This is a genomic window from Halohasta salina, from assembly GCF_024178165.1.
GTDB classification, from domain to species: domain Archaea; phylum Halobacteriota; class Halobacteria; order Halobacteriales; family Haloferacaceae; genus Halohasta; species Halohasta salina.
On the sequence record NZ_JAMZIE010000003.1, the window covers coordinates 273,513 to 329,131 of the forward strand.

Annotated in this window: 52 protein-coding genes and 1 tRNA gene (2 of these 53 cut by a window edge); 21 read left to right on the plus strand and 32 right to left on the minus strand. The window is 65.8% G+C overall.

Annotated elements, in window-relative coordinates; genetic code table 11:
• The 4 genes in view from rpiA to NKJ34_RS08600 are tightly spaced (at most 54 nt apart) and all read right to left on the minus strand, a layout consistent with a single transcriptional unit that may run on beyond the window.
• Window positions 1–552: the 5' portion of a ribose-5-phosphate isomerase RpiA gene (gene rpiA / locus NKJ34_RS08585; RefSeq protein WP_253737877.1), read on the minus strand. 147 nt of this gene lie to the left of the window's left edge; the window shows 552 of its 699 coding nt (coding positions 1–552); it begins with the start codon at window positions 550–552; its stop codon lies off the left edge, out of view.
• 43 nt (window positions 553–595) lie between these two features.
• Entirely contained in the window at window positions 596–1,720 is a 1,125-nt protein-coding gene (locus NKJ34_RS08590) for an ORC1-type DNA replication protein (RefSeq protein ID WP_253737878.1), read from the minus strand.
• Window positions 1,721–1,774: 54 nt separating this feature from the next.
• Complete coding sequence (gene thpR, locus NKJ34_RS08595; RefSeq protein ID WP_253737879.1) at window positions 1,775–2,335, minus strand: RNA 2',3'-cyclic phosphodiesterase; 561 nt, start codon at window positions 2,333–2,335, stop codon at window positions 1,775–1,777.
• 44 nt (window positions 2,336–2,379) lie between these two features.
• A complete protein-coding gene (locus NKJ34_RS08600) occupies window positions 2,380–2,556 on the minus strand; it encodes a DUF5786 family protein (protein ID WP_253737880.1) in 177 nt (58 codons plus the stop codon).
• A 145-nt stretch (window positions 2,557–2,701) separates the two neighbouring features.
• Here NKJ34_RS08600 and NKJ34_RS08605 point away from each other — a divergent pair.
• Window positions 2,702–2,772 (plus strand) — tRNA-Gly (locus NKJ34_RS08605).
• Between the two features lie 161 nt (window positions 2,773–2,933).
• Window positions 2,934–3,245: a DUF7964 domain-containing protein gene (locus NKJ34_RS08610; protein WP_253737881.1), complete on the plus strand. Its 312-nt coding sequence runs from the start codon at window positions 2,934–2,936 to the stop codon at window positions 3,243–3,245.
• Between the two features lie 109 nt (window positions 3,246–3,354).
• On the opposite strand, the gene NKJ34_RS08615 is transcribed toward NKJ34_RS08610, so the two are convergent.
• The 6 genes from NKJ34_RS08615 to NKJ34_RS08640 all read right to left on the minus strand — a co-directional run bounded on the left by NKJ34_RS08615 (window position 3,355) and on the right by NKJ34_RS08640 (window position 8,483).
• On the minus strand, window positions 3,355–4,143 hold the full coding sequence (locus NKJ34_RS08615; protein ID WP_253737882.1) for an alpha/beta hydrolase: 789 nt from the start codon (window positions 4,141–4,143) through the stop codon (window positions 3,355–3,357).
• 6 nt (window positions 4,144–4,149) lie between these two features.
• Entirely contained in the window at window positions 4,150–4,890 is a 741-nt protein-coding gene (locus NKJ34_RS08620) for a queuosine precursor transporter (protein WP_253737883.1), read from the minus strand.
• Window positions 4,880–5,053: a ribbon-helix-helix domain-containing protein gene (locus tag NKJ34_RS08625; RefSeq protein ID WP_253737884.1), complete on the minus strand. Its 174-nt coding sequence runs from the start codon at window positions 5,051–5,053 to the stop codon at window positions 4,880–4,882. The genes NKJ34_RS08620 and NKJ34_RS08625 overlap by 11 nt, the downstream gene beginning before the upstream one ends.
• 46 nt (window positions 5,054–5,099) lie before the next feature.
• A complete protein-coding gene (gene ubaA / locus NKJ34_RS08630; RefSeq protein WP_253737885.1) occupies window positions 5,100–5,936 on the minus strand; it encodes an SAMP-activating enzyme E1 in 837 nt (278 codons plus the stop codon).
• 40 nt (window positions 5,937–5,976) lie between these two features.
• A complete protein-coding gene (locus NKJ34_RS08635) occupies window positions 5,977–7,779 on the minus strand; it encodes a methyl-accepting chemotaxis protein (protein WP_253737886.1) in 1,803 nt (600 codons plus the stop codon).
• A 113-nt stretch (window positions 7,780–7,892) separates the two neighbouring features.
• Window positions 7,893–8,483: a 50S ribosomal protein L15e gene (locus NKJ34_RS08640; protein ID WP_253737887.1), complete on the minus strand. Its 591-nt coding sequence runs from the start codon at window positions 8,481–8,483 to the stop codon at window positions 7,893–7,895.
• Between the two features lie 242 nt (window positions 8,484–8,725).
• On the opposite strand from NKJ34_RS08640, the gene NKJ34_RS08645 reads away from it, so the two are divergent.
• The gene (locus NKJ34_RS08645; protein WP_253737888.1) at window positions 8,726–9,451 is read left to right on the plus strand and encodes a fumarylacetoacetate hydrolase family protein; all 726 of its coding nucleotides are present in this window, start codon (window positions 8,726–8,728) and stop codon (window positions 9,449–9,451) included.
• A gap of 134 nt (window positions 9,452–9,585) precedes the next feature.
• Here the strand turns inward: NKJ34_RS08645 and NKJ34_RS08650 are convergent, their stop codons facing one another.
• Window positions 9,586–11,634 (minus strand): DUF7997 domain-containing protein, encoded by a 2,049-nt coding sequence (locus NKJ34_RS08650; RefSeq protein WP_253737889.1) that lies wholly within the window; start codon window positions 11,632–11,634, stop codon window positions 9,586–9,588.
• 103 nt (window positions 11,635–11,737) lie between these two features.
• Here NKJ34_RS08650 and NKJ34_RS08655 point away from each other — a divergent pair, with 103 nt between their 5' ends.
• The gene (locus NKJ34_RS08655; protein ID WP_253737890.1) at window positions 11,738–13,933 is read left to right on the plus strand and encodes an alpha-amylase family glycosyl hydrolase; all 2,196 of its coding nucleotides are present in this window, start codon (window positions 11,738–11,740) and stop codon (window positions 13,931–13,933) included.
• Window positions 13,934–13,977: 44 nt separating this feature from the next.
• Window positions 13,978–15,024, plus strand: coding sequence for a TrmB family transcriptional regulator (locus tag NKJ34_RS08660; RefSeq protein WP_253737891.1), 1,047 nt, complete (start codon window positions 13,978–13,980; stop codon window positions 15,022–15,024).
• 71 nt (window positions 15,025–15,095) lie between these two features.
• Here the strand turns inward: NKJ34_RS08660 and NKJ34_RS08665 are convergent, their stop codons facing one another.
• Window positions 15,096–15,281, minus strand: a complete 186-nt coding sequence (locus NKJ34_RS08665; RefSeq protein WP_253737892.1) for a hypothetical protein — start codon at window positions 15,279–15,281, stop codon at window positions 15,096–15,098.
• Between the two features lie 166 nt (window positions 15,282–15,447).
• Between NKJ34_RS08665 and NKJ34_RS08670 the strand changes: the two genes are divergently transcribed.
• Window positions 15,448–16,581, plus strand: coding sequence for a sulfite exporter TauE/SafE family protein (locus tag NKJ34_RS08670; protein WP_253737893.1), 1,134 nt, complete (start codon window positions 15,448–15,450; stop codon window positions 16,579–16,581).
• 92 nt (window positions 16,582–16,673) lie between these two features.
• Window positions 16,674–17,945, plus strand: coding sequence for a DUF6498-containing protein (locus NKJ34_RS08675; protein ID WP_253737894.1), 1,272 nt, complete (start codon window positions 16,674–16,676; stop codon window positions 17,943–17,945).
• A gap of 87 nt (window positions 17,946–18,032) precedes the next feature.
• Here NKJ34_RS08675 and NKJ34_RS08680 read toward each other — a convergent pair whose 3' ends face one another.
• The 3 genes from NKJ34_RS08680 to NKJ34_RS08690 all read right to left on the minus strand — a co-directional run bounded on the left by NKJ34_RS08680 (window position 18,033) and on the right by NKJ34_RS08690 (window position 21,190).
• Window positions 18,033–18,947 carry a serine/threonine-protein kinase RIO2 gene (locus NKJ34_RS08680; RefSeq protein ID WP_253737895.1) on the minus strand — a complete coding sequence of 305 codons (915 nt, stop codon included), beginning with the start codon at window positions 18,945–18,947 and terminating at the stop codon, window positions 18,033–18,035.
• Window positions 18,948–19,063: 116 nt separating this feature from the next.
• Window positions 19,064–20,533, minus strand: a complete 1,470-nt coding sequence (locus tag NKJ34_RS08685; RefSeq protein WP_253737896.1) for a universal stress protein — start codon at window positions 20,531–20,533, stop codon at window positions 19,064–19,066.
• Window positions 20,534–20,719: 186 nt separating this feature from the next.
• Window positions 20,720–21,190, minus strand: a complete 471-nt coding sequence (locus NKJ34_RS08690) for a zinc ribbon domain-containing protein (protein WP_253737897.1) — start codon at window positions 21,188–21,190, stop codon at window positions 20,720–20,722.
• 99 nt (window positions 21,191–21,289) lie between these two features.
• Here NKJ34_RS08690 and NKJ34_RS08695 point away from each other — a divergent pair, with 99 nt between their 5' ends.
• Entirely contained in the window at window positions 21,290–23,047 is a 1,758-nt protein-coding gene (locus NKJ34_RS08695) for a DNA mismatch repair protein (protein ID WP_253737898.1), read from the plus strand.
• Between the two features lie 10 nt (window positions 23,048–23,057).
• On the opposite strand, the gene ileS is transcribed toward NKJ34_RS08695, so the two are convergent.
• Complete coding sequence (gene ileS, locus NKJ34_RS08700; RefSeq protein ID WP_253737899.1) at window positions 23,058–26,213, minus strand: isoleucine--tRNA ligase; 3,156 nt, start codon at window positions 26,211–26,213, stop codon at window positions 23,058–23,060.
• Window positions 26,214–26,283: 70 nt separating this feature from the next.
• Window positions 26,284–27,054, minus strand: a complete 771-nt coding sequence (gene coxB / locus NKJ34_RS08705; RefSeq protein ID WP_253737900.1) for a cytochrome c oxidase subunit II — start codon at window positions 27,052–27,054, stop codon at window positions 26,284–26,286.
• A gap of 201 nt (window positions 27,055–27,255) precedes the next feature.
• On the opposite strand from coxB, the gene NKJ34_RS08710 reads away from it, so the two are divergent.
• The 3 genes from NKJ34_RS08710 to NKJ34_RS08720 are packed head-to-tail and all read left to right on the plus strand — an operon-like array spanning window position 27,256 to window position 29,554.
• Window positions 27,256–28,608, plus strand: a complete 1,353-nt coding sequence (locus NKJ34_RS08710) for a heme o synthase (protein ID WP_253738124.1) — start codon at window positions 27,256–27,258, stop codon at window positions 28,606–28,608.
• On the plus strand, window positions 28,605–29,282 hold the full coding sequence (locus tag NKJ34_RS08715; RefSeq protein WP_253737901.1) for a DUF7546 family protein: 678 nt from the start codon (window positions 28,605–28,607) through the stop codon (window positions 29,280–29,282). Before NKJ34_RS08710 ends, NKJ34_RS08715 begins: the two co-directional genes overlap by 4 nt.
• A gap of 35 nt (window positions 29,283–29,317) precedes the next feature.
• A complete protein-coding gene (locus NKJ34_RS08720) occupies window positions 29,318–29,554 on the plus strand; it encodes an Rdx family protein (RefSeq protein WP_253737902.1) in 237 nt (78 codons plus the stop codon).
• 4 nt (window positions 29,555–29,558) lie between these two features.
• Here NKJ34_RS08720 and NKJ34_RS08725 read toward each other — a convergent pair whose 3' ends face one another.
• On the minus strand, window positions 29,559–30,575 hold the full coding sequence (locus NKJ34_RS08725; RefSeq protein ID WP_253737903.1) for an aldo/keto reductase: 1,017 nt from the start codon (window positions 30,573–30,575) through the stop codon (window positions 29,559–29,561).
• A 229-nt stretch (window positions 30,576–30,804) separates the two neighbouring features.
• Between NKJ34_RS08725 and NKJ34_RS08730 the strand changes: the two genes are divergently transcribed.
• Complete coding sequence (locus tag NKJ34_RS08730) at window positions 30,805–31,461, plus strand: DUF7344 domain-containing protein (protein WP_425491797.1); 657 nt, start codon at window positions 30,805–30,807, stop codon at window positions 31,459–31,461.
• Between the two features lie 7 nt (window positions 31,462–31,468).
• On the opposite strand, the gene NKJ34_RS08735 is transcribed toward NKJ34_RS08730, so the two are convergent.
• On the minus strand, window positions 31,469–32,557 hold the full coding sequence (locus NKJ34_RS08735) for a glycoside hydrolase family 5 protein (RefSeq protein ID WP_253737905.1): 1,089 nt from the start codon (window positions 32,555–32,557) through the stop codon (window positions 31,469–31,471).
• 381 nt (window positions 32,558–32,938) lie between these two features.
• On the opposite strand from NKJ34_RS08735, the gene NKJ34_RS08740 reads away from it, so the two are divergent.
• Genes NKJ34_RS08740 through NKJ34_RS08750 form a run of 3 tightly spaced genes read left to right on the plus strand, consistent with a single transcriptional unit; the run spans window position 32,939 to window position 37,118 of the window.
• Window positions 32,939–35,842: a glycosyltransferase gene (locus NKJ34_RS08740; RefSeq protein WP_253737906.1), complete on the plus strand. Its 2,904-nt coding sequence runs from the start codon at window positions 32,939–32,941 to the stop codon at window positions 35,840–35,842.
• The gene (locus NKJ34_RS08745; protein ID WP_253737907.1) at window positions 35,839–36,615 is read left to right on the plus strand and encodes a glycosyltransferase; all 777 of its coding nucleotides are present in this window, start codon (window positions 35,839–35,841) and stop codon (window positions 36,613–36,615) included. The genes NKJ34_RS08740 and NKJ34_RS08745 overlap by 4 nt, the downstream gene beginning before the upstream one ends.
• On the plus strand, window positions 36,612–37,118 hold the full coding sequence (locus NKJ34_RS08750) for a GtrA family protein (protein ID WP_253737908.1): 507 nt from the start codon (window positions 36,612–36,614) through the stop codon (window positions 37,116–37,118). Before NKJ34_RS08745 ends, NKJ34_RS08750 begins: the two co-directional genes overlap by 4 nt.
• A gap of 175 nt (window positions 37,119–37,293) precedes the next feature.
• Here NKJ34_RS08750 and NKJ34_RS08755 read toward each other — a convergent pair whose 3' ends face one another.
• From NKJ34_RS08755 to NKJ34_RS08795, 9 genes are all read right to left on the minus strand, one after another.
• A complete protein-coding gene (locus NKJ34_RS08755) occupies window positions 37,294–37,713 on the minus strand; it encodes a hypothetical protein (RefSeq protein WP_253737909.1) in 420 nt (139 codons plus the stop codon).
• 102 nt (window positions 37,714–37,815) lie between these two features.
• A complete protein-coding gene (locus tag NKJ34_RS08760) occupies window positions 37,816–38,643 on the minus strand; it encodes a DUF7289 family protein (protein WP_253737910.1) in 828 nt (275 codons plus the stop codon).
• Entirely contained in the window at window positions 38,636–39,109 is a 474-nt protein-coding gene (locus NKJ34_RS08765) for a DUF7266 family protein (protein ID WP_253737911.1), read from the minus strand. Before NKJ34_RS08765 ends, NKJ34_RS08760 begins: the two co-directional genes overlap by 8 nt.
• Window positions 39,106–39,999: a DUF7261 family protein gene (locus NKJ34_RS08770; protein WP_253737912.1), complete on the minus strand. Its 894-nt coding sequence runs from the start codon at window positions 39,997–39,999 to the stop codon at window positions 39,106–39,108. The genes NKJ34_RS08765 and NKJ34_RS08770 overlap by 4 nt, the downstream gene beginning before the upstream one ends.
• Window positions 39,987–40,580: a DUF7288 family protein gene (locus NKJ34_RS08775; protein ID WP_253737913.1), complete on the minus strand. Its 594-nt coding sequence runs from the start codon at window positions 40,578–40,580 to the stop codon at window positions 39,987–39,989. The genes NKJ34_RS08770 and NKJ34_RS08775 overlap by 13 nt, the downstream gene beginning before the upstream one ends.
• A 1-nt stretch (window position 40,581) precedes the next feature.
• Entirely contained in the window at window positions 40,582–41,094 is a 513-nt protein-coding gene (locus NKJ34_RS08780; RefSeq protein ID WP_253737914.1) for a DUF7287 family protein, read from the minus strand.
• Window positions 41,091–43,121 (minus strand): type II secretion system F family protein, encoded by a 2,031-nt coding sequence (locus NKJ34_RS08785; RefSeq protein ID WP_253737915.1) that lies wholly within the window; start codon window positions 43,119–43,121, stop codon window positions 41,091–41,093. The genes NKJ34_RS08780 and NKJ34_RS08785 overlap by 4 nt, the downstream gene beginning before the upstream one ends.
• Window positions 43,122–46,061, minus strand: a complete 2,940-nt coding sequence (locus tag NKJ34_RS08790; RefSeq protein WP_253737916.1) for a type II/IV secretion system ATPase subunit — start codon at window positions 46,059–46,061, stop codon at window positions 43,122–43,124.
• 116 nt (window positions 46,062–46,177) lie between these two features.
• Window positions 46,178–46,570 carry a DUF5778 family protein gene (locus tag NKJ34_RS08795; RefSeq protein ID WP_253737917.1) on the minus strand — a complete coding sequence of 131 codons (393 nt, stop codon included), beginning with the start codon at window positions 46,568–46,570 and terminating at the stop codon, window positions 46,178–46,180.
• Between the two features lie 105 nt (window positions 46,571–46,675).
• On the opposite strand from NKJ34_RS08795, the gene NKJ34_RS08800 reads away from it, so the two are divergent.
• Window positions 46,676–47,398, plus strand: coding sequence for a DUF8071 domain-containing protein (locus NKJ34_RS08800; protein WP_253737918.1), 723 nt, complete (start codon window positions 46,676–46,678; stop codon window positions 47,396–47,398).
• A 150-nt stretch (window positions 47,399–47,548) separates the two neighbouring features.
• Here NKJ34_RS08800 and carA read toward each other — a convergent pair whose 3' ends face one another.
• Window positions 47,549–48,613 carry a glutamine-hydrolyzing carbamoyl-phosphate synthase small subunit gene (carA, locus tag NKJ34_RS08805; protein ID WP_253737919.1) on the minus strand — a complete coding sequence of 355 codons (1,065 nt, stop codon included), beginning with the start codon at window positions 48,611–48,613 and terminating at the stop codon, window positions 47,549–47,551.
• A 96-nt stretch (window positions 48,614–48,709) separates the two neighbouring features.
• Here carA and NKJ34_RS08810 point away from each other — a divergent pair, with 96 nt between their 5' ends.
• Together NKJ34_RS08810 and NKJ34_RS08815 are read left to right on the plus strand one after the other, a co-directional pair.
• Entirely contained in the window at window positions 48,710–49,123 is a 414-nt protein-coding gene (locus tag NKJ34_RS08810; RefSeq protein WP_253737920.1) for an Lrp/AsnC family transcriptional regulator, read from the plus strand.
• Window positions 49,124–49,171: 48 nt separating this feature from the next.
• Complete coding sequence (locus NKJ34_RS08815) at window positions 49,172–49,738, plus strand: NUDIX hydrolase (protein WP_253737921.1); 567 nt, start codon at window positions 49,172–49,174, stop codon at window positions 49,736–49,738.
• Window positions 49,739–49,744: 6 nt separating this feature from the next.
• Here the strand turns inward: NKJ34_RS08815 and NKJ34_RS08820 are convergent, their stop codons facing one another.
• The gene (locus NKJ34_RS08820; RefSeq protein ID WP_253737922.1) at window positions 49,745–49,957 is read right to left on the minus strand and encodes a hypothetical protein; all 213 of its coding nucleotides are present in this window, start codon (window positions 49,955–49,957) and stop codon (window positions 49,745–49,747) included.
• Window positions 49,958–50,047: 90 nt separating this feature from the next.
• Between NKJ34_RS08820 and NKJ34_RS08825 the strand changes: the two genes are divergently transcribed.
• The gene (locus tag NKJ34_RS08825; protein WP_253737923.1) at window positions 50,048–51,904 is read left to right on the plus strand and encodes an ATP-binding protein; all 1,857 of its coding nucleotides are present in this window, start codon (window positions 50,048–50,050) and stop codon (window positions 51,902–51,904) included.
• Window positions 51,905–51,967: 63 nt separating this feature from the next.
• Here NKJ34_RS08825 and menE read toward each other — a convergent pair whose 3' ends face one another.
• Window positions 51,968–53,653 carry an o-succinylbenzoate--CoA ligase gene (gene menE, locus NKJ34_RS08830; RefSeq protein WP_253737924.1) on the minus strand — a complete coding sequence of 562 codons (1,686 nt, stop codon included), beginning with the start codon at window positions 53,651–53,653 and terminating at the stop codon, window positions 51,968–51,970.
• Window positions 53,654–53,672: 19 nt separating this feature from the next.
• On the minus strand, window positions 53,673–54,110 hold the full coding sequence (locus tag NKJ34_RS08835) for a universal stress protein (RefSeq protein ID WP_253737925.1): 438 nt from the start codon (window positions 54,108–54,110) through the stop codon (window positions 53,673–53,675).
• Between the two features lie 291 nt (window positions 54,111–54,401).
• Here NKJ34_RS08835 and NKJ34_RS08840 point away from each other — a divergent pair, with 291 nt between their 5' ends.
• Together NKJ34_RS08840 and NKJ34_RS08845 are read left to right on the plus strand one after the other, a co-directional pair.
• The gene (locus NKJ34_RS08840; RefSeq protein WP_253737926.1) at window positions 54,402–55,373 is read left to right on the plus strand and encodes a transcription initiation factor IIB; all 972 of its coding nucleotides are present in this window, start codon (window positions 54,402–54,404) and stop codon (window positions 55,371–55,373) included.
• Window positions 55,374–55,437: 64 nt separating this feature from the next.
• Window positions 55,438–55,619, plus strand: the 5' portion of a protein-coding gene (locus tag NKJ34_RS08845) for a DUF7836 family putative zinc-binding protein (RefSeq protein WP_253737927.1). The gene runs 4 nt beyond the window's last position; 182 of the gene's 186 nt are visible here — the first part of the coding sequence; it begins with the start codon at window positions 55,438–55,440; the stop codon falls past the right edge of the window.

The window sequence follows — 55,619 nt, forward strand, 5'->3', positions numbered from 1 at the left end:
CTCACAGTCGACGACGAGGTTCCCGTTGTCGGTGACGACCGGTCCATCCTTATTGGCCGCCCGCCGCAGGCTGGGCTCGCCGCCCAACGCCTCGACGGCCCGCTCGACGCCGGTGCGGCCCGCCGGGAGTATCTCGACGGCGACGGTGTGATCGAGCCGGTCGGCGAGTTTGGTCGGGTCGACGACGAGATGCAGTTCGTCGGCGGCGGCCGCAACGAGTTTCTCGCGGGCGTGGGCCGCGCCGCCGCCCTTGATGCAGTCGCCTGTTTCGAGGACGATCTGGTCGGCTCCGTCGATAGCGAGGTCGATTCTGTCGACCTCGTCGAGATCGGCCAGTGGAATACCCTGCTCGATGGCCAACTCCCGGCTGGCGAAGGAGGTCGGGACGCCGACGATGTCGAGGCCGTCGTCGACCGCCGCACCGAGTGCCCGGATCGCGTGGGCTGCGGTGCTGCCGGTGCCGAGACCGACGACCATCCCCTCGCTGACGCGGTCGGCCGCGGCCTCGCCTGCACGGCGCTTGGCGCTGCTGCTTCCGCCTGTCGTTTTCATACCGGCCCTGCGGCGGCCCGCCACAAACAGCTACCGGATGCGGTCAGTCGAGCCGGTCGACGATCGCCTGTGAGTCGTAGGCCAACGCGAGTTCGCGGGACCGCCCCCGACCCTCCACGTCGGCGTACCGGGCCTCGATGATCCCGAGTTGATCGAGTTTGTTGACCAGTTCGGTGTAGCGGGTATACCCCAGCCCGGTGGCCGCGGCGAAGGCGTCGTAGATCTCGCCGGCCAGCTCGCCGTCGTGGTCGACCAACACCTCCAGCAGCGCCCGCTCGGAATCGGAGAGCCCTCGGAGACTTCGGGAGAGATGGACGTGTTTGGACTTCTCGTAGGCGGCCTCGATATCCTCGGTGGCGATCGTTCGGGCCGCCCGCATCTCGGCGTGGAGCCCCGCCCGCCGCAGCAGGTCGATCCCGACCCGGAGGTCGCCGCTGTCGGCAGTGAGTTCGGCGACCCGGTCGAGTTCCGGCTCGTCGAGGACGCCCTCGTGGAAGCCGCGGTCGGCCCGCGCCCGGAGGATCGACCGGATCTCGTCGACGGCGTAGCGCGGGAAGTAGATCTCTTCGGGCCGGAAGACGCTCTGGACGCGGGTGTCGATCTCGTCGATCGGCTCAAGCGAGAGGTCCGACGAGACGATGACGACGCCGATCTTGACACCCGGGTTCGTCTCGTGGGCCCGCAGCAGCGAGCCGAGGGTGTCGCTGGCCTCGTTTTCGTAAAACAGGTAGTTCACGTCGTCGAGCGCCACCACGAGCACGTCCTCGTCGTCGATCAATCGCTCGGTGAGTTGGCCGAAGAGCTTCTTGAAGGAGATCCCCGAGGCCGGCGGCTCGTAGTCGAACACTCCCTCGAAGAGCCGCGAGAAGACTGCATACCGCGTCGAGTCGACCTGACAGTTGACCCGGACGGTCCGAACGTCGGCCTCGCCACCGAGTTCGCCGAAGAGCTTCTGGACGGCCGTCGTCTTCCCCGTCCCCGGCGGCCCCTGAATCATCGTGTTGAGCGGCCGCGAGCCCCGGACGGCGGGTCGGAGGGCGTATTTGAGGCTGTCGAGCTGGCTGGTGCGGTGGTCGAAGGCGTCAGGCACGTAGTCGATCTCGAAGACGTGTTCGTCCCGGAACACCGTCTCGTCCCACGACAACAGCTCCTCGGGCTCGTCGGACATCTGGGTGTGTGAACCCAGCCCGTCTACTTAATTGATTCCCCGTTTTGCGGCGGCTCACAGGTCGACCGTCTCGACCGTCTCATAAACCGGCCCCGCGTCGTCCAGCCGGCTTTCGGTCAGCCGGACGCTCTCGACTCGAAACGTCCCGACTGTCGGCTCGGTCTCCCGAACGACTTCTTGGACCAGCGCCTTGCCCCGGGCGTCGTCCATCCGTGCGAGGGTTACGTGCGGTGTGAACGCGTGGGATTCGGCGTCGAACCCCAGCGCCGTGAGTTCGGTTTCGAGTGCAGCGTGCAGGCGGCTCAACGCCGTGGCCCCCTTGCCCTCGCGGACGCCGGCCCAGACGACGCTGATATACTCGGGCGAGGGGAAGACGCCCAGTCCCTCGATCGTACAGTCGAAAGGGTCGACGCCCGCTTCGTCGACCGCCCGCTGGATGGCTGCCTCGATTTCGTCGAGGCGCGCGGGGTCGGTATCCCCGAGGAACTTCAGCGTGACATGCGCCTGTGCGGGATCGGTAACGCGGAGGCCATCGGCCTCGCGTAGATCGGTTTGGATGGCTGCGAGTGGGTCGGCAAGCGCGTCGGGGAGGTCGACGCTGACGAACAGTCGCATGTCGACGCTATCGGAGTGGATCGTGAAGATCTGTCGGCTGCAGCCTACTCGTCGTCTTTGATCTCGCCGAGCTGGTCGATGAGTTCGTCGGTCGAGGCATCCGAGTCGACGGACATCTCGCCGTCGTACTCGTTTTCGTGGACGTTGACGGTCTCGCCGTCGTCTTCCTCGTCGTCGCTTGGCTGTTCCTGCTCGGACTCGTCGTAGCTTCCAAAGCCCATCAGTGTCGGTTCCGGCCAGCGCCGGGATAATTTCACTGATTCGTATATCTGTATAATTTCGAACTGGATCGACACTGTTCGGGGTCGTCTCGTCCGGCGGTCGAATGATGAGATTTATTCGTGCCGACACCCTCAGTTCGGGTGCGCGCCGTTGGTCCAGTGGTAGGACAGAGCCTTCCCAAGGCTCTAGCCCGGGTTCAATTCCCGGACGGCGCATTTCTGCCGAACGAAGTGAGGCGAAATCGCCACGGAATTGAACCCTATCAGTCACGCGCAGCGTAGCGAGCACATCTGATTCCGGTTCAATCCCCGGACGGCGCATTCTTCTGTCGACCACGAACCGCCGCGTTCAACCCGTTTGCTCCGATGAAGAAGATATGGCACTCACCGATCTCCTCCCGGATCGTCCACTCCAGCAGTCCGAAGTCGACGCCCTCGACGACACCGACCGCATCATCGGCAACTTCCCGGTTTACCTCGAAGCACTCTCGGGGTTCGCCATCGGGATCGTGCTGGTGATCGACGCCACGGCCCACGCGCTGAGCTACGACGTCGACGGCGCAGGCTGGGAACTGGTCGAGAGCCGCGAGCTGGCCCATCCGGTCGAGGGCGGCGTCCACGCCGCGGATATGGAGTTGATCGAAGAGCTACAGTCGACGGCCGCCCAGTACGCAGGCGCGTCTGCGTAACCGGTCTGATAGCCGATGATTGCCGGCCGGTCCTTCCCTAAGCCTTGGTCGGGGCATCGGCGTGCGGTGTGTTGTCCGATGGCGGTTCCCCAGTGGGGTCCGTGGACGATCAGGTCGGATGCAGCGCCGTCTGGCTCCGGAGCCACGGTACGACGACCCCGTTCAGCCGACTATGGGCCGTCTCGTAGCTCGTTCCCGATGGCTCGTCGTGGCCCCTGTACGTCCCGAACTGTGTGTGATTGACGCCCGCAAGCTCCGCGACCCGCGTCGACGGTGGCAGATTGCCACGATTCCGGTCGTCGGCCTCTCGATCCAACACTCCGTCAGCATCGCCCGTCACGCTGACCGCTGCAATATCACGGTCCGAGAGGTCGATGTCACAGTACGACGCATACAGCAGCACCCCCTCGACCTCCGCCCCAGTCGCCACGTACCGGCAGGCCATCGCGCCGCCGAGGGAGTGGCCCCCGACGTACCACTCACTGATCTCCGGCCGGTCGGCCATCGCCCTGTCGGCCGCGTGGTCGGCGACCCCGGCTTCGGCGAGGCCGTAGTCGACCACGGCGAGATTCAGTGGCATCCGTGGAATCACGACCGTCACGTTCGCCTCGCGGGCCAGCGGTGCCAGCGACCCGACGTAGGCGTCGGGATGGACGCGCCCACCGGGGTAGAAGACGACGGCCGCTTCGGGCTGTCTATCGGCTGGCTGGAGGACGTAGCCGCCGCTGGACCGGTCGACCGACACGCGGGGGTCGTCCTCCGCGGCTGCGATGCTCTCGGGCGTGCCGTGGTACGGCGTCCCGGCGTAGATCACCGCCAGTGCCACGACGACGAGGAGCGCGACGACTATCCAGACGACCAGTCGTTTGGCGTGTCGACCGACGGTCGACCGATCCATTGCTCGTTAGTCGTCGGCGACGTAGCCGCTGTGAGCGTCGACCCCGCCGGGCCGCAGGAGGCGGACGACCAGATAGACGACCGGTGTGTCGACGACCGCGATCAGGAGCTTGAGCAGGTACTGGCCGAGGATCAGGCTGACGACCACGGCGGTCGACTCCGGCTGGCCGGTTCCGAGCACCACGGGAGCGGCGACGAAGGCGACCGTCACGAAGATCACCGTGTCGAGGGCCTGACTGCTGGCGGTTGAGGCCAGATTGCGGAGCCAGAGGTACTGTCCCGCCGTGTAGTCCCGGATCCAGTGGAAGACGAACACGTCCCAGTTCTGGCTGACGATGTACGCCAGCAGACTGCCGAGAACGATGTTGGTACTCGGGGCGAGCGCCGCGGCGAACGTCCCGGCGAACTCGGGGTCGAGGGCGGGCGCACGGAGCGTCGACCACACCAACCCGAGCACGACGAAGTTCAGCGCGAAGGCGACGTTGACCATGATCTGGGCGGCCCGCCGACCGTAGAGTTCGGCATAGCAGTCCGAGGCGAAGAACGTCAGCGCGTAGGCCAGCGCCGCCCCCGGCAGCACGATCTCCGCGCCGACCCGTGGCAACTCGACCGGCAGCGGGAGCGCCAGCAGTTTGGCGGCGGTGAGTTGGGCGGTCACCAGCGCGGTGACGAACAGCCCGACCAGCGCGATCTGGCCGATCGCCAACCGGTCGGCCGACCGGCCGGGGGCGAGTCGGTTACTCCTCATCGAGTCGACCCCGCCGCGTGTCGATATCGTCCAACTGATCCAGCGTTTTCCTGATCGAGGCCCGCACCGCCTCGCTGCGATTGACGAACTTCTTGTCCTCGCCGACGTGGCTGTCGAGGTCTTCGAGCAGCTCGTCGGGTACTTCGACGCTTATCTTGGCCATATCAGGATACGACTGGGGGAATACTTCAAAACACGTGTTCGCCTGTTCACTGCGAGGCGGCCCGATCCGAGCCGACGTCCTCGACCTGACAGCCGCCGCTGTACTCGATGCCTGCGATGGAGTCGATCGGATCCGTGCCACAGATGGGACAGTCGTCGCGCGCTCGGTAGGGCACCCGCTCGACGGAGAGGTCCATCGCGTCGTAACACAGCATCGTCCCGACGAGTGGCTCACCCGTATCCAACAGCAGTTTGACCGCTTCTGTCGCCTGCAGACAGCCCACCGTGCCCGGCAGCACGCCGAGGACGCCCGTGGTCGCACAGTCGGGGACCGTGCCGGGCTCGGGCGGTTCGGGGAACAGACACCGGTAACACGGCCCCTCGGGGACCAGCGTCGTCACCTGTCCCTCGAACCGGTAGATCGCGCCGTGACTGACCGGGATCTCGGCCAGCCGACAGACGTCGTTGACGAGATACCGCGTCGGGAAGTTATCCGAGGCGTCGACGACCAGATCGTACTCTGGGATAATATCGGCAGCGTTGGCCTTCGAGAGCCGCGTTTCGTAGGTCTCGACCGTGATGTCGGGGTTGAGGTCGGCGACGAAGGCGGCGGCGCTCTCTACTTTCGGTATCCCCACGTCGCTGTCGGCGTGGATCACCTGTCGCTGGAGGTTCGAGCGCTCGACGGTGTCGTCGTCGACGACGCCGATGGTCCCGACGCCCGCCGCGGCGAGATACTGGATCACCGGCGCGCCGAGGCCCCCCGCGCCGACGACCAGCACCCGCCCGTCGAGCAGCGCCGCCTGCCCCTCGGGACCGATCTCGTCCATGATGATGTGCCGCGAGTAGCGGTCCAGTTGGGTCGCGTCCAGCGAGAGACTCATGGGTCGGCTTCGACGCCCGCGAGAATAAGCGTGTGGTCGGCTACTCGATGGGGATCGGCACGGCTTCGTCGGCGGTCTCCTCGGGGTCGTCCGACCAGTCGAACTCGTCGGCTCCATCGGCGTCGGTCGACGTGGTCGGCGTCGTCGAGCCGCGTTCGTCGCTCCGCCCCGCCGAGCCGCGGTCGACGTCCCGGTCGGTCACACCGTGGTCGCCGGTGGTCGTGCCGTCGGTCTCCAGTTCGAACTGTTCGAGGAGGGCTTCGAGTTCGCCCGCCTCGTCGGCCAGCGTCGAGACCGTGTTGGCGACCGTCGACAGCGAGGTGGTCTGTTCCTCGGCTGCGGCGGCGGCGTCGGCGGCGTCGGCGGCGGTCGAATCGCTGATCTCGGCGACCTCGTCGACGACCGCGGCGACGTCCTCGGCGGAGGCCGCCTGCTGGTCGGTCGCGTTGCTGATCTCGTGGACGCTGTCGGTGACCTCGGTGACGACCTCGGCGATCTCGTCGAACCGTCCCAGCGAGCGCTCGACGGAATCGGTGCTCTCGCTGACCCGCTGGCTGGCGGACTCGACGTCCTCGATCGTGCGATCGGACTGGGCCTGAATGTCTTCGAGCCGGTCGGCGATCTCCTCGGCGGCCGCCCGTGTCTCGTCGGCCAGCGATTTGACCTCCTCGGCGACGACGGCGAACCCCTCGCCGCCGTCGCTGACGCGGGCGGCCTCGATGGAGGCGTTGAGCGCCAAGAGGTTGGTCTGCTCGGCGATCTCACTGATCACGGTGACGATCTCGTCGACCTCGTCGATCCGGTCGACGAGTTCCTCGACGGAGTCGGCGGCCTCGGTGATCTCGGTCTCGATCGTTTCGAGTTCGGCGGCGGTTGCGGTGGCCTCTTCCCGGCCCTCGGTGGCGGCCTCGCTGGCGGTTTCGGCCGTCCGGCTGACCTCCTCGGCAGAGGCGGCGATCTCCTCGACGGTCGCCGACAGCGTGTTGACCTCCGAGACGGCAGTCTGGAGCTGGTCGCGCTGGTCGTCGGCTCCGGCGGCGATCTCGTCGGTCGCCGCGGCGATCTCCGAGCCGGCCTGATCGAGTTCGGCCGTCGACTCCTCGACGGCCTCCGTCGAGGCCCGAACCTCGGCGGCGAAGGCGGCGGTATCGCCCAGCGACTCCTGGAGCGTCCGGAGCAGTTCGTTGTAGCGCTCGATGACGACCTGATAGGTGTCGTCGCCGACCACTGTCGGATCGATCGTCGCCGTCAGGTCGCCGTCGATGGCGGCGGTCGTCGAGTCCTCGAAGGCGTCGACCAGCCGCTGGAGCTGTTCGGAGCGGGCCTCGATCTCGTTGGTGTGGGTTTCGAGGTTGTCGGCCATTCGTTCGAGCGACCGACCGAAGGGCCCCGGCACCGGCTCGTCGAGCGCCGGATCGTCGAACTCCTGATCGGCCAAGGCGTCGGCTTGGGCCGAGACTGTCGAGAGATACGCCTGCAGATCGGCAAACGAGTCCGCCAGATCGCCGACCTCGTCGCCCTGCTCGACCACGACCGGCTCGGTGTCGACGTGGCCGTCGGCCATCTCGCGAGCCGCCGCTTCGATCTCGCGCAGCGGCGTCAACAGGTCGCGCCGGACGATCAACAGCGTGTTGGCGAACGCCGTGGCCGCCCCGAGGAAGATCGCTGCTTGCACGACGCGGAGTAAAGCCCCGGAGAAGCCGAACGGCAACACGAACAGCCCTATGGCGGCAGTAAACTGGAGGGCGACCGCCGCCAGTACCTTCCGTCGCAGAGAGCCGGTGATGCCGAGCCGGTCCATCATCCCCCAGAGCACCGCCTCGTAGCTGTCTAGTAGTGTCATACTGGATGGATAGACTGATCTCCCATTAATTAACTATCGCAATGATTATCAGCCGCTGGGAATCGGACGGGAAAAAAGCCGGTCGAAGCGGGTCGACGGCGGTCGCGGCCGTGTTACTTGCTGCGGTTGCGGTCGCTGTTGACGCTCGGGCGGGCGTGTTCGGTGCCCTTGCCGCGTTTCTGCATGCCGCGGCCCGAGTCGCCGGCGTTGGTCAGTCCGCGGAACGCCCGACCCTTGTGCTGGGACTCACAGATCCAGTTGAGGTCGTCGTCGTTCTGGATGGCCGGATGTTCGGGGTCGACGAGGATCACTTCGTGCCACTTCTGGGAGCCGTCTTCCCCGACCCAGTAGGAGTTCAGCACGCGAAGGTTGGGGTATTTACGGGAGGCTCGTTCCTCGGAGATGCGCTGGATCGACTTCCGGCGGCCGATCCGGTTGACGCCCTGCCGTTTCGAGCGGCGGCCGGCCTTGTGGCGCTGCTTGCGCGCCCCGCCCTTGCGGACGGCGACGCGGGCGACGACGATGCCCTGTTTGGCCTTGTAGCCCTGCGAGCGGGCCTTGTCGAGGCGAGTGGGGCGGTCGACGCGCTCGATCGCGCCCTGGTTCCGCCACTCCTGTTTCCGCTGCCACTGCAGTTCGGCGAGTTTGCCCTCGCCGGGGTTCTTCCATGCGTCTCGGATGTGCGAGTATGCGCTTTTTGCCATAGTTGTCCTCGGGCGCTTGCGATTCAGTCGAACAGGTCGACCACATTTCGTCCCGGCGAACCGGGTGCCCACTGGTGGCCCGTTGCCAGCGAGTTAGGCGTTCTACTGTCGAGACCCGTTTAATGGCTTCGGGTTGGTGGTTCTGTGTGGTGGTGTCGCATGGAGTAGGTCGACGTTCCCTGTGGACAGAAAGATTCACCGCCGTACGAGTCTTCTTACAGCCGGACCGACACCCTTCGCGTATGCGACTTGCTCGCGCTCGAACGTCGGACGGGGTCGTCAGTGGCAGATACGAGGACGGAACGCTCGAAACGGGGACCGACGTGTACGACATCGATGGGAACCTCCTCGCACCCGTCCGTCCCACGACGATGTACTGTGTCGGGCGGAACTACACGGCGACGCTCGACCAGATGGAGTACGAGCGCCCGTCGGAGCCCGATTTCTTCATCAAACCGTCCGTGGCAACCCATCCGCCGGAGACGCCGATTCCGTATCCGGCCTTCTCCGATGAGGTCACATATGCCGGTGAACTCGCGGCCGTCGTCGACGAGCGGTGTGAGAACGTCGCAGAAGACGACGTCGAGGACGTCCTTCGCGGGTATACGATTCTCAACGACGTGGATGCGCTCGACCAGCCCGGACGGACTGCGCGGAAGGCCTTCAACGGATCGGGCCCGCTTGGTCCGTGGATCGAGACGGATCTCGACCCGGTCGGGCTCGGTATGCAAACAGTGATCAACGGCGAAGAACGACAAAACTCGAACACCGAACTGATGCTGTTCAAACCCCGGGAGGTCGTCTCCTTTCTCTCCAAGCGATTCACACTCCAACCGGACGATGTTATCGCCTTTGGAAGCCCGGCGAACCCGGGTCTGATCGAGCCTGGTGACGAGATCGAGATCTCGTATGAAGGGATCGGCACGCTCAGGAACACGGTCGGCGAGCCGACAGTACGCGACGAATAAGCGGGTTTGTGTGACCGGCTCTCCGGATTGCGTACCGATCAACAGTGAGAGTGTTCTGCCTGAGGAGTCGACCGGTTCTTGACGCCGCCGATAGCGGATATCGGATACGAACGACCGTCGACCGCTGATCGTTCTCAGTCGGCAGCGATCCGGTGGGCCGCATACAGCACGCCGCGTTCGTCCATCAGCGCGACCGTCGCCAGTCGGAGCGCATGCGGCCACCCCAGCGGCGTCGCGCTGTCGGGTTCGCCGGTATCGAAGAACTGCTCGGGCAGGTAGCTGGTGTCCTCACAGAGCACCCCACCGGGCAACACGAGTTCGAGCAGTTCACGCGCTCGTGCGGCGGCCTCCACGGCCCGCTCGTCGTCGTGATCCGCCAGGAGTGCGCCCAACTGCGCGGCGGCGTTGGCACCCCAGCCGGTCGAGACCGTCCAGATCTTCTCGTGGCCCTGATGGGCCTGCCGCCAGCCGTCGCCCTCGTAGCGGAACAAGCCGGCGATATCGCTGGCCTCGGGGTCGTGCCACAGCGCTTTGATGATCGTATGGGTGTGGGAGTCGAGCTGGTCGAGTCGGTAGTCGTCGACCTCGGCGATCTCGCTGTAGGCCCGGTGGGCGCCGATCAGCGCCAGCGTCGCCGAGTCGGCCCGCCGGTCGAGCCCCCCGCCGCCGTGTTCCCGTAGCGCGAAGATCCCCCGATCGTCGAGCCAGAGGTGGTCGATCGCCTCGTAGACCCGGCGGGCCTGCTCGTAGGCGTGGTCGGCGATATCGAGATCCGTCGCCGCCAGCGCGCTGTAGGCCTCCAAGAACGTCGCGGTCGTGTGGGTAAACCGCCCGACGGAATCCTCCCACGCGTTCTGGCAGACCATCGGCCGACCGTCGGCTTCGAGGGTCCCATCGAGACTTTCGAGGGCGGCCTCGAGGGTGTCGACGACCTCGGCTTCGAGCTCGTCGTCCTCGATCCCCTCGGCGTAGTAGGTCGCCAGGAAGGCGATGACGCTGCCGGTCTGGTCGGCCTGATAGTCGTCGTCGTTGCCGGCTTCGAGTTTGGCGTTGGCCCATCCCGGTGCGAGTTCCCCGTTGTGGGGCCACACGCGGTGGGGCCAACTACCGTCGGCGCGCTGGGTCTCACAGTAGGCGTGGGCGCTTTCGGCGTGCCACTCGTCGAGGCCGAGATTGAAGTGGTCGTCGGCTTCGAGGACGAACCGCGAGATCTCGGCGTCGTCGCGGAACCACGTGTAGCCGTAGCCGCCCGAGTACCGGTAGTAGGGATCGAAGTTCGGCCCGGCGATCCGGAGCCCGGTTTCGCCACGCAGCAGCGACAGCACCCGGATGTCGGCGCTGACCGACTCCCGCAGGAGCTCCGACCCACCCCGACGCTTACCGACCAGATCGGCCGCCGACGCCGCCGCTTCGAAGCCCGCACGGTCGACGAACTCCGCGCGAAGCTCGGCGAGCCGGTCGAGAACCGTCTCGCGGTCGGTTTCGGTCCAGTCGGTCAGCAGCGTGATGAGCGTGGTCGACCCCGCCTCAAGCGGGAGCGAACAGATCAGGTCGCCGCTGAGCCGGTCCTCCGAGTAGCGGTGGTCGCTGGCCGGGCGAGGGTATTCGGTCGGCTCCTCGTCGAGTAAGTCCTCGAAGGCGACCGGGATCTGCCCGCGGACACCCGAAAACCCCGTCGAGCTGCTGACGAAGTCGTGTTCCCGCTGGTGGTAGACCTCGATGACGTCCTCGTGGTGGAGTTGGCCGACCTGACTGTCCTGTCCCTCCGGTGCGAGCGACACGTAGGCGATCAGTTCGGCGTGGCTTCCGCCGATGTCGGCGTCGCTGGCGTCGAACCGGGTGGCGTGGGCGTCCCCCACCGTGAGATCCAGCTGTGTCACCGGCCCGAACGGCGTCTCGTGAGTCGTCTCGACCAGCGTCGTCGACTCGTGGTACGTCTGGACAGTGTCCATCTCGTCGAACCAGAAGGGCGTCCCGTCGACCCGGAGCCCGAACCGCGAGCGCTCGATGCCCGTCAACCCCGACAGCGGGTACCCGAAGTCCCGGAGATCCCCCTCATCGACGTGAACCAGCCGCCGACCGTCCCCGGAAAAGCGGCCGGAGATGGTCCGCCGCTCGCCCGGAAACTGCGTTGTATCCCCCGATGACTCCTTGAAATCATCGAGTGCGTCACGTAATTGCACACCTATCTCCCTGTTCTCCGGAGTCTTAATTCTTGGTGTATTTCTATTTCAAACGTTTATTCCAACGACAACAGTCAAGACGGTTGGTCACCGGGTGGGAGACATGGACCCACCAGGGCCGCCGCGGTTCGTCGCCGTCGGCGAGCGCGTCGACCTCGCCCCGCGCGCTCCCGACCCCGAGGCAGCGTACACGTGGTCGCTCCGCGAATCGCCCGCCGACAGCACCGTCAGCGTCGACGACGGGCCGGTCATCGAGTTCGCCCCCGACGTCCCGGGCCACTACCGGCTGGAACTCGAGGCCCCCGATGCCACTCACACCCAGACGGTGCGGGCCTACCCCGACGAACGCCACACGACACGGGTCGAACTTCCCGTCGCCGACCTCCCGGTCCCCCCCGCCGACGTCGACTCGATGTCGGTCGTCGGCCCGTTCAACGAACAGGTCGCCGGTCGCACCCGGCCCACCCGACAGGACGACCGATTCGTCGCCGACCTCGACCTCCCGCCGGGAACCCACCCCTACGGCTTCTGTGTGAACGATGATTTCGCACAACAGGTCCACGGCGCGGTGACGGTTCCGGGACCCGGCCGTCCGCGGTGTCGACTCGACGGTGAGATCCGCGAGGGGACGCTGGTCGTTACGGCGACCGCCACCGCCGCTCCCGACACCGACCTCGCCGACGCCGACCTCGCGGTCGACTTCGTGGTCGACGACCGCGACCCGCTGCCCGACGCCGCCGTCGAAATTTCCGACCGCGAACTCCGCGTCCCGGTCGAATCCGTCCCCGAGACCCTCCGGATCCACGCCGTCGCCGTCGGCGAACGCCGCTCGGTATCGGATACGCTGACGATCCATCACGACGACGGGCTCACCGTCGACCGACCGAACGATCCACCCGAATGGGCCGAGTCGCCAACCGTCTACGAGATCTTCGTTCGTTCCTTCACCGGCGAGACGCTGCCGACCACCTTCGCCGAACTCGAACGCCGCGTCGAATATCTCCAATCCCTGGCCGTCGACGTGCTGTGGCTCACGCCCGTGCTGGCCAGCCCGACCGACCACGGCTACCACATCACCAACTACTTTGAGACCGCCGACGACCTCGGGAGCCGAGCGGCCTTCGAATCCCTCGTCGAGACCTGCCACGAGGCCGGGATCCGGGTCGTATTCGATCTCGTTATCAACCACACCTCCCGCGATCACTCGGTGTACCAGCTCCACGCCGGCGGCGTCGACCGTTACAGCGACTACTACAAGCGCGTCCCCAAATCGTGGGACGGCACCGGCGTCGACTGGGCCGGCGACACTGCCCCCGAGTTCTACTTCAACTGGCAACGGATTCCGAACCTCAACTACGGCTCGCTGGCCGTCCGGCGGTGGATGCTCGACGTTGTCGCAGAGTGGGCCGACGTGGTCGACGGCTTCCGCTGTGACGTGGCGTGGGGCGTCCCCCACGGCTTCTGGAAGGAAGTACGCGAGTGTGTGCCCGACGATTTCCTCCTGCTCGACGAGACGATTCCCCGCGATCCCCACTATCACGAAGCGGAGTTCCAGATGCACTACGACACCGCCCTCTACGGGGCGCTGCGGGACATCGGCCACGGCAACGCGCCTGCGGAGAAAATATTCGAAGCACTGGACGACGCCGTCTGGCAGGGGTTCCCCGAGTCGGCGGTCCACCTCAGGTATATCGAAAACCACGACGAGACCCGCTATCTGGAGGAGTGCAGCGAGGGCGCGCTTCGGGCAGCCGCCGCGGCGACGTTCACCCTCCCCGGTGCGCCGATGATCTACTACGGCCAGGAACGCGGGATGACCGCCCAACGCGGCCCGATGAAGTGGTACGACGGCGACGCCGACCTCACGGCGTTCCACCGCTCGCTGTCGACGCTCCGCCGCGAGGAGTCGGTTCTACAAACCGGGTCGGTCGAGCGGCTGCCGGTCGACGTCGCCGAGCGCCACGAGTCCGCTGATTCGGCGGCCGACGTCGACGCGGCGCCGACCGCAGGCGACACTCCCGCCGATATCGATGCCACGGTCGTCCTCAGGGCCAACGGCGACGGCGAGCCCGTTGGGGCCGACCGCGTGGTCGCCTACGCCCGCGAGGACGGCGACGACCGACTGTTCGTCGTACTCAACTTCGGCGACGAACCGCAGGCGGTTCGCCTCCCCGAAGCCGTGGGGTCGACCGACCTCGTGACCGGGAGCCCGCTCCGCAAGCGGTACCCCGACGACGCCGCCGGTGAAGCCGACACCTACCTGCTCGTCGACGATGTCGTGGTCTGCCGGCCCGCGTAGCCCGGACACCCATTGTTAAGTGTTAGCATCTTTCAGTACAGATAATGGACGACGCCACGCTTCGCGCCCACCTGCGGCGGTTCGGCCTCTCGGAGAAAGAGGTCGACACCTACCTCACGCTGCTGGAACACGGCGAGGCGACCGCCAGCACCATCGCCGACGTCGCTGGCGTCTCCAAACGCTACGTCTACAGCGTCAGCGAGACGCTCGCGGACCGCGGCTTCGTCGAGGTCGCCGACCACGCCGTCCCGACGACGATCCGGGCGCTGCCGCCCGAGCAGGTGGTCGACGAACTCGTCCGGGATGCCGAGGCGATGGCCCCGGCGCTGGCCGATCGCTACACCCGTACCGAACCCTCGACCGACAGCTTCGACGTCGTCAAAAGCCGTGTCACGGTGTTCAAACGGGTTCGGTCGTTCATCGACGACGCCGACGAGGAACTCACGCTGTCGGTCCCGCTGGACGTCCTCGACGAGGTCGACGATGCCCTGCGCGCGGCCCGCGATCGGGGCGTGTTGGTCGTCTTGCTCGTCTCCGGAACTGCCGAACTCCCCGCCGACTCGGCCGACCTCGCCAGCGTCGTCCGCGTCTGGCGGGAGACGATGCCCCTGATGTTGACCGTCGACCGTCGGGTCGGCGCGATCGCACCCGTCGAAATGCTGGCGAGCACTCACACCGACACCCAGGCGATCGTCTTCGCCCAACAACACCTCGGGCCGGTGGTCGTCGCCTCCTTCTTCGGCAACTACTGGCCGGTCGCCCGCGAGGCCGCGGTCGCCGATCCGGTCGAACTCCCGGCCACCTACGGGAACTTCTGGCACAGCATCTTTCAGGCGACGCTGTGGTCGCGGGCCGACGCCGACCTCCGGGCGACTATCGAGGGTCGGACAACCGCCGACAACGAGTACGTCGACCTCGACTGCCGGGTGGTCGGCGTCACCCAGGGCCTCATCGAGCCGACGAACAACGCCTTTCCAGTCGAACACAGCCTGACGGTCGAATCCGAGGGCCGAACCTACACCGTCGGCGGTTACGGCGCGTTCCTCGAAACGATCGAGGCCGACCGCATTAGGCTCGCCCTCGACGAGTGATCCGGCGGGACGTGGCGTCGACTACCGATGTTCGGTGAGGGCTTCGACGGAAAACGAAACAGACGGCGGCCTCAGTACTCGCGGCCGGTTCGGGCTTCGACACGCTGTTCGACGTACAGCCGCGACCACTCCTCGAAATGCCGTCTGAGACGGCCGAGGAGGCTGCCGTCGACCTCCGTCTCGGGAGTCCGGTGTCCGGGCTGTGCCTCGCTGTCGAGACGTCCCTTGTCGACGCTCATCGTGATAGTGTCTACCACTCCGTATATAATAAATATTAGGATTATATATGCTCCGAGGTCGCTTCGACAGCCCGTCGGCTCCCGGCGGTTTCGTCGCTGACTCGATTTTATAATAATTCTTACCTACTTTTTCCATGAACGAGAAATTTTATTGTCGAACTCGAAAAAGCGGATTCACGATTCAATGAGTTCGGCTTCGTCGTCCGGCGGGCTCCAGCGGACGTTTCTCGAATACCAGTACGTGTTCGTCTTTCTCGCACCACTCCTGTTCGTTGTCGGTGTCCTCCTCGCAGCACCGCTTCCGGCGGCGGCGGGCGAGGGCTACTGGCTGGAGTTCTGGTGGCTGTTCCCGGTGTTCCTGCTGGGGGCGACCATCGTCAACACGGTCGGGATCAGTGGCTCGGCGCTGTTCGTGCCGTTTCTGATCTTCCTGTATCCGATCATGGCGGTTCGGCTCGCCCCGGAGTCGCTGTTGGAGCCGCCGCTGTCGCCCGAAACCATCGTCAAGATCGGGCTCATCAGCGAGTCCTTCGGGCTGTCGAGTTCGGCGCTGGCGTTCATCCAACACGGGCTGGTCGACCGGCGACTCGCGCTCACGCTCGTCGGCGGCTCGATCCCGTTCGTCGTCGGCGGCGCGCTGCTCTCGTTTGTTATCCCTGAGCCGGTGTTCCAGTTCCTCTTGGCGCTCGCGCTGCTGGCGGCGTCGGTGCTCCTCTTCAAGGCCGATCTGGGCCACGACGATCCCGCCGACGATGTCGACGATACCGATGCAAGCGAGGGCGTCGCTGTCGAGGCCGACGGCGGTCCCGACCTCCCCGACGACAGCGGCAAACCCGGCTCGGCTGGCGTCAGGACCGACGACGACGGCGTCGTCACGCGCGTCGACCGCGACGGTAGCAGTTACAGCTACACCCGCGGCGGCTATCTCGAACGGTTCGGCAACTACAGCATCGGCGGCGTCTTCCAGGGGCTGGCCGGCTTCGGCATCGGCGAACTGGGCATTATTTCGATGCTGCGGACTTCCGTCCCGGTCCGGATCGCTATCGGCACTAACCACATTGTCGTCGCCATGACCGCGGTGCTGGCGTCGCTGGTCCACGTCTTCGGTGGCGGGCTGGTCGGCGGCCACACGATGGATCTGGCGTCGACGCCGTGGAACGTGGTCGTCTGGACCGTCCCGGCGACCGTCACCGGCGGCCAGATCGCCCCCTACATCTCCTCGACGCTCGACACCGAGATCCTCAAACACGGTGTCGGCGTGCTGTTCGCGATCATCGCCACCGCGCTGTTCGTGATGTCCGCCAGCGGCGTTATCTGATTGGTCCGCGGAATCCGCTCACGTGAACACTAAACAGCCGTCCCAACGCTGATCCCTATGGATTAACCGACTCCGACGGGAAAGACCGCCGAATGGCTCTCGCCGTCGACCGTCTCTCTGAGTCGACGTCTCGCCCCGAACTGATCGCCGTTCTCGTCGGCAACGGACTCCCTCTGATCGGCGTCGTCGCCCTCGGTTGGGACGCCGCCGCTCTCCTCTTCCTCTACTGGCTCGAACTCGGGATTCTCAGCCTCCTCGCCGTCGTCCGAGCACTGTTCGCCGGTCGACCTGCGGAGTTCGACGGCGATCCGCTGCTCCTCGGTGCGCTGGCTCACCGAACGGCGTCGGTCGGGATCCCACGAACCGACGTGGCCGTCCGGCTGTCGACCCTGCCGGTCCTCCTCGTCGCAGTGCCGCTGCTGGCGGTTCTCTGGTTCTTCGTCGGCGCGTTCACTGTCGGCGTCGGCGATGCGACCCTCAGTGAGGCTACGCTGGGGACTGTGATGTTGGCCGCCGTCGGCATCCTCCTCAGCGAGAGCATCGAGACGGCCGTCGACTACTTCCACCGGGGCGGCTACCGCGACCACAGCGCCCAGACCGCACTCCAGCATGTGCTCGTCCGCGGGATGACGCTGTTCGTGGCCGGGCTGTGCACGGTCGTGGCCGTCGCGCTCGCCAGCGATTCGATCGCGAGCGACACACCGCTCTCCGAACTCGATCCGGCGGTGGTCGGCACGCCGCTGCTCGTCGCCGTCGTCGGCGTCAAGTTCGGTCTCGATCTGGCGGGCGTCTACGGCGACCGCCTCGCGGCGTTCGACGAGTCGACCGAGATCCCGTGGGGGTGGGCCTACGAACCGCCGACCGTCGAGCCCGTCGAGACGACGCTCGCGGGCGAGGTCGACCGCCTCCGACCCGAGCGCTGGGGACGGTTGGTCGGCGGGGTGGCAACCCTCCGGCGTCGACCCGGTGCGTCCGGCGTCGGTGTCCTCCTGTTGGCCATCGCGGGGCTGTTCGCCACTGGGCAGGCGTGGGATGTCGTCGCCCTGCTGGTCGCCCTCGCGGTCGTCGTTCCGACCGGTCTGTTATCGGTCGACTACTGGCTCCGCTACGGGGCCGTCGAGTACCGGACCGACGGGAGCGCGATCGTTGCCGTCGACCGACTGTTCGGCCAGCCGCTGTGGCGCGTCGAGCCGTGGGACGAGACCGGCCTCCGGGTCGAACGCGACCGCCTCGACAGGTTCCTCGGTACGCACACGGTCGTGGTCGACCTCGCCGACGGCGAGACGCGCCGGCTGCCGCGGTTGGCCGATCCCGAGCCGATACTGGCGACCTTCGACCGGCGTGCCGACTGGGAGAGCGCCTGAGTACGTTCAATTGGATCGAAAGCCGTCTGTGTCCCTCCGGCTCGGCGATCGCAGGGACAACTCGAATTTCATATCGCAGAATGTGGTTTATGGCTCTACGTACGCGCGGACTGCTTCGAGTTCGTCTGCGGTCACATCGGCGGCGAGCGCCGCGATGTCGACTGACTCGGGGGTTTCGGTCGGATACTTCCGCTCGAAGTAGCCGTAGACGTTTTTGAGATCCCGCCGGAGGAGTTCGTCGCTGTTTTGATGGTCGGTCGGGACGGCCTGCGGCCAGTCGAAGATCGTGATCCCGCTTTCGTCGACGAAGACGTTGTACTCGCTCATGTCGCTGTGCACGTAGCCCGCTTGGTAGGCAGCGGTCATTTCTTCGAGGACGAGATCAAGCACGCCGACGACCTGTTCGGATTCGAGGCGCGCACGCGACAGTTCCGCGCCGTCGAGTTTCTCCATGACGATCGCATGTCGGTTCTGGTCGACCGGTCGTGGGACCGAAACGGCCGGGTATAGCTCTTCGAGCGCCTCGTACTCCCGTTCGGCGGCCTTCCGGGCGGTGTAGAGCCACGAAACGTGGTTGCGATCGGCGGTGTACTGCCGTTCGCGGTCGACCTTCCGGAAGTTCGTATACCCCTCGCGGTGATATTTGAGGGCCAGCGGTTGAAACGACATCGCCTCGTAGACGTCGCTTTCCTTGCCGACACCCAGCGGCGCGCCGACGCCGTCGATGGTGTCCCGTTCCGAAAAGCTCCGCAACGCGAGGGCGTCGTACCCCTCGAAGGTGAGCTGGTAGCCCTCGTACTGGATCGTCTTCCGCTCGATCAGCTCGTGTTCCATACACCGATCGAGCCGGTAGGTTATCTCTTCGGGAGTGAGGCTCGAATACTCCGGCAGCTTCTCGCGTTGAACCCACTCCGAAAAGCGCATCCCCTGTTCGACGCCCGACAGGAGATAGAAGTCCTCGGGTTCGAGGTCGCGAAAGAACGCCGCCACGTTCTGAACCATACCCAACGGAGGCCACCGCGGCCTAAAAGCCCGACGAGTCGGTCGACTAGTTGTCGATAAATCAAATATGACGATATCGAACGCTGTGTCGAGCGGATTCGGCTGCCGCCGGCGCGTTATCGTCCTCGGTGAACGATCGCCAGATCGCAGTCGACGTCGTGAATGCGCCTGAACGTAGGCGTCGAGAAGAACCGCGAGGCGGCGCTCCGATCCGTACTCGCTCCGAGGACCGTGAGGTCGTAGTTCCTCGCGTTGGTTCGGAGGAACGACTCGACGCTGCTGTGGCTGATCCGGGTCTCGATCGGATCGGGAAACGACTCCACGAGGTTGTCGAGCATGACCTCCGTCTTCCGTCGGTCTTCCGCTTCCGAGATACAGGTACAGGCGCTGGCCGACCCCCGGCGCTCGACGAGACGGTGGGCGAAGTCCAGCATCATGTTGGCGGTCTCGCCCGCACCCCGGACCATCACCAGAATGTGGCGCCATTCGGTCCGCTCCGTCGAGGGCCGGAAGACGACGGCGTCGGTCGGCCCCTTGAGGATCGTCCAGATGAACCGGCTCGGCCGGCCGTCGGTCGACTCGTAGGGGCTGACGATCAGATCACAGCGCTCCCGCTCGGCGGTTTCGAGGATCGTCTCGCCGGGCGAGCCGTCCTCGGCGACGACCGCGAACTCACAGGGGATGCCGACCGCGTCGTCGACGAGGGCCTGCAGGGATTCGAGGCGTTGTCGGTGGTGGTCGGTGAGTTCGGCCTCGGCCGTTTCGGTCGCCTCTTCGTCGGTCGAGACCTCGTCGCTCTCGTCGGCGACCTCGGAGGCCGTCTCCGCGATGGCGTCGGTGCTCACCGTCTGCATGAGCACGAGCCGTCCGGCGTCGTGGGCCGCCGCCAGTCGGGCGGCGAACAACACCAACGACTCGGGGTCGTCGCTCCGCACGGGGACGAGGATCTGGTCGTCGGCCTGCATCGAGTGGAAGAGGTAGCGGGCCCGTTCCTCGTAGAGATGGGTTCGCCAGAGGACGAACACGCCCGCGATCAGCAGACTCGAGACGAGGACGCCGCCGACGAACGCCACCTGGTCGACGCCGGTGACGAGCACCAGCAGTGCCGACGAAAAGGCCGAGGGCTCTTCGAGCGACAGCGCCCACGCCAACACCCCGGTGACGAGAATGGCGACGGCCGCCGCGCCCGCGGGGACTTCGAACGGTTCGAGCGGCGCGGCCGTCCAGTAGCGGACGCTGAGTTCGAGGACAAGCCACCCACTGAGCGCCCCCAGCGAGAGCCCGCCGACGAACGTCCACGGTGAGGAGTACCGCCCCTCAGGGTTCGAAAACAGGGTGAAAGTACCGGAGGCCAGCGGCGGGTAGACCAGAAACGAGACCACCGGCGAGACGTTGGCGAGCCACGTCACACCCCCGACCAGCAGCGGCACGAACACGAGCACCGAAAGGTGGAGGAGGTTGTCGGGGTGTTCGAGCCACCGGCGGACGATCTGTAGCTTCCGATGTTCGAACCGACGGAGCCGACGCCGGGCCGTATTGACCCCACTCGGCGAAACTATCCAGCATCGATCGGATGTAGTCGACACACGAGCATGGCTTTTTCCTCGGGTGCGAGACCACACCCCCGACTCGGAGCGGTCGTTAGTACCGCCTCGGGCATGGCACCAGCACCGCGGTCGCCGAGGGTCAAAACGCCAGCGGCCGTCCGTCGATCCGGAAGGAGCGGAGTGGGAGATGTCGGATCGCCGTGTTCGACGCGAAACGGGGGTCGACTACTCGTCGTGTCCGGGGAGCTGTTCCGACTGGCTTCGGTCGTCGACCGACAGCGGTTCGGTACACCACGTACAGAAGTCGAGTTCGGGGTCGGTCGACCGACCACAGTGGGGACAGGACAGCCCCTCGTCGGCTGCGTCGGCGGTCGGGTCGACGCCGGGGGCCATCCCGGCCTCCTGGTGGTCCAAAAAGGCGACCAGCAGCGCGTCGACGATGCTGAAGCCGATAATGACCACCATCGGGACGTAGACCTCCGTCGGAATCGTCGAGACGTCGAAGGGGTCGATCGTTTCGGGGTTGGTGACGTACACCGACATGAGTGCGACCCCCGCCCCGATGGTCAGCAGGAACCACAGCATCGACCGCCGCCACCGCCGGAGGTAGGCGTGGCCGGTGCCCGCGATGCCGAAGAAGGCACCGACGAGCGCGAACCCCGCCGTCAACAGCAGTTTGCGTCGTGGGTTGCTCATACCTCTACTACTAGTGAGACCGTGTTAAACGCCAGTATTTGTTTCGGAACTGTCGAGGCGAGTGACAATCACTAAGCGCCCGGCTGTCGAGGGTGAGGTATGCGACTCGAGGCCTACTGGGGAGTCGGACCGAAAACCGCCGGGCTGCTCCGGGAGTCGATCGGCGAGTCGGCGGCCATCGACGCCATCGAAACGGCGGATGTCCGGACGCTCGCCGAGGCCGGTCTCCCGCGCGGGCGGGCGGTCAGGATCCTGCGGCGAGCCGCCGGGACCGCCGGCGTCGACGTCCTGGGGACGAGCGACACCCGGAGCGTCTACGACGACCTGTTGGGGTTGGCCAGCGAGTACGCCGTCACCGACCACGCCGCCGATCGCATCCGGGTCATGACGCCGCTGACCGACCGCACAGATATCGAGGCGCGACTCGACGACGTACTGGCAGCCAAAGCGGCCTGGACCACCCTCGCCGACGCCGACCGCGAGCGCGTTCTGGCTGCCTTCGCGGAGTACGACGACGCCGGCGGCACCGACCGCGCGGCCGTCGAGGCGGCGCTCGAACTCCGGGCGGTCGGCCTCGCGGGGTCGACCTTCGCGGCGCTCGGCGACGTCGACGAAGCAGCGCTCGAAGCGGCCGCCGGCGCACTCGGCTACATCCGCGAGGGCTCCGATGGGTCGACCGTCATCGAGGGTGCGGACGAGGAACTCGACCGGCTTCGTGACCAACTGGATGCGGCCCGCGACCTCGACAACGCCGCTTTCGACATCATCGACACCGTCCGCGACGGCGGCGTGCGGGACATGCAGGCCTTCCAGAGCGGCGTCGTCGACCACGTCGCCGACCAAACTGGCATCCCTCACAACACGATCCGGTCGGCGGCTCCCGACGAGGCGGTCGACGCCGCCGACTTCGTGAGCGCGACGCTCCGGGAGTTGGTCGACGACCTCGAATCGCGGGTCGACGACCGCGAGTCAGTGGTGATCGAGGACCTTCGAAGTCGGATCGAGACCGCCGAGGGCGACGTCGAGGCGGCCGTCGACGCCGTCGGCGAGATCGCGCTGTCGCTGTCGCTGGGTCGGTTTGCGGCTGCCTACGACCTCCAGCGACCGACGCTGGTCGAGGACGGGCTGGCGGCGACCGACGCCCGGAACCTCTTCGTCGACGGCGAGGTCCAGCCGATCTCCTATGGGGTCGGCACCCACGATCTAGTCGAGACGCCGCGGGCGATCGCCCCGCCCGCAGGCGATCGGGTGACCGTTCTCACCGGCGCTAATTCGGGCGGGAAAACCACGCTGTTGGAGACGCTCTGTCAGATCGCCCTGCTGACGGCGATGGGGCTGCCGGTGCCCGCAGCAGAAGCCGAGGTAGGGCTGTTCGACACCATCGTCTTCCACCGCCGCCACGCCTCGTTCAACGCCGGCGTGCTCGAATCGACACTCAAATCGATCGTCCCGCCGCTTACGGGGGACGGCCGGACGCTCATGCTCGTCGACGAGTTCGAGGCCATTACGGAGCCGGGACGGGCCGCCGACCTGCTGAATGGGCTCGTCTCGCTGACGGTCGACCAGTCGGCCCTCGGCGTCTACGTCACCCATCTCGCCGACGACCTGAGTCCGCTGCCCGAGACGGCCCGGATCGACGGCATCTTCGCCGAGGGACTGACACCCGATCTGGAACTGCAGGTCGACTACCAGCCGCGGTTCGGTACGGTGGGGAAGTCGACGCCGGAGTTCATCGTCTCGCGGCTCGTCGCCAACGCCTCGGACCGCGCCGAGCGGGCGGGCTTCGAGTCGCTGGCCGCTGCTGTGGGTGAGGAAGCCGTCCAGCGAACGCTGTCGGATGCGGAGTGGGAAAACTAGCGACCGGAATTTACGCCGTCTGCTCGGCGACAACTGCAACGCCGATGGTCACGTCGACGTCTTCGATCTCCCAGTCTTCGACCAGATCGCCCGCCGCATCGGGCTCGTCGACGAACTCGGCGGCCCGCACCTCTTCGGCGATGAGGTCGCGGTGTTCGTCGACGAACGCCTCGATACGGTCGTCGGCAATCGAGAGGCCGACTCGGATCTCGCTTTCGACATCGAGATCCAGCTCCTTGCGCATCTCCTGAATCCGGCGGATCACGTCGCGGGCGTACCCCTCGGATTCGAGTTCTTCGGTCAGGGTGGTGTCGACGTATACCGTGCCGCCGTCGAACTCGGTGCCGGTGACGTGTTCCGGCGGCTCGCTGCGGTATTCGACCATGCTCTCTTCGAGTTCGACCGTCTCGCCGTCGACCTCGATGCCGGCCTCGACCTCGTTTCGGGGGGCATCCTCGACCGCCGCCATCACTTTCTGGGCGTCGGCTCCGAACGCGGGGCCGATTGCGCCCATCTGTGGCTCGGCGAACGCTTGGAGTTCGGCGAACTCCTCGGTGATCTCGATCTCGCGGGTGTTGACCCGCTCACCCAGCAGCTCCGAGAGGTTGCCGACCGCGTTGGCGACGTCCTCCTCGTCGGTTTCGACGACGATCCGCGAGACCGGCCACCGGAGTTTACGACCGCCGCGCTGGCGAGCGTTGGCGGCGGCCTCCTCGACGTCCCGGAGGACGGCCATATCGGCCTCCAGATCGGGATCGTGGAGCTCGTCGTCGACCGTGGGCCAATCGAGTGCGTGGACCGTCGTTGCGCTGCCGTCGAGGATCTGGTACATCCGCTCGGTCATGTACGGCGTGAACGGCGCGAGCAGACGGATGACCTCGTCGAGCACGGTCGCGAGGGTGGCGTACGCGCCGAGTTTCGACGGCGAGTCGCTGTCGTCCCACATCCGCTCGCGGGTGGCCTTGACGTAGAAGCGGGAGACGTCCTCGGTCACGAAGTCGAGGACGGCGTTCAGGGCATCGTCGACCCGGTAGTCGTCCCACGCCTCGGTGGCCTCCTGTTTGACGCCCTGCAGCCGCGAGAGTACCCACTCGTCGACGACGGTGAGTTCGCCCTCACTGAGGTCGGGATCGGCGGGGTCGTAGCCGTCGAGATCCATGTACGTGAGCGGGAAGCGGAACACGTTCCACAGGATGTTGAGGCGGCCGACCATGCTGCCGAGGCCGTCCCAGTCGAACGAGAGGTCGACGCCCTGCTGGTCGTGGCTCAGCAAGTAGGCCCGCAGTGGGTCGCGACCAGCGCGCTCGATCGCTTCTTCGGGCGTCACGATGTTGCCGACCGACTTGGACATCTTCCGGCCGTGTTTGTCGTTGGCGAACCCGTGCATCAGGACTTCTTTATACGGACTTTCGCCGAAGGCAGCCGTGCCCATCCCGAGCTGGGACCAGAACCAGCCGCGGGTCTGATCGTGGGCCTCGATGATGAGGTCGGCGGGCCACAGTTCTTCAAATTCATCCGTTTCGCCGGGGTAGCCGATCGTCCCCCACGTCGCCACCGATGAGTCGAGCCAGACGTCGAAGACGTCCTCGATCCGGCGGTAGGTGGTGCCGTCTTCGGTGATCGTGATGTCGTCGACGGTCGGCCGGTGGAGGTCGATTGCGTCGGGGTCGATCCCCTGGTCGGCCCGCTCGGCGAGTTCCTCGCGGGTGCCGACGACGATCATCTCTTCGTCGAGTGTGCCCTCGCGGCTCTCGGCATCCTCGGGGACCCAGATCGGGATCGGGATGCCCCAGTAGCGCTGCCGAGAGACGTTCCAGTCGGGGGCGTTCTCGATGAAGTCCCGGAAGCGATTATCGCGGGCCCACTGCGGGTGCCACTCGGCGTCCTCGATGTTGTCCAGCAGTTCGTCTTTGATGTCGGTAATCGAGATGAACCACTGGTCGGTCGTCAGCTGGATGATATCGGTGTCACACCGCCAGCAGTGGCCGTAGGAGTGTTCGTACGTCTCGCTGGCCAGCAGTGCGCCGTTTTCGTCGAGATTGGCTTTGATCTCGTCGTTGGCGTCCCGAACGAACTGGCCTTCGTACTTGCCACCGGCTGCGGTAAAGGTGCCGTCGCCAGCAACCGGACAGAAGATATCGAGGCCCAACTCCTGGCCGCGGTTGAAGTCCTCCTCACCGTGGCCGGGTGCCGAGTGGACTAATCCGGTGCGGTCGGCCTCGACGAACTCGGCCGTGTACACTTCGCCCGCACCCTCGAAGCTCGGATAGTTGGGGACTTCGTCGCTGAGGGGGTGGTCGTACTCCCAGCCGACCAGTTCGTCGCCCGAGAGTTCGGCTTCGACCTCGTAGTCGTCGTACCGCCCACGACCCAGCACGTCGTCGACACACTCTTCGGCGATATACAGCACGTCCTCGTCGCCGCCCTTGGTGGCCCGGACCTTGTTGTAGGTGAGGTCCTCGCCGACGCCCACGAAGGTGTTTGCGGGAATCGTCCACGGGGTCGTCGTCCAGATGACGAGGCTCCCCTCGCGGTCGACCAGCGGGAACTTCACGTAGATCGAAGGGTCTTCGACCTGATCGTACTCGACTTCGTTGTTGGCGATCCCGGTCTCACAGCGCGGACACTGCGAGATCGAGCGTTTGCCCTGCTCGACGAGGCCGCGCTCGGCGACCTGCTTGAACCCGTGCCACGCGGCCTCCATGTATTCGGGCGAGACCGTCTCGTAGGGGTCGTCCCAGTCGAACCACGCGCCGATGGACTGGAAATCCTCATCCATCGCCTTGCGGTTGGTCTGGGCGAACTCCATGCACTCCTCGATGAACGCCTCCATGCCGTACTCCTCGATGTCCTGCTTGCTCTCGAAGCCGAGTTCCTCCTCGACTTTGACCTCGATGGGGAGCCCGTGCATGTCGTACCCCGGTCGGTCGGTGACCTGATGGCCGGTCATCCGCTTCTGGCGGATCACGGCGTCTTTCAGTGTCTTGTTCCACGCGGTGCCGAGATGCATCTGCCCGGAGGTATAGGGCGGGCCGTCGACGAAAAAGAAGGTCGGGTCGTCGGCATGGGCCGCCTTGGTCGCCTCGTAGGCGTCGTGGTCGTCCCAGTAGTCCTCGACCGCCGCCTCGACGTCAGCGGGCGAGTACTGGTCGGTGACGTCATCCATACCCGAAGGGAATAGAGCGGTCTATATCAAAACGGTGGTCCTGTCCCGTCCGGAAAAGGGTGTGGCGGCCTCAGGCGGTCGCGTTCGCGGTCTCGTTCATGTCGGCAGCGTCCTCGGACTCCTCGGCGGTCTGCTCGTCGAGCCACTGGTCGTACTCGGCCTGGTCGACGACCTCGATCGAGAAGTACATCTGGGAGTGGGCCAGTCCACAGTACTCCGAACAGTAGCCCTGATAGGTCCCCGTCTCCTCGGGAGTGGTCTGGAGGTACTGGACCTGACTCGGCATCGCGTCCATCTTCAGCCCCAACTCGGGGACGTGGAAGCCGTGGATCACGTCTTCGGAGGTGACACCGATGTAGAGGTCTTGGCCCTCGGGCACCGTAATCACCGGTCCGTTGTCACCCTGCGGGGCCGTGATGTCCTCCTCGGGGTAGGTCATCGTCCAGCCCCACTGGTAGGCTTCGGCTTGGACGTACACGTCGCCCTCGTTGGGCGCGATCTCGTCTTCGCCGCCGGTGAACGTGACCGCCGGGTCGGCCATCACGCCGTAGGAGGCGACGCCGACGAACAGCAGAATGATTGCCGTCGCCACCGTCCAGGTGATCTCGAGGCGGCGGTTCTCTCTGGTCGGTTTCGGCTCGTCGTTGTCCTTGAACCGGAGGACGGCGTAGATCAGGATGATCTCGACCAGCAGCGTGATCGGCAGGGCGATATACAGCAGTTTGATGTTCAGCTCGCCGATCAGGTCTGCCGAGGTCGACTGGGCGGCCACCGGGTCGGCGAAAAGGGCCATCACAGCCGCCGACAGCAACGAAGCGAGTGCGAAACGCTTGGCGTTCATGCTGGTACGAAACTAGCACGGGCGGCGTAAATACCTACTGAATCGCCACCTTCGGCGTCGACTCGCCGCCGGGACTCGGCGGGCGATGCGTGGTTGGATCCTCGAAACGGGGCTCCTATATATGTCGACACCCAATAACTGGTAGTGACTTCGAGTACCCGATCACCGGATCGGTTTCCGGGGCTGTTGGCGGCGACGACGATGGGGGTCTACCTCCTGCTCGTCGTCGGCGTGGCGACCGCGCTCACCGACGCCGCCGCGGCCTGTACGGCGTGGCCAGTCTGCGGCACCGGCTGGTCGCTGCCCGCGAGCGCCGCCGGCTGGATCGCCTTCGGCCACCGGATCGCCGCGGTCGTCGTCGGCCTCGGCGTCGTGGCGACGACGATCATGGCGTGGCGACGGTCGACGAGCCGACGCATCCGGGCGGCGCTGACGCTGGCGCTGCTGGTGTATCCGGCCCAGGCCGGCCTCGGCGCGCTCGTGGCGACGACCGGCGGAACCGAGACGCTGTCGGTGGTTCACCTCGCCGCGGGCGTGACGATCTTCGGCGGCCTGTTGGCGGCGCTGGCGTGGTGGCTGGAGGCCGAAACCGGCGACCCCGACGACGCCCCCGAGACGCCGCCCGAACCCTCGGAACCGCTGGATCCGACCGAGCGCCCGGCGGTGCCGAGCGACCCGGTCGACCGTGCGAAGGCGACCGTCGTCGCCTACTTCCGACTCATGAAGCCGCGGCTGATGTGGCTGCTGTGTCTGGTCGCCGCCGCGGCGATGGCGCTGGCCAGCGGCAGCGGGTTCGAACTGACGCCGTATACGGCCGCGGCGACACTCGTCGCCGGCTCGCTGTCGATCGGCGCGTCGGGGACGTTCAACCACGTCCTCGAACGCGACGTCGACCGGCGGATGGCCCGGACCAACGACCGGCCGCTGGCGACCGACCTCGTTCCCGTGCCGAACGCCGTGGCCTTCGGCCTCGTGTTGACTGCCGTCTCGGTCGGCCTCTTTTGGACGATCAACTGGCTGGCGGCCGTCCTCGGCCTCACGGCCATCGTCTTCTACAGCGTCGTCTATACGCTGATTCTCAAACCCAACACGGTCCAAAACACCGTTCTCGGCGGTGCAGCGGGCGCGCTGCCCGCGCTGATCGGCTGGGCGGCAGTCACCGGCTCGATCGGTGCCGGCGGGCTGCTGTTGGCGACACTGATCTTCCTGTGGACGCCCGCCCACTTCTACAACCTCGCACTCGCCTACAAGGACGACTACGAACGCGGCGGCTTCCCGATGATGCCGGTCGTCCGCGGCGAGACGGCGACCCGTCGACACATCGTCTGGTATCTCGGGGCAACGTTGGTCGCCGGGGCGGCACTCGCCGCCAGCGGAACGCTGGGCTGGCTTTACGTGGCGACGGGGGTTGTCTTCGGCGGGATCTTCCTCTGGATGGTCGTCCGGCTCCACTACGAGCAGACCAAAGCCGCCGCCCTCCGGTCGTTCCACGCCTCGAACGCCTACCTCGGCTTCGTCCTGCTGGCGATCGTCGTCGAAGGCCTCGCGCTATGAGCGAACAGGGAACCGGCCTTTCGATCCCGCTGCCGACCGGCCGGCGGCTCTACTGGGGGTTGTTCCTCAACAGCCTGCTGTTGACCCTTGGTCTCTACGTGCTGGTGACGCCGGCCGATCTCGGCTCGCCCCGACTGGTCGGCTACGGGCTGCTCTGGCTCACCGTCTCTGTGTGGGTCGTTACCAATACCCACCTCGAGCCCGCCTCGCCGTCGACTCGCCGGTGGGCTCGCGTGGTAGCCGGCGGCTACTTCGGGCTGCTACTGTTCGCCGGCGGGGTCATCGGCGCGGGGATCGGCGACGCCGCGACCGGGTTTCGGATCGCGTGGCTCCCGTTCGGCTTCGGTCCGGCGGCGCTCTACAGCGGCGCGCTGGTGACGATCAACCTGATCCCGATCTATCTGGTCGGCTACACGGCGCTGGCGTATCTCGTCTACGACACCGTCATCGAGGCGTCGGGCTCGGCCGCCGCCGGCGTGCTGGGGCTGTTTTCCTGTGTCTCCTGTTCGTGGCCGATCGTCGTCTCGCTGGCCTCGGCGGTGACTGGTGGGAGTTCGATCCTCGTCGCCTCGGCCCTGCAGGTGTCCTACGGACTGTCGACTGCCGTCTTCGTCCTCACCGCCGCGCTGCTGTACTGGCGACCGACCGACTGGCTCGCGGGGCTCCGGCAGTAGGCACTCTTTTCGGCCGCCGGACCCGTTGGTAGCCTGTGACTACCGTCGAAATCGAGTACTGCGTTCCGTGTGGGATGTTGGATCGCGCGCTGGATGTCGAGGAGGCGATCCTCCGACAGTTCGGCGAGGAGGTAGAACGGGTGGCGCTGGTGACCGGCGATCACGGGATCTTCGTCGTCCGCGTCGACGGCGAACAGATCTTCGACAAGGAAACCGATCGGTTCGACATCGACGAGATCGTTCGGCGACTTCGCCCGCATGTCGGTCGGTAGCCGATCAGTGACCCCAGCGTCGACCGTCCTCGTCGAACCGCGCGTCGGTGATCCGGTCGTGTTGGTCGTCGGTGAGCGAGACCTCGGCGGCCCGGAGGTTCTCTTCGAGTTGGTCTGTGGTTCGCGCGCCGACGATCGGCACGCAGGTGAAGGCGTCCTGATCCATGAGCCACCGCAGCGAGACCTGTGCCGGTGTGGCGTCGACCTCGTCGGCGACCGCCCGGATCTCGTTGAGGACCTTCCAGCCGCGCTCCGAGAGGTAGAACCGTTCGAACCGTTCGTCGAAACTGCCGCGCGAGCCGTCGGGTGCCCGGACCGATTTGGGGTCGGCGGGGTCGGCGCGTTCGTACTTTCCGGTGAGGAAGCCACCGGCTAACGGCGAGTAGGGACAGACTGCGAGGTCCTGATCCGCACAGACGTCGAGGTAATCCTCGACGTCCTTGTAGTAGCCCGCGTGGAACAGCGGCTGGGTCACGTCGAACCGCTGGTAGTCCTCGACATCGGATTTCCACAGCGCCTTTGTCAGTTGCCAAGCGGCCATCGTTGAGGCCCCGAGGTAGTTGACTTTGCCCTCCTCGACCAAACGATCCAACGTCGACAGCGTTTCCTCGATCGGGGTGTTTTCGTCCCAGCGGTGGATGTAGTAGAGATCGAGGTAGTCGGTGCCTAACTCCTCGAGCGTCTTGTCGATCTGGTTGCGGATGTGGGTCCGCGAGAGCCCCGACCCGTTGGGATTGTCCTCGTCGTAGTCGAAGTAGACCTTGGAGGTGAGGACGAACTTTTCTCGATCGCGGTCTTCGAGCCACGACCCGATGTAGGACTCACTGGTGCCGTTGGGATCGCCGTAGACGTTGGCCGAATCGATGAAGTTGCCGCCGTGATCCGCGAACGTATCAAGCAACTCGTGTGCCTCTGCTTCGTCCGTTTCGAGGACACCGCCCGTCTTGCGCCCGAAGCGCCACGTGCCGAAACAGAGTTCTGAAACGCGCGTGCCCGTTGACCCGAGTTGTCGGTACTCCATACTCCGTTGTTAGTCGACCTCGTGAAAAACGTGTCCATCAATAATCCTGATGGATCCTGCGACGTTCCGTGGAGCCGGTTCCGTCCCGACTGTACGCCGTAGGCTCTCTTGGCGAGTTCCGCCCGTCCCTTTAGTCGGCGCCTACTGTCACCTGTCGAATTCAGTTCGAATGTTTAGTTGGATACTACTGTTATGTACAGCGGTTCTTCGAACTGAATGTGTGTCTGTGATGCAAAAACAAGCGGACAGTTCGACTCGCGATTCCGTCGATCTCTCCGAGGAGTCTCGCGGCTCACCGCCGTCGTTCCGTGGCTTCTCGGCTGATCGTCCGACCCGTCCGACAGCTGATACTGACGAGGTGGCTGTCGCACGGGTCGACGAGTCGACGACAGCGTTCGAGCAGCGTTCGGCCAATAACCTGTTCGACGTGTTATCGAACCGTCGGCGTCGGTACGTGGTGTACGTCCTAAAACACGCGCGTGGGCCGGTCGAGTTGGGGCCGCTCGCAACGCAGATCGCGGCATGGGAAAACGACGAGCCGCGCGCGGATGTCTCCGGCGTCGAGCGAAAACGCGTCTATACGTCGCTCCAACAGGTCCACCTCCCGAAGATGGACGATATGGGTGTGCTCGTGTTCGACAAGCGTTCGGGGACCATCGAGCCTACCGCGTCGTTGGCGGAGGTGACGCTCGATACCGACGACTCCGACGAGTCGGCTTCGTGGGCGGTCTCCTACCTCACGCTGTCGGCGCTGAGTCTGGGGCTCGTCGCCGCGATCCGGCTCGATCTCCGGCCAGTCGCGTTGTTTCCGGACCTCGCATGGATGACGTCGTTGATCCTGACGTTTCTGTTGGTATCGATCGTACAGTGGTATACGACGTCGTAGTCACCTGTTACCGGTCGCGCAACGTCTCTCGAACCCATTGTCCGGTCGGCGTGAGGTTGGCTTCGGTCCACGAGCCGTCGGTCGTCCCCTCGGTCCAGACGCCCGACGTTCGCCAGTCGTCGGAGTAGTTCCAGAACGCCCAGCTGATGGTGTTGTCGGCCAACACGTCCATGAACTCCCGGGTGCTCTCGAAGTCGTTTGTCCCGTCCCCGTCGGCTTCCATACTCCCACACTCGGTGACGAAGATCGGCAGTTCGTCGGCCGCCGCAGCGAGCCGGTCGCGCTCCCACTGGCCGTGGGTCGACGCGTAGAAATGGTAGGCATACAGGAGGTTCTCGCCGTCGACCGGATTCTCGATAATCTCCCGTGGCCCTTCGGAACCGACCTCGGCGAACCCGAGTGACGACCAGCCGCGCGTCCCGACGACGATCGGGCCCTTGGGATCGTAGCGTCGGATCACCGGGATCACCGCCTCGGCGTACGCCTTGATCCGGTCCCACGCGACGCCGTTGGGTTCGTTGCAGATTTCGTAAATGACGCCCTCGCTGTCGGCGTATTCGGCGGCGACCGTCTCGAAAAACGTCGTGGCATGATCGAGGTTCGCCAGCGGGTCCCCCGGATCGTGGATGTGGAAGTCGACGATCGCGTACAGTCCACGATCGAGGACCGCGTCGACGATCCGCCGCACCTCGTCGGTGAACCCCTCGGGATCGGTTTCGTACCCACCCTCCTGGACGTACATCGCGATCCGGCAGCAGTCCGCCTGCCAGTCGTCGGCCAGCGCGTCGAGGGCCGCGTCAGTCAGAAACTCTTCCCATCCGAACCACTGGATCCCGTGGGTGCTCATCCCGCGCAGCTGCACCGGGTCGCCGGAGTCGTCGCACAACGTCGTCCCGACCACCTGTAGCTGTCCGTGCCGTTCGACCGGTGTCTCGCTCACACCGTCCGGTTCGTCCGCATCCGCCTTGGATTTCCCTCCGAGTCGACCGCGCCGACTCGGATACATGCTCCCGAGCGATCCCGGTCGACGGCGTTCCGAACGGGTGGCCCGCTGTCCGGATCGGTTTCCCTCGTCTCCCGCGGTAGGATCCGTCATACGGGCGGTTTCTTCTGACTGGCTATGACTTCGAACTATAATTTGAAATAATAGCCTTATCTAACCAATTCAAAAAACAAACATCGCGATATTTTCTAAATTAGTTATTGTATAATGATTTTAGGCTGTTTTTAATTTGTTTCTGCCAAACTAATACTACATCTATCCGGACCTTGGCGTTCGCCGACGAATGTCAGATAAACAGTATTCAGAAGGGACGATTGTGATAGATCGGCTCCCGCCGACGACCGGTCGGCGTCGACACGCGAGTTCGACGCCCACGGTGGATCGATTCGAACCGACCCCACCCGAGGGGCTACCCGACCACGCCCGCCGGATTCGGATACGTCCAGCGGCGTGTCGCTGGCGGAGGGCGGTCCGATGCTGAGCCCGATTACGCCTCTGACCGTCCTGACCGTCCTCGCGGTGTGTTTCGGTATCATGTGGACGGTGATGAACGTCTACAACTACTACCCCGTCGCACGGGCCGGCCTCGAGCGCGTCGTCACCGGCGAGTCGACTACCGACGTCTCGTTCGTCGGGACCGACGCCGTCGACCTCTCGGAGTCGGTGTATCCGGCAATCGACGTGTTCGTCCCGGCCTACAGGGAGGCCGACGTCATCCACCAGTCGATCAAGTCGATCCGGTCGACCGACTACCCGCAAGAACAGCTCTCGTTGACGGTGCTGCTTGAACCCGACGACCACGAGACGATCGCTCGGGTGCAGGAACTCGCCGAATCCATCGACCTCGATCTGCTGGTCGTGCCCGAAGACTATCCCGGGAGCCCGAACAAGCCGCGGGCGCTCAACTATGGGTTCGAACACACCGACGGCGATATCGTTGGCATCGTCGACGCCGAAAACGTCGTCAGTGAGGATCTATTCGACCGCGTGGCGACGGCCATCGTCGCCGAACAGCACGACTACGTCCAGGGGATGGTCGACATGGTCAACGAGGAGGACGGCTGGAAGAACCTGCTGTTCCGCGCGGAGTACGGCTACTGGTACCGGTTCATCCTCCCGGCGTTCAAGCGGCTCGGCTTCCCGATCCCGCTCAGTGGCACCACCTGCTTTTTCCGCCGGGACCTGCTGGCGTCGATCTCCGACCAGCGGGCTGCTCGCAAGGGCGACCCGTGGGATCCCGACGACGCCTCGTGGTTCGCCGACCACGACCTCTCGGGGATCACGCCGTGGGACCCGACCAACGTCACCGAGGATTTCGAACTCGGCTTGCAGTTGTGGTGTACGGACTACAGCTTCGGGATCATCGAGTCGGTCACCAAAGAGGAGTCGCCGCGAACGCTCGAAAACTGGCTGAAACAGCGCACCCGGTGGCAGAAGGGGAAGGTCTTCACGTTCCTCGATTTCTTCAAACACCGAGCCGGCGAGTCGACCCGTCAGCGCGGCCACCTGTTGTGGCAGTCGTTCCTCCCGCATGCGGGTCCGCTGAACGTCACCGGCCTGCTGTTGCTCATTGGTGTCGGGAGTGCGCTGGGATTCGTCCCGCCGAACGCCATCGTCAGCGGGATCCTCTCGTTCGGGCTCGTGTTCCTCTTTGTCGGGGTGGCCTCCTTCGCAGTCGGCTACTGGCTCACCTCGAAGAAGCCGCCGATGCATCGACTGTCACGGGCGGTGTTCGTCGCCGTCACGACACCGGCCTACTGGGTGTTACAGTGGACCGCCGACATCCGGGCGTTCAAACAGCTGGCCGTCGGCGATCTCGGCTGGGAGAAGACGGTCCACGAGAAAAGCGGTCGACTGGAGGCGCTCAAACAGGATCCCGAGGAGACTGACTCCTTCGCTGGCGCGGTTCGTGCGAAGGCGACACAACACTTGTGGCTGTGGCCACTCCTCCTGTTGGCACTCCTGCTCCGTATCCCACGGCTCAACCGGAGCCTGTGGATCGACGAAGTCTATTCCGTCGCCGAGCGGGGGTCGATGGGATTCCTCGAAATCATTACAACGATCGCCGATCCTCATCCGCCACTGTACTACCTCGCGCTACATACCTGGATGCTCGTTTTCGGGGAGTCACCGATTGCTGTTCGGTCGCTTTCGCTTCTATTCGGGGTCGCGTCGATAGCTGCCGTCTATCTGCTCGGATACGAACTGTACGACCGGCGAACCGGGCTGATCGCTGCGTTACTTGTGAGTCTCTCGACGTTCCACATCCAGTACTCCCAGACCGCGCGGATGTACACGATGCTGTTTTTCTTCGGTGTGCTGTCGATCCTGTTTTACACGCGTTGTCTGCGGGACCACAGCCTCGACAATCGGTTCGGCTACGCAATCACGACACTTTGTATGCTACTGACTCATCCGTACGGCTCGTTCGTGCTGTTGGGTCAAATTCTCCACCTCGGCGTGTGGTTAATCAAGACTAAAGACCGACAGCGTGTCAAGCGCTGGCTCGGAACCGAGACGTTGGCAGTCGGTCCGTTTGTCCCCTGGCTCGGGCTCGTGGCGTTCCAACGCTATCTCGTCGGCGGTAGAGCCGAGACGCGCTGGTTGTCGACGGCTAGCTTCGCCGATTTACGAAACGTCGCGTTCGCCTACGTCGGCGTCCCGGTGAACTACCCGACAGTTAACATCACGTCGTTTACCGCGTTCGCCGCATGGTTCATGATCGCCGCCGGAGCCGGCGTCATCCTGTGGCAGGTATACTCCGAGTGGCAGTCGGAGCAAGCTGTCAGCCCTACGACAGTTTTCGGGGTGGTGCTTCTCGCGCTCGTCGGGATTCCCTTCATGATCTCGGCGACCGTGTTTCCGTTTTTTGCCACCCGGTATACCTTCCTCGGGCTCGTGCCACTGATAATCCTTGTCGCCAAAGCAATCAGTGATATCGACGTTTCGAGCCTTCGATACGGCGTTCTCGCCGTGGTTCTACTCCTGACGCTATCGATGCTGCCAGTATATTACGGGGCTGATCACGCCGAGAATTGGAACGATGCGACTTCGACTATCGAAGCCGACAGTGATGATTCGCTCATCGTGACGGTGCCTGGGTTTACAAAAAACACCACAGACTACCACCTCTCGGAGAACACTTCGGTCGACACGATTCGGTATGGGCCTCCGAACGCGATCGATGAACAGGTCGCAGCCCACGATCCGGACTCGCTGTGGGTCGTCGTACGGACACGTGGTCCCGGCCGAGACGAACTCCAGTGGTCGATGCCGGAGGGGTACGAACCCATCGGCAACGAGTCGGTCGGCCGGCTCGAACTGATCGAGTACGAGCCCCCCCCGACCGCCGGCAACGCCACGGAGGTGGCCGGATGACCGACCGCTCGCTCGGGGTCGTCATTCCGGCCTACGAACCGGATATCGACCGTCTTGCCGGCTACGTCGATCGAATCGTCGACCGGCTCGATCCGGCGACGGTCATCGTCGAACTCGATGCGCCGGACCCCGAGACGCTCGCGGACCTGCGGTCGCTCCCGGTTACCGTCGACGCCGTCCAGCGACGCCGGGGGAAGGGGGCGGCGATCACCGCCGGCTTCGAGTCCCTGGAGACGGATCTCCTGCTGTTTGCCGACGCCGACGGCTCGACGTCGGTCGACTCGCTGGCGGCGATCGTCGAGCCCGTTCGCCGCGGACAGGCCGCGCTTGCGGTCGGCTCGCGCCGCCATCCCGACGCCGAGATCGCCGACGAGCAGTCGGGGTTCCGCCGGCTCCTCGGCGACGGCTTCAGCCGGCTGGCCGGCACGCTGCTGTCTGTGTCGCTCGACGACTATCAGTGTGGTGCGAAAGCCATCGACGCCGAGGCGTGGGAGCGGGTCCACGACCACCTCTACGAACCGGGGTTCGCATGGGATGTCGAGTTGATCGCCATGGCCGGGGCCGTCGGGCTGTCGGTCAGGGAGATCCCGATCGAGTGGGAAGATCGCCCCGGCTCGACGGTCGACCCGGTCGCCGACGCGGCGCGGATGTTCCGGGCGCTGGTGACCGCCCGGCATCGCGCCAAACAGCTGACCGACGATCGGCTCCATTCGGTGATCGCCGCCCGGCGGACCGAGCCGACGCCGCTGATCGAACGGGGAGCGGAGCTATGACCGCCCGCGACCGCTTCTCACGGTGGGTTCCCGACCGGCTGGCACCGTTGGTCTCGGGCGCGCAGTTCGGCCAGTTCCTCTCGGTCGGCGCGGTCGGCGCGGTCGCCGACACGGCGGTGTTGACCGCGTCGACGCTGCTGATCGGGGTCCCCGAGCTATGGGGAAAGGCCGCCGGGATCGAGGTCGCTGTCGTCCTCATGTTTCTGCTCAATGAGCGGTGGACGTTCACCGACCACGGGGCCGGCGGTTGGCGGCCGCTGCTCGCACGACTCGGGAAATCCCACCTCGTCCGCTCGGGTGGTGTTGCCGTCCAGCTTGCCGTTTTCTGGGCACTGACCGGCCCCTTCTCCCTCCAGTTCCGGCTCGGTGGCACCGATCTCTGGTTCCTCGTTGCCAGCCTCGTCTCAATCGGCGTCGCCACTCTAATTAACTACGTCTTCGAGGGGCTGTTCACATGGGAACTCGACGACGCCACCACGAACGAGGGGGTCTCGGCCGACTGATCCAGCTCCGAGACGGCATCACCGATTGGTCGGCGTCGACCGCTGGAGGTCAGTATGGTGGCCGCTGCCACGCTGTCTGGGTTTCCGGCGGCACGACTGCTCGGGGATCGACGTCGGTTGACCGCCGCGATCACCGCGGTCGACCACACGTCCCTTGGGCGGTTGTGCCACGGGCTCAGATCTCCCCGGCGAGGTAGGCCTCCCGCGTGCGGGCGTCCGAATACAGATCTGCCACGAGGTGTGTGTACACCGTCACCGCCATCGCGATGGCCCAGTACCGGTCGACTGCCCACAGTGTGCCGACGAGCGCCCCGCCGATCAACACGTGGCTCAGCAGCCGCTGGTCGCGCCAGAGATCGCCCGAATCGAAGATGTTCGCCTGGCCGCCCACGACCAGCGAGGGCTCAGCCAGACACCGCCGGACGTTGAGCCAGTCGCCGCGGTTGAGCCGCGCGACGACGAAGTGGTCGACGTCGATCCCGACACCGACGGCGACCATCGCCATCCAGATCCACGGCCCCTCGCCGGGTGGGGCAGCCGCCGCAACCGGTAGTCCGACGAGCGCCGACAGCAGTGCGTGGTGTTTCGAGTACATCGGTTAGGCCCCGGCTCCTCGTTTCGTCCGACTGAACCCCCGGCGAACTGGCCGCCATCCCCCGATCGGGGAGCGACCGCACGCTGCGTGATCCGGCGGCGCTCATCGGAACTGCACGTCGACGTGCGATTCCGGCAGGCTGGCCCGGTCGGCCGCGAGGTCGACGACGACCCGGGTATCGGTACGCAGCGTCTCGTTGACATTGAACCCGTCGGCGGCGAGCTGCCGCGCCCAGCCGTCGGCTCGCGGCGATTCGATCTGCAGCCGGAGATCATCGCCCGCAACTGTACTGTTGAACACCGACTTCTTGATCCCGCGGGGGTCCCGTTCGCCGACGACGAGGACGGTCCGGTCGCCGCCGACGGCGGTCGTCTCGCCGCCCGGGTGGGTGGCGACCACCGGTACCACCGCTCGATCGTCGCTCGCAACGAACGGCGTCGACGAACGGGCGATGCTCCGACCGTCGTCGCTCCGGAAGACGACGCCGGCCTCGTAGACGACCCGGCTGCGGTCGCTCCGGTAGACCAGCGGCTCGAAGGAGACGTTGGTCTGGCGGTCGTTTACGAAGCCGCCGCCGTCCCACTGGCCGAGCGTGATCCGGACCGAATCGCCGGTGCCGAGGGTGCCGCTGGCCAGCCGGACTTCGGTCGCCCGGCTGGGGTCCTCGTAGCGCCGGAGGTCCGCGAAGTTGTCCCGGAGGACATCGAGGGCCCGCTCGACGTTGGTGACCTCCTCGGCGGCCTGTCGGTCCTCCAGCCCGGTGAAGCCGACGACGCTCACCGTCGAGATCGTCAGGATGACGAGCGAAAACACGAGGATGTAGCCCAGCGTCTCGCTGACCGCCCGCTGGTCGACGCCGAACCGGCGATCGGGTGGCGCTGTGCCGCCGGTCAACCGGCCGGCGGTGGTCGACCGTATCCGGTCAGTCATTGGTCACCTCCAGCCGGTCGGCCGTCGGGTCGTACTCGATCCGGAGCCGGCCGCCGCTGACGTTGGTCGGCTCGACCGGCACCCGCGTGGCGGCGTAGTCGACGGTCACCTCGACATCGGGGTTCGACCGGCGGAGCGTGATCGTCCCGTCGTCGACGGCGATCCGGTAGCCCGACCCGGCGACCCGCCGGGGGAGGTCGACGGTGTGGCCGACCGTCGGAGTGGTCCCGGTCGCGGCGGCGTCCTCGCGGGCGATCTGCGCCAGTCGGTCGGTCGAGCCGATCGCCGCGGCCAGTTGGTCGCCGACGACGGTCAACTGGTCGTCGGCGACCTGGCCCGACCGGCTCTCCATCAGCCCGCTTGCGCCCGCCAGCAGCGCCCCCATCAACAGCATGGCGACCCCCAGCATGAGCACGTAGCCGACGGTCACCGACACCGCCCGTCGGTCGACCCCAAACCGAGTCATCGCGGCTCACCCGGTGCGACCCGCACCGTCGTCTCGAAGTCGACCTCGGGCGTCCGGTAGACCAGATCGATGGTCGCCGCGAAGACGACTGCCTCGGTGTCGACGGCCGCGTCCACGCTGTCGTACCCTCGGACGGTCGCCGCGAACGTGCCGTCGGCTGTCCCGCCGTTGACGATCCGAACGTCCTCGACGGTCGCTTCGGGCCACAGCCCCCGGTAGCAGTCGACTGTCGCGCTCCCGGCCGACAGTTGGTCGCCGGTGAAGTCGACCGTGGTCGGATCGCTCTCCGGGATCGAACACTGCCGGCTGGGGCTGTGGGTCTCGTTGGCCGCGTCGACGACGACCGCACCGCCCTCTTCATAGACGTACCGGGTTTCGTTGCCTCCGGCGGTGACAAACCGGACGCCGAGGGCGTCGGCTTCGACGTCGGTCGGATCGGTTGGAAGCGAGCCGGCAGTGAGCGTGACGTTCCGGGCTTCGTCGACCCCTTCGACGACCGCCCAGTCGTTGCCGGTATCGAGGCTGTCGGCGGTGAGTCGTCGACCGTCGGTCGTCCCATTGAACGAGACGTTAGCAATGACGCCCGCCCGCGCCTGCTGGCGGTCGACGAGCGGGCCCGTCGCGTTGATTCCGTCGGCGACGGCTGCGGGGTCGCCGCCGCCGCGGTTTTCGGTCCTGATGAGGTCGGCAACGCCGTCGACGGCCTGCCCACGGAACGCGATGGCATCGCGGCTGTCGGCGGCGGTCTCGCGGGTGGCGACGTTCTCGGTGTAGACGGCGGCGTTCAACAGCAACGCGACCGTCAGCAGGATCACCGCCAGCGCCAGCGCCGTGATCAGCAGTAGCTGGCCGCGGTCGTCGCAGCCGAGCCGGTCGGTTACATCCGCCATGTGGTGATGCGCACCTCCACCCGGTTGTAGAGTTGGCCGTCGTCGACGCTCGACGCGTAGAACGGCTCGGTCTCCAGCCGGCAATCACTGGTACAGTCGCCGGTGAGCCGGCTCTCGTTGGTGAGCGTGATCGTCCGGCTGGCGGTCACCGCGTTGTCGCTGGGCTGGCCCAGACTCACCAGCGGGTCGGTGCTCACGGCCGTCGCATTCGCATCGAAGTACCGCACCCGCACGTTGTAGGCGATCCGGCGCTCGGCGAGCGTCTCGTTGAGGGCGGCCAGAAACGCGGTCTGTGAGCCCGCCCGCTGGTAGTAGCCGGTCTCGCCGCTGTCCTGAAACGCCCCTCGGGAGGCGTTCCAGTAGAGCACCGTCTCCTGCAGCGAACCGTCGTCGGCCGCCGTCGACAACAACCCATCCGCAAGCGCCCGCTGTTGGTTCTCGATGTGCTGGTTCGAGGTGCTGGCCGACAGCGGCGTCACCGCCGTCGCCTGCATGGCGAACAGCAGCGCACTGAGCAACAGCAGTGCGGCGATAAACGCCTCGACGGTGTGGGCCTGTCCCCGGTCGACATCTCGGTTCATGTTACCACACCTTCACCACCAGTCGGTACTGGCTGTCCTCGATCGAGACGATCCGGCTCGATACCGTGACGTCGGTCGGCGTCGACCCACCGGCCTCCCGCGTCAGCGGCCCATCGAACGCCACCGAATCGAGGTCGCTGCCGTCGACCGGGGGGCCGGTCCGCGGTGGGTCCGCGGGGTGGCGGAGCGTCACGTTGACCTCCCGGTCGCCGATCCCCAGCAGTTCGGTCGCCGGTGTGGCGGCGTCGAACCCGCAGTCAGCGCCGCTGACGTTCGTCGCGTTCATGAAGGCGGCCGTACAGGCCGGCGACAGGGTGCCGGGGGCCGCGGGGTCCGCCGCCAGCAGCGACCCCGAAAGGTGGTCGACCGCCCGGTCGGCGACGACCGGCGTGCTGCTGGCGGCCCCCGAAAACGGCTCGAAGATCGCGGGGACGAACGCGAAGACGACGCCGACGGCGATGATGAACACGCCCGCGCCGACCCCGAAATCGATCACCGTCTGGGCACGGTTCATCCGACCACCACCCAGACCCCGAGGGCGATCGTCAGCAGGCCGACGACGAACTTCACGCCCGACAGCAGTTTCGCCGTCCGGATGTAGCCGGCGATCAGCCCCGCCAACACCGCTTGGATCGTCACCGCGTGGAAGAACAGGAGCGAGAGGAGGTCGGCGTCGACGCCCTCGGCGAACTCCTGGCCGCCGCTGGCTTGGCCGCCGCCGCCCGAGGCCTGCTCGGTGAGGCCGGCCATCACGTCGATGAACTGGGTCTGGAGGATCGCCATCACCGCCAACAGCGTGAGGTAGGTCATCAGGATGATCGCGACCTGCATTCGGGTCCGCGAGCGCCGCTCGCGGGCGATATCGTCGGCGTTCTCGCTGGCCTGGGCCGCCGTTCGAAGCACGTCGGTGATCTCACTGGAGGCCTCTTGGGCTTCGGTGATGAGCTTGATCGTCCGGGCCAGTCGGGGAAGGTGGTACTTGTTGTTGAACTCGACGAACGCCGCCCGGAGGCTCACCCCGTAGTTCACCTTGGCGTACATCACCTCGAACTCCTCGGCCAGCCGGCCGCTGGAGGTCTCGGCGACGGTCATAATGGATTCAAGGAGCGTCTGGCCGGTATCGTTGGCGCTCGATAGCTTCCGAAGGGTCTCCGAGAGCTTGCTCGTGATGGCGTTCCGCGAGTAGACGTTCCACTCGTAGAACGCACCCAGCGGAACGAACACCAGATACGCCGGCAGGTAGATCCAGACGAAGGTGCTCCAGACGGGCCGGTTGATCCACGCCGGAATCGTCACCGGGGCCCGGCCGGTGCCGACGGCCACCCCGACTGCGAAAAGCGCCGCCGGCACCGTCAGCGCCAGTGTGAACAGCGGTCGGTCGCGGAAAAACAGGTGCGGAGCCTGAACCACCTGTTTGAGCCGGTAGTCGCGCTCGGCGGCCCTGATCCGGTCGAACACCCGGAACCGGCCGACGAACCCCTCGACGATCCCCATGTGGGTCAGCCCGTCGTTGGTTGAGGCTGCCAGCCGGTCGCTGCCGGTCTGCGGTCGGAGGTAGCCGTCGCCGGGGTCGTCCTGTTTGACCGTCGAGACGAGGACGAGAAACGCCGCCCCGATCAGCGGGATCAGCGCGTAGACGGTGCCGTACAGCAGGCGCTCGTCGGCGTTGCCCAGCATGCTCATGATGACCAGAATGATCACGAGCAGCAGGGGAAACAGCGAGAGGGTCATATACATCTCGCCGAACAGTTCCAGGGTCTCTAAGGTCATCTCCTGTTGCTGTTTGGCCGTCCGCATGTGGGCGTCCTTCTTGTCCTTGAGGAACGACTCCATGTCGCCGCCGCTGTTGACGATCGACAGCATGTCGGTGAGGAACTGCGCCAGCGGATCGCTCGGCGTCTCCAGGGACTGTTTGCGGATCGCGTTGCGGTAGTCCGTCCCGAAGTACTCCGTCTCGTTGACGATGCTCTGGAACTCCCGAGCCACCTCGCCGTAGGTGTCCTCGGCGGCGGCCATCGCCCGGAGGATCTCCAACTGATTGAGTCCACCGACCGACAGCGCGTACATAAACGAGATCGAATCCGGCAGCAGGATGTTGATGTTCCGTTTGCGCTCGCCCGCGCGCATGTACGGCAACCCGACCAGCCCGCCGAATCCGAGGCTGAAACCGACGCTCCCGAAGACGATCCCCGCCAACCCGACGGTCACCGGGACGACAAGCGCCCGGAGCAACTCGGCGACCGCCGGCGAGGAGACCGGAATCCCGAGGCTCAGCCCCGAGGGGTCGACCAGTCCGAAGGCGAAGAGCCCGTAGCCCAGCAGCGTCCCGACGAGCCACAACACCCCACCGACGATGACGCCGACCCCCAGCGCCCGCGAGAGGTAGTGTTCGACTGTATCGCCCATCCGGGCCTCGGTGAGTTTGGTTTCGAGGTCGCCGGCGAAGTCGCTGTTCTCGCCAAACAGCAGCCGGTAGAGGGGGTAGAAGGCGTCGGCGAGCGGGTCGGTCTCCTGCTGCGGCCCGCCGGTTTCGAGGCTCATCTACCCCTCCTCGTCGGGGTCGACCCCGTCGATCCCCCATCCTTCGGCCGACGCCTCGTCGTCAGCCGACGGCTCCGTCGGGTCGACGAGCGACGACTCCTCGACCGGCTCTCCCTCCGCGTCGAGATAGGCGTCGAAGGGGTTGTCGGCCGCCTCGGCCGGCTCGTCGACCTCGCTGTCTTCGGTCGCTGTGGGGGTGTCGGTTGCGTGACGATCCGTCTTCGATCCCTCGCTCTCCGCGCCGTTGACGCCGGCCGCCTCGTCGAGGTCCGGTCCTGCGGCATCGGGATCCGGTCCCGTGGCATCGGACCCCGCTTCGGGGACATCGAGCATCCCGTCGAGGGCCTCGCTAATCGAGGCGCCCGCTCGGCCGCGGTACTCCTCGAAGAGTTCCTCGCCGGCTTCGAGGATCTCCGTGGCGATCGCCTGCTGTTCCTCGCCGGGATCGGGCCGGGGAACCAACGCCTCGGTCTCGGGGTCGACGTCGATCAACACGGACTCCATCTCCCGGAGGTCTTCGAGGCTCGCTTCCAGTTGATCGTTGGCCATCAGCGCGAGGATCGTATCGGGGTCGTTGATGTAGGCCTGCACCGTCGCGGCGACCTGCGTGTAGGTGTTGAGCCCGCGGTCGATCAGGTAGGCCAACACGAGCCGGCGCTCGAACAGCTCGCTTTTGAGTTCCGCGTCGGTCCAGCCGCGGTCGAACTTGATCTCTTCGAGGGTATTCGAGGTCCCCATCTTCAGGAACTCGTCGCCCTCGGCCTGCCACTGGTAGATGTCTTGGACGTTGATCTCGTCGTTCTCGGCGTCGTAGTGGTTGATCTCGGTGAGCGATTTGGTCCGGCGGACCTTCTTGCCGCGAACGCGGGTCGACGTCTGGATCGACACGAGGTCGAGCGCCGAGAACATCGTCTTCGAGACGTTGATTGGCTGGGTTGTAAACCGCTTGAGCACCTCCCCCACGGAGTCGGCGTGGAACGTCGTGTAGGTCGTGTGGCCCGTCGACATGACCTGAAACAGCGTCCGGCCCTCTTCGCCGCGGATCTCGCCCATCACGATGTAGTCGGGTCGCTGCCGGAGGGCGGCCTCCAGCAGGTCGAACTCGTCGATGTCGCCCTTGTCGCTCTCGGTGAACGACGGTCGCGTGACCGAGGCGATCCAGTTGCGCTGGGGGAGTTCGACCTCGCGTGTATCCTCGATCGAGACGATCTTGGTGTTCGATGGAATGAACAGGGAGACCGCGTTCAGCGAGGTGGTCTTCCCCGAGGCCGTCCCACCGGCGAAGATGAGCGATTTGTCGTTTTCGATGGCCAGCCAGAGGAACGCCATCTGGTCCAGCGAGAACGTCTTCCAGTTGATGAGGTCGACCGGCGTAAAGGGGACCTCCTTGAACTGTCGGATCGTGTAGTTGGTCCCGTGGTCCGAGACCTCTTTGCCGAGGGTGAGCTGGGCCCGTGAGCCGTCGGGGAGGGTGGCGTCGACCTGCGGGCTGCGCTTGGAGACGCCCTTGCCGGAGCGCTGGGCGAGTTTGACGACGAAGTCGTCGAGGTCGCCCTCGCCGTGGATGACGTTGGTGATGATCTGTTCGTAGCCGGAGTGGTAGACGAACACGGGGGAGTTGTAGCCGTCACAGGAGATGTCCTCGACGTTGATGTCGTGTTTGATCGGGTCGATTCGCTCGTAGCCGAGGAAGTCTCGCTGGAGGTAGTACAGCAGCTTTTCGACCTGATACTCGGTGAGCGATTCGGGGTCCTCGGCGAGCACTGCCGGCTCGGGCCGGGCGGCGATCCCGTCGAGTTCCCCGGTCGCGTCGTCGGTCTCCTCTGCGGGGGCGAGGCCGACGCTCGCCAGCAGTTCGCCCACCTCGCTGTCGGGATCGAGGTCGACGCGGTAGGCCTCGGGGTCGAGCCGGTCGGGGACGAGCCGCTCGTGGAGCGGCGGCCGGTCGTCGGTCCCGCCGCTGCGGTCCCGCGAGGCGAGATGCTCGCCGTAGTGGGTGCCGGCAGCCCGCGAGGGGGTGGTCTCCTCGTCGGTTTCCAGATCGTCGAACAGCCCTTCCAGCTGGCTGATGGGCTCTTCGAACCGCTCGACGACGGCTTCGGTGCGGTCCAACAGTCCGTTGAGCCGGTCGACGACCACCGGTGGGAGATCGGCCAGCCGCTCGATCGCCGAGCGGTCGCTGCCGGCGTCGTAGAGTCCGTATCGAGCCAACAGTCGGTCGGTCTCGGCTTCGATCACCGCCCGGCGGGCCTCGGTGTCGGCGGCCTCGGCTCCCTGTTCGCCGTACTTGATCGCGGTCCGGAGCTTGCCGGTCAGAAAGGTCGCGATATCGGTCTCGATCTCGTTGCGGTAGGGCTCGACGACGTAGTATTTCGTCTCGTTTTCCTTGGTCGACCGGAAGATGATCACGAACGCGTAGGGCTCGTTGACCCAGTAGCGCTCGACCTCGGTGAAGTGGGTCTTCTTTTCGATCGGCACCGCCTTTTCGAGGTCGTAGCGGTTCACCAGCGTCGTCGACCCCTCGTCGGTCGTGAAAAAGGCGTCCTCGTCGAGGTCGTCGTGGACGTCGACCGTCCGCTCGTCGACGAGGTCGGCCAGTCGCTCGGCGGTCTCCGCGCCGCCGGCCAGCATCGAACCGAGGGAATCGGGGTCGAAGCCCAGCGCCTCGCCCTCGTCGAAGGGGACGACTTCGCCGTCGACCCGCGGCGGCGAGCCGTCGGGCTCGTAGTAGTATGCGCGTTTGTAGTGCTCCCACGACCACACCCCTTTGACGACCGGCGTGGTCGACGGATCGCGGAGCGATTCGACGTACGCATGGAGGCGACCGGCCCGCTCGGCGGCGTGTTCGACCGCTCGGCGGGGCTCGTCGGTCGGCGACGGCTCGGCCGACCCGGTGCCCGACTCGGCCTGCCCGGGGACATCGGCCTCGTCGACTGCCATGGCCCCCGATACCTGCTATCAACGTATATACCTCTCGGGGATTCTATCAATACTGATAACTAAACGAGGGGAAACTGGCTCTCGGTTGTCGGTCGGTCCCGCCGACGGCGATCCTCTCAGGGGACCGGCGTCACGTCGTGGCCGAGAGCCTCGACCGCCTCGACGATCGCCTCGTGGTCGGCGGTCGCCTCGTAGTAGAACACGAGGTCGAAGGTGCCCTCCCGGAGGAGCTGTTGGCACTCCCAGACGAACGCCTCGTCGTCGACCGTCAGCCCCTGAAACTGGTTCGACGAGAAGTCGGTGTCGTCGTTGCCGGCGTAAATATACGTCTCGCCTTTGCCCGCGTGGTCGGCGATGATGTCGTTGAGATCGACGGTAAGCTCGTGCATTTCGAGGTCCTGATCGCTCGTCAGATCGGTGTGGACGATCAGCCCGACCAGTTCGATCTCGCCGGGTTCCAACAGCGCCTTGGTCCGCTGATAGAGCTCCGAGTCAAGCGTCTCGCTCATACCGATGCTGGACGGTCGACCTGTAAACGACTGCCGGTTCGCGCCGGCTATCAGCCGCCAGAATCGGACACGAATCTTTATAAATCCTGTCTTACACATTCCACTATGACCGATTCGGTCCGGCGGTTTTTCCTCGGTCGCGACCGGACAGCGGCGGCGTTGCAGTTTCGGATCGCGGCCGCGTTGACCGTCGCGGCCTTCGGCACGCTCGCGGTACCGACCGTCTGGGCGGAGTACGTCTCCGCAGGGGGCAGCGAGGCGATGCAGTTGGCGACCGCCGGCGGGTTCGTCCTGTCGGTGATCGCCGCCGTCTACGTCGTCGCCAAATCCGCCGCGATCAACCCTTACGTACCGACTGCGGCGGTGTTCGTCGTGCTCACGAGCTACGCCGTCACCGGGGTCATCAGCCAGTCGCAACTCGTCTTCTTCGTCGCGCCGGCGATCTTCCTCGGGATCCTCACTGCCCTAGCGGCCTACGCCAACGACGGCGCGCTACCGGCACTGTCGATCGTCTTCTTCCCGGTGTTCGGCTACATGATCAACGCTCCCTACGGGCTCGCCTCGGGGTTCGGCATGGCCGACCGCGTTCGGATCGCCCTCGTGTTCAGCCTGCTGTTTACGCTCTCGATCGGCATCGCAGGCTTCCTCACCGGGGTCGCTATCCGCCGGCTGGTCGACTACGCCGATCTGCTCACCGTCGAGCAGCTCCGCGATCCGGACACCCCACTCCCCGAGGCGATCGTCGACCAACAGTCGGCCGACGACGCCACGGATACGCCATCCGCCGAGCCGGTCGACGACACGGGCGACGCGCCGGTCGACGACTAGCCCGGACGGCGACGGGTAGCCGGTCGACCAGTGGTCCCTACCAAGAGCTCGACCGGTAGTCGACGTCTACCGACCGGTAGCGAGTGTCTATCCACGCGGTAAACGAACGCTACCGGTCGGTGAAATATAGAAATCAGTCCGCAGCGCTGCTCAGTCGGCCGTGGCGACGGGTTCGTTCTCGTCGGCCATCGCCAGCACATCGTCGAAGAAATCCAGCGAGTCGTGGGGGCCGGGGTTGGCCTCGGGGTGGTACTGGCGGGTGATGATGTCCAGTTCCTCGCTGGCGAGCCCCTCGGCGGTGTCGTCGTTGACGTTGATCTGTTTGACCGACAGCTCGCCCGGATCGGAGACGGTGTAGCCGTGGTTCTGGGTGGTCATGACCACGCGGCCCGAATCGAGATCACGGACCGGCTGATTGACGCCGCGGTGGCCAAAGGCCATCTTTTCGGTGTCGCCGCCGAAGGCACGGGCGACGATCTGCTGGCCGAGACAGATGCCCGCGACGGGCACCTCGCCGGCGAACTCCTCGACGAGCGACTGGGCGTTGTCGAAGTTGGCCGGATCGCCGGGGCCGTTCGAGATGAAGAGGATATCGGGCTCGACCTCGCGGACGTCGGCGGCGCTGGCCTCGCAGGACAGGACGTGAACGTCCGCGCCGCGCTCGTTGAGCGAGTCGATGATCGATCCTTTCGCACCGCAGTCGATGAGGGCGACGTCGTAGGAGCCGTCGCCGAGGTGTGTTGTCGGCTCGGGGGTGGTGACCTGCGAGCCGATGTCGACGTGGTCGCTCATCGCCTTACAGTCGGCGAGTTCGGCCTTGGCGTCCTCGGGGGTGACGTCCTCGCCGGCGGCGATCCCACATTTCATCGCACCCTCTTCGCGAATGGAGGTGACGAGATCGCGGGTTTCGATGTGGTCGATCGCCGGGACGCCCTCGCTTTCGAGCCACGTCGCCACGTCCTCGGTGAACTCCCGGGCGACGGCGGCTCGGGGGTGGACGCGACCGGACTCGAAGCGGTCGGCCCGGACCCCGTAGTTGCCGATCAGCGGGTAGGAAAAGGTCAGCACCTGTTCCTCGTAGGAGGGGTCAGTGAGACTCTCCTCGTACCCCGTATAGGCGGTCGTAAAAACCAGTTCGCCGCGTGTGCGACCCGGCGCGCGGCAGCGGGCTTCGAGCACGCGGCCATCGGCCAGTGCGATGTAGGCGTCCGACATTACGAGTTACGTATCCTTCTTCGTTCTTAAGTGCGTCGTTCGAAGGTTCGCTACGAAATTCGTAATCACTAACCCGCTCCGACCGCAGGGGTCAGCATGGACGACCTCGACCGACAGATCCTCTCGATCCTTCGCCGGGACGCACGGACCCCCTACACCGAGATCGCCGACCGCGTCGGGACCAGCGAGGGGACCGTCCGGAACCGCGTCGACCGGCTGACCGAGGAGGGGATCATCGAGCGGTTTACGGTCACCACCCAGACGGGCAACGTCAAGGCGATGATCGAGGTCTCGGTCGACATGAACGTGAATACGAGCGCGGTCTCCGAGCGGCTGGCCGACTGGGAGGAGGTCGACTTCGTCTGGCAGGTCTCCGGCGAGGACGACATCGTGCTCGTGGTCGACTGTGTCGACACCCAAGCGGTCAACGGACTGATTACGCGGGCTCGCGAACTCAACGAGGTCAAGGGAACGACGACGCGGCTGATCCTCGACGAGCGGCTCGGATAGCCAGCGCGTATCGAACGCTTATTTAGCCCGCTGGGGTATGGTGTAGGTATGACAGCCGACGACGACGCCGGGGGCGACGTACACGAAAACGCCGGACAGGACGTGATCGCGGTCGACGCCGACGACACCGAACAGGAACTCGTCAACCGACTCGACGCCCACACGGGCGACGGCATCCGCCACCGGGCGTTTACGTGTCTCGTCTTCGACAGCGAGGGCCGCCTGCTGTTGGCCCAGCGCAGCCCCGACAAACGGCTCTGGGACACCCACTGGGATGGGACGGTCGCCTCCCACCCCGTCGAGGGTCAGAGCCAAGCCGAAGCCACGATCCAGCGGCTCGAAGAGGAACTCGGCGTCACGCCCGACCAGTACGACGAGGTCGAACTCACCGACCGCTTCGAGTACAAACGCTACTACGAGAACGCCGGTGTCGAGTGGGAGGTCTGTGCCGTCCTCAAGGTCACCCTCGAAGACACGACGCTCGACCCCGACGAAGCGGAGATCGCCGGGCTGCTGTGGGTCGACTACGAACACCTCCACGACAACCCACAGTGGTACCGCCAACTCCGACTCTGTCCGTGGTTCGAGATCGCCATGCGGCGTGACTTCGCCTGACGGTCGCTAACCCGTGCGGGTCAGAATGGTCCCCTTCCGTGCGCCGGCGACCTTCACCGAAAACACCCGTTCTCGGGGAATGATCTCGTAGACGTCCCGCCCGTTTTCCTCGCCGGCTTTCACCCGCCAGTGGTCGGTGTCCTCCTCGTAGGTGATGTCGTTGGCGTCGACGCGGTACTCGATCGGCCCGTCGGCGGTTTCGTATTTGATGACGGCCATAGCCGGCTATACGCCTTCGATGATAAGTAGGCTGTCGACACCAGTCGGTCGGGGGAAGGGTTTACACGCCCGGCAGACCGTCGGTACCGTATGAGTCTGGACGATTTTACGCCCGACGAGCCCGTCGACGACCGACGGGAGGGGGCGGCCGACGAGGACGCGGCCGACGCCGCGGATGCGGCCGACGACGCGGCCGAGGAGCCGGCCGACGCCACCGGACCGGGGGTCGACGACGAGGAGTTTGAGGAACTGTCGGTCGAAGTCGACGGCGAGGACGTCGGCCTCGGGGCGCTGTCGGTCGCCGAGGGGTTGCGCGTCGCCGAGGAGGCCGACGACACCGTCCTCCGGGCGTTCGTCACCGCGGGCAATCGGGAGTCCGTGCGGCTGGGCAAATACCTGCTCGTCCCGTATCCGGACGACGAGACGCTGTTCTGCCGGATCGTCGGTCTCGAATACGCCCAGGAGTTTCAGGCCGACGACGCCACCGAGATCCACGCCCGTCGAATGATGCGGCAGTCGGGGATCGAGGAACGCGACTACAAGTTCATGGCCGAACTCGAACCGGTCGCGGTGCTCTACGAGGATTACGACGACGGCGAGGCCGAACTCAAACGCCGGATGACCGACCGGGTGCCCAAACCGGGAGCCGTGGTCCAGGAGGCCACCGACAGCGAGGAGATCAAAACCGGGCTCAAGATCCCCGGCGAGGGCGTCTTCCTCGGCCATCTCTCGGTCGGCGGCGAGAAGGTCGAGACCGCCGCCAGCCCGCCGACGATCGACTATCGTCTCAAAGACGACTACGAGGCCGGCGATCCGCTGGTCTTCCGGCACACCCTCGTGGCCGGCGGCACCGGCTCGGGGAAGACTCACGCCTCGAAGAACGTCCTCCGGCAGTATCTCGACGCCGAGCGGGCCTACCCGATGGACGACGGCCGCACCGTCCGCCCGGCGGTCGTCCAGTTCGACCCGCAGGACGAGTACGCCCAGATGCACGACGACGGGGAGTTAGGGAGTGCCTACGCCCGCAAACTGGACCGGGAAGGGATCGCCTACGGGGGTGTCGACGACACGATCGCGCTCGTCCCGAAGGAGGATGGCACCAGCTACGCCGGCGAGAACCACCGTGCCGAGCGCATCGAGTTCACGATTCCGTTCTCGATGACTCGGCAGCGCCCGTGGCTCGTCGCCGGCAGCAGCCTCAACGAGAACCAGTACGCCGCGCTCAGGCGGCTACTGAACCGCTTTTTCCGCCAGTACGGCGACAGCGGCACTTACGGCCAGTTCAAAACCTTCCTCGACGATCCCGCGCTCAAGGAGGAACTCGACGAGTCCGGCCGGGTCCACGAGGCCACCTTCGATGCGGTCAAACGCCGGGTCTTCGGGATGCCGTCGGGGATCTTCGACCAGTCGGCGAAACCCATTACGGATCTCGACCACCAGCTGGTTCGGCCCGGTGGGCTGACGGTCATTCCGACCTACCACCTGAGTTCGAGTCGGGCCAAGGAGCTGTTCGTGCTGGCGGTGTCGGCGTATCTGATCGACGACAAGCTCTCGAACACCCCCGACAGCGACCGGATCAAGGAGACGCCGGTCGTCCTCGGGATGGACGAGGCTCACAACTTCCTGACCGACGCCGACACCGTTCAGGCCCGAAAGGTGATCCAGAAGTTCACCGAGGCGGCCAAACAGGGTCGGAAAGAACGGCTTGGGCTGTTTTTGATCACGCAGGACCCACAGGACATCGCCGACTCGGTGTTCAAACAGATCAACACAAAGCTCGTGTTGAATCTCGGCGACGAGGACGCGATCAACAGCGTCAACATCCCGTCGACCCTCCAATCGAAGGTCCCGTATATGGAGAAAGGCCAGATGGTGGTCTACTCGCCCGACAACTCCGAACCAGTCGAGCTGATCGGCCTGTCGACCTGTCTCACTCGCCACGACTAGCCGGCTTTCGGCTGCCGGCGTTGCCGCCGGTCCTGCTGCCCCGGCGTCGACCCCACCGCCGGGCTACTGGTTCGGCTCGTCGGGGGGTTCGTCGACCGACTCGTCGCTGCTCGGTTCAACGGCCGACTGGTCGCCGCTCGATTCGATGGCCGACCGGTCGTCGGCCGACTCGTCGCCCGATTCGATGGCTGCGCTGTCGCCGGTCGGCTCGTCGACTGCGGGCTCGGAGTCGGCAGCGTCCGACGGGAAGGCGTCGACCGGTTCGTCGGCGAGGGCCGCCAGTTGGTCGCGGACGGCCGGTCGTTTGATCGTTCCGGAGGCGGTCCGCGGCAGGGCGTCGGTGAAGGCGATCTGTTTCGGGTATTTGTAGCCGGCCAGCCGCTCGCGGCAGGCGGCCTCGACGGCCGCCGTCGAGAGCGTCTCGCTTTTCGGGACGACGAGCGCGGCCACCCGCTGGCCCCATTTGTCGTCGTCGACGCCGACGACGGCCGCCGCGTCGATCTCCGGATGGTTCCGGAGGACGGCGACGACTTCGCCGGGGTCGACGTTCTCGCCGCCGGTGATGATCCGGTCGTCGAGCCGGTTGAGGACGAACAGCGAGCCGTCCTCGGTCTGGTAGCCGACGTCGCCGGTGTGGAGCCCGTGTTCGCCGAAGGCATCGACATTGGCGTCGACGTCGCCGTAGTAGCCGGCGGCGACCATCGGTCCCGAGACGACGATCTCGCCGCGCTCGCCGGTCTCGACCGGCTGCCCCTCGTCGTCGACGATGGTGAGGCCGGTCCACAGCAGCGGCCGGCCGACCGTGCCGGGCCGGTCGAAGGCCGCCGCCGGCCGGGCGGTGGCGATCTGGGAGGCGGTTTCGGTCATCCCGTAGGTCGGGAACACCGGCACCGAGTAGTTGCGGCAGCGCTCGAGCAGCGAGTCCGGCGCGGGAGCACCGCCGAGCAACACCGCCCGCAGGGATTCCGAGAGCGTCCCCCGGCGTTCGAGCATCTCGGCGAGCATCGTCGGCACCAGCGAGACGATGCTGACGTCGTAGCGGTCGATGTCGTCGGCGACACCGCCGGGATCGAACCCCGACCGCAGGACGACCGCCGTCCCGTACAGCGTCGACCGGAAGACGGGGGCGAGCCCACCGACGTGGTAGAACGCGAGCGTGAGCAGCCACCGGTCGTCTGGGTCGACCCCGAGTCGGAACGCCGAGGCCGTCGCGCTGGCCAGCAGGTTCCCCATCGTGAGAACGACCGCCTTCGGCTCGCCGGTCGACCCCGAGGTGTAGACCATCAACTGGGGGTCGTCACGGGACCAATCGACGGGGTCGATCGGTTCGGGTTCGACCGCACGAAACGACTGGACCTCCGCCCACTGGGGGTCGTCGACCGAGGCCACGGGCGTCGAGCCGGCGGCCTCGACGGCCAGCTGTTCGGTGTCGGCCCCACAGACGACCACCGAGAGATCGCTGTGGTCGATCTGGCCGGCGAGTTCGGCCGCGGTCAGCCGGTCGTTGAGGGGGACCAGTCGGACCCCCAACCGCTGGGCCGCATGGAGGAGACAGATCGACAACAGCTGGGTCTCCATGAGCATCCCGACGTGGTCGCCGGGCTCGATCCCGAGGGCTGCGAGCCGACCGGCCGTCTCGTCGACGGCGGCATCGAGGCCGCTGTAGGACCACCGGGTGTCGGTGTCGGTGTCGATCAACGCCAGCGCTTCGGGGGTCGCCGCCGCCCGGTGGGTGAGCCAGTCGTACATTGCTACGTACTACGACCGGTCATTGGGCGTCGTCGGACGGATGGACGGTGAGTACGGGTGTCTCGGCAGTCCGAACCACTCGTTCGGTGACGCTGCCGAGGAGATACCGGTCGAGCCCGGTGCGGCCGTGGGTCCCCATCACGATCAGATCGGCCCCTTCGCTGGCAGCGTGCTCGACGATTTCTTCGTGTGGCGATCCCGAGACGATCGTCGAAACCGTTCGGACACCGGCGTCTTCGGCCGTCTCGACGGTCGACTCGACTGCGGCCTCGCCCTGTTCTTTGAGCGCGCCGACGATCGTCTCGGCCCCGGCGTCGAACGAGGCATAGGCTGCCGTATCGACGACGTACAGCACGTGCAGTTGCGCATCGTACCGCTCGGCCAACTCGACGGCATGGTCGAGGGCCGCCTGCGAGGCCGGCTCTCCGTCCGTCGGAAAGAGGATCTCGTCGTACATTCTGGTCGATTTTCTCTCTGTCAGCACATAATCCCTTGGGCGCTGCTGCAGGAATTATCGAACCCCCAACCAGTCGACGGAACCCACCCGCGTGGGTGGCGTCAGATTCTTATTCGTTCGATTGTTCCCACTGTCGACGCGATCGACCCAGCAGTCGGTAAATCCGGCTGCTGTCGTGCGGTTCGATGACGCAAGCCACACAAAAGTTTATATGCCCTGAAAACTTACAATATGTTAGGAAAACCCACCTGCCCTCTTTTTTCCGGCGCGTGGGAGCATCCGGGGGAGACTATGAGCGATACAACGATCAAACAGTACGCGAGGACCGAGGAACGACCGACAGACAACCGGGAGAGCGAGGAGACACACCGCTGTCCGGAGTGTGAGGGCCACCTGATCACCGACGAGGAGCACGCCGAGACCGTCTGCCGGGACTGTGGGCTCGTCGTCGAGGCCGACGCCGTCGACCGGGGACCCGAGTGGCGCGCCTTCGACAGCGCCGAGCGCGACTCGAAGTCACGCGTGGGCGCGCCCACGACCAAGATGATGCACGACAAGGGGCTCAGCACGAACATCGGCTGGCAGAACCGCGACGCCTACGGCAAGTCGCTGTCGTCGAACCAGCGCCGCCAGATGCAGCGGCTCCGGACGTGGAACGAGCGGTTCCGCACCCGGGACAGCAAGGAGCGCAACCTCAAACAGGCGCTCGGCGAGATCGACCGGATGGCCTCGGCGTTGGGGCTGCCGAAGGCCGTCCGCGAGACTGCCTCGGTGATCTACCGCCGGGCACTCGACGAGGACCTGCTGCCGGGCCGCTCGATTGAGGGGGTAGCGACCGCCTCGCTGTACGCGGCGGCGAGGCAGATGGGCACCCCGCGGAGCCTCGACGAGTTCACCGCCGTCTCGCGGGTCGACAAGATGGAGATGACCCGGACCTACCGCTACGTTGTTCGGGAGCTCAAACTGGAGGTCCAGCCCGCCGACCCCGAGCAGTACGTCCCGCGGTTCGTCTCCCGACTCGATCTCGGCGACGAGGTCGAACGCGAGGCCCGCTCGCTGTTGCGGGGCGCCAAGGAGGCCTCGATCACCAGCGGCAAATCGCCGGTCGGCCTCGCGGCGGCCGCGGTGTACGCTGCCGCACTCCTGACCAACCAGAAGGTGACCCAAAGCGAGGTCGGTAACGTCGCCGACATCTCGGAAGTCACGATCCGCAACCGCTACAAGGAACTCCTCGACGTCGACCACGGCGAGCTATTCGAATAGCTATATATTCATTTAGTCGTCATTTCACACAAGGTTTTCACTTCGGCGTGCGGTATGTGGTGACATGGAGGAAGCCTTCGTCCAACTCCACTGTTCGGAGTGTGGCAAACACTGGCAGAAGAACCCGACGACTGCGCCGGAACTGCGGTCGAACTTCAGCTGTCCGAACTGCCATGCGACCCGCCGGTTCGCCGAGTTCCTCCGAACCGAGCGGGATCTCGAAGCGGTCAAACAGTTTCAGGAGTC

Bases quoted from the DNA above. Each gene is read 5' to 3' on its own strand.
- NKJ34_RS08590 (WP_253737878.1), bottom strand. From the start codon at position 1,720: ATGTCCGACGAGCCCGAGGAGCTGTTGTCGTGGGACGAGACGGTGTTC.
- thpR (WP_253737879.1), bottom strand. From the start codon at position 2,335: ATGCGACTGTTCGTCAGCGTCGACCTCCCCGACGCGCTTGCCGACCCA.
- NKJ34_RS08600 (WP_253737880.1), bottom strand. From the start codon at position 2,556: ATGGGCTTTGGAAGCTACGACGAGTCCGAGCAGGAACAGCCAAGCGAC.
- NKJ34_RS08610 (WP_253737881.1), top strand. From the start codon at position 2,934: ATGGCACTCACCGATCTCCTCCCGGATCGTCCACTCCAGCAGTCCGAA.
- NKJ34_RS08615 (WP_253737882.1), bottom strand. From the start codon at position 4,143: ATGGATCGGTCGACCGTCGGTCGACACGCCAAACGACTGGTCGTCTGG.
- NKJ34_RS08620 (WP_253737883.1), bottom strand. From the start codon at position 4,890: ATGAGGAGTAACCGACTCGCCCCCGGCCGGTCGGCCGACCGGTTGGCG.
- NKJ34_RS08625 (WP_253737884.1), bottom strand. From the start codon at position 5,053: ATGGCCAAGATAAGCGTCGAAGTACCCGACGAGCTGCTCGAAGACCTC.
- ubaA (WP_253737885.1), bottom strand. From the start codon at position 5,936: ATGAGTCTCTCGCTGGACGCGACCCAACTGGACCGCTACTCGCGGCAC.
- NKJ34_RS08635 (WP_253737886.1), bottom strand. From the start codon at position 7,779: ATGACACTACTAGACAGCTACGAGGCGGTGCTCTGGGGGATGATGGAC.
- NKJ34_RS08640 (WP_253737887.1), bottom strand. From the start codon at position 8,483: ATGGCAAAAAGCGCATACTCGCACATCCGAGACGCATGGAAGAACCCC.
- NKJ34_RS08645 (WP_253737888.1), top strand. From the start codon at position 8,726: ATGCGACTTGCTCGCGCTCGAACGTCGGACGGGGTCGTCAGTGGCAGA.
- NKJ34_RS08655 (WP_253737890.1), top strand. From the start codon at position 11,738: ATGGACCCACCAGGGCCGCCGCGGTTCGTCGCCGTCGGCGAGCGCGTC.
- NKJ34_RS08660 (WP_253737891.1), top strand. From the start codon at position 13,978: ATGGACGACGCCACGCTTCGCGCCCACCTGCGGCGGTTCGGCCTCTCG.
- NKJ34_RS08670 (WP_253737893.1), top strand. From the start codon at position 15,448: ATGAGTTCGGCTTCGTCGTCCGGCGGGCTCCAGCGGACGTTTCTCGAA.
- NKJ34_RS08675 (WP_253737894.1), top strand. From the start codon at position 16,674: ATGGCTCTCGCCGTCGACCGTCTCTCTGAGTCGACGTCTCGCCCCGAA.
- NKJ34_RS08680 (WP_253737895.1), bottom strand. From the start codon at position 18,947: ATGGTTCAGAACGTGGCGGCGTTCTTTCGCGACCTCGAACCCGAGGAC.
- NKJ34_RS08690 (WP_253737897.1), bottom strand. From the start codon at position 21,190: ATGAGCAACCCACGACGCAAACTGCTGTTGACGGCGGGGTTCGCGCTC.
- NKJ34_RS08695 (WP_253737898.1), top strand. From the start codon at position 21,290: ATGCGACTCGAGGCCTACTGGGGAGTCGGACCGAAAACCGCCGGGCTG.
- ileS (WP_253737899.1), bottom strand. From the start codon at position 26,213: ATGGATGACGTCACCGACCAGTACTCGCCCGCTGACGTCGAGGCGGCG.
- coxB (WP_253737900.1), bottom strand. From the start codon at position 27,054: ATGAACGCCAAGCGTTTCGCACTCGCTTCGTTGCTGTCGGCGGCTGTG.
- NKJ34_RS08710 (WP_253738124.1), top strand. From the start codon at position 27,256: ATGGGGGTCTACCTCCTGCTCGTCGTCGGCGTGGCGACCGCGCTCACC.
- NKJ34_RS08715 (WP_253737901.1), top strand. From the start codon at position 28,605: ATGAGCGAACAGGGAACCGGCCTTTCGATCCCGCTGCCGACCGGCCGG.
- NKJ34_RS08725 (WP_253737903.1), bottom strand. From the start codon at position 30,575: ATGGAGTACCGACAACTCGGGTCAACGGGCACGCGCGTTTCAGAACTC.
- NKJ34_RS08730 (WP_425491797.1), top strand. From the start codon at position 30,805: ATGCAAAAACAAGCGGACAGTTCGACTCGCGATTCCGTCGATCTCTCC.
- NKJ34_RS08735 (WP_253737905.1), bottom strand. From the start codon at position 32,557: ATGACGGATCCTACCGCGGGAGACGAGGGAAACCGATCCGGACAGCGG.
- NKJ34_RS08740 (WP_253737906.1), top strand. From the start codon at position 32,939: ATGCTGAGCCCGATTACGCCTCTGACCGTCCTGACCGTCCTCGCGGTG.
- NKJ34_RS08745 (WP_253737907.1), top strand. From the start codon at position 35,839: ATGACCGACCGCTCGCTCGGGGTCGTCATTCCGGCCTACGAACCGGAT.
- NKJ34_RS08750 (WP_253737908.1), top strand. From the start codon at position 36,612: ATGACCGCCCGCGACCGCTTCTCACGGTGGGTTCCCGACCGGCTGGCA.
- NKJ34_RS08755 (WP_253737909.1), bottom strand. From the start codon at position 37,713: ATGTACTCGAAACACCACGCACTGCTGTCGGCGCTCGTCGGACTACCG.
- NKJ34_RS08760 (WP_253737910.1), bottom strand. From the start codon at position 38,643: ATGACTGACCGGATACGGTCGACCACCGCCGGCCGGTTGACCGGCGGC.
- NKJ34_RS08765 (WP_253737911.1), bottom strand. From the start codon at position 39,109: ATGACTCGGTTTGGGGTCGACCGACGGGCGGTGTCGGTGACCGTCGGC.
- NKJ34_RS08770 (WP_253737912.1), bottom strand. From the start codon at position 39,999: ATGGCGGATGTAACCGACCGGCTCGGCTGCGACGACCGCGGCCAGCTA.
- NKJ34_RS08775 (WP_253737913.1), bottom strand. From the start codon at position 40,580: ATGAACCGAGATGTCGACCGGGGACAGGCCCACACCGTCGAGGCGTTT.
- NKJ34_RS08780 (WP_253737914.1), bottom strand. From the start codon at position 41,094: ATGAACCGTGCCCAGACGGTGATCGATTTCGGGGTCGGCGCGGGCGTG.
- NKJ34_RS08785 (WP_253737915.1), bottom strand. From the start codon at position 43,121: ATGAGCCTCGAAACCGGCGGGCCGCAGCAGGAGACCGACCCGCTCGCC.
- NKJ34_RS08790 (WP_253737916.1), bottom strand. From the start codon at position 46,061: ATGGCAGTCGACGAGGCCGATGTCCCCGGGCAGGCCGAGTCGGGCACC.
- NKJ34_RS08795 (WP_253737917.1), bottom strand. From the start codon at position 46,570: ATGAGCGAGACGCTTGACTCGGAGCTCTATCAGCGGACCAAGGCGCTG.
- NKJ34_RS08800 (WP_253737918.1), top strand. From the start codon at position 46,676: ATGACCGATTCGGTCCGGCGGTTTTTCCTCGGTCGCGACCGGACAGCG.
- carA (WP_253737919.1), bottom strand. From the start codon at position 48,613: ATGTCGGACGCCTACATCGCACTGGCCGATGGCCGCGTGCTCGAAGCC.
- NKJ34_RS08810 (WP_253737920.1), top strand. From the start codon at position 48,710: ATGGACGACCTCGACCGACAGATCCTCTCGATCCTTCGCCGGGACGCA.
- NKJ34_RS08815 (WP_253737921.1), top strand. From the start codon at position 49,172: ATGACAGCCGACGACGACGCCGGGGGCGACGTACACGAAAACGCCGGA.
- NKJ34_RS08820 (WP_253737922.1), bottom strand. From the start codon at position 49,957: ATGGCCGTCATCAAATACGAAACCGCCGACGGGCCGATCGAGTACCGC.
- NKJ34_RS08825 (WP_253737923.1), top strand. From the start codon at position 50,048: ATGAGTCTGGACGATTTTACGCCCGACGAGCCCGTCGACGACCGACGG.
- menE (WP_253737924.1), bottom strand. From the start codon at position 53,653: ATGTACGACTGGCTCACCCACCGGGCGGCGGCGACCCCCGAAGCGCTG.
- NKJ34_RS08835 (WP_253737925.1), bottom strand. From the start codon at position 54,110: ATGTACGACGAGATCCTCTTTCCGACGGACGGAGAGCCGGCCTCGCAG.
- NKJ34_RS08840 (WP_253737926.1), top strand. From the start codon at position 54,402: ATGAGCGATACAACGATCAAACAGTACGCGAGGACCGAGGAACGACCG.